44 protein-coding genes (1 of these 44 cut by a window edge) are annotated in these 47,117 nt (G+C 67.0%); 21 read left to right on the top strand and 23 right to left on the bottom strand.

What is annotated here, in order from left to right:
* The coding region (locus VHP37_18590) for an alpha/beta hydrolase-fold protein (protein HEX2828369.1) at positions 1-337 on the top strand (337 nt) is incomplete at its 5' end.
* A 90-nt stretch (positions 338-427) separates the two neighbouring features.
* On the opposite strand, the gene VHP37_18585 is transcribed toward VHP37_18590, so the two are convergent.
* Together VHP37_18585 and VHP37_18580 are read right to left on the bottom strand one after the other, a co-directional pair.
* A complete protein-coding gene (locus VHP37_18585) occupies positions 428-1,282 on the bottom strand; it encodes an alpha/beta hydrolase (GenBank protein HEX2828368.1) in 855 nt (284 codons plus the stop codon).
* A 21-nt stretch (positions 1,283-1,303) separates the two neighbouring features.
* A complete protein-coding gene (locus VHP37_18580) occupies positions 1,304-2,062 on the bottom strand; it encodes an SDR family NAD(P)-dependent oxidoreductase (protein ID HEX2828367.1) in 759 nt (252 codons plus the stop codon).
* A gap of 102 nt (positions 2,063-2,164) precedes the next feature.
* Between VHP37_18580 and VHP37_18575 the strand changes: the two genes are divergently transcribed.
* The 7 genes from VHP37_18575 to VHP37_18545 all read left to right on the top strand — a co-directional run bounded on the left by VHP37_18575 (position 2,165) and on the right by VHP37_18545 (position 11,163).
* On the top strand, positions 2,165-3,088 hold the full coding sequence (locus VHP37_18575; protein HEX2828366.1) for a carboxymuconolactone decarboxylase family protein: 924 nt from the start codon (positions 2,165-2,167) through the stop codon (positions 3,086-3,088).
* Between the two features lie 11 nt (positions 3,089-3,099).
* On the top strand, positions 3,100-4,341 hold the full coding sequence (locus VHP37_18570; GenBank protein ID HEX2828365.1) for a hypothetical protein: 1,242 nt from the start codon (positions 3,100-3,102) through the stop codon (positions 4,339-4,341).
* A 200-nt stretch (positions 4,342-4,541) separates the two neighbouring features.
* Positions 4,542-5,000: an antitoxin Xre/MbcA/ParS toxin-binding domain-containing protein gene (locus VHP37_18565; protein ID HEX2828364.1), complete on the top strand. Its 459-nt coding sequence runs from the start codon at positions 4,542-4,544 to the stop codon at positions 4,998-5,000.
* Positions 5,001-5,009: 9 nt separating this feature from the next.
* Positions 5,010-5,717, top strand: coding sequence for an RES family NAD+ phosphorylase (locus tag VHP37_18560; protein HEX2828363.1), 708 nt, complete (start codon positions 5,010-5,012; stop codon positions 5,715-5,717).
* Between the two features lie 53 nt (positions 5,718-5,770).
* Entirely contained in the window at positions 5,771-6,730 is a 960-nt protein-coding gene (locus tag VHP37_18555) for a tripartite tricarboxylate transporter substrate binding protein (protein HEX2828362.1), read from the top strand.
* Positions 6,731-6,814: 84 nt separating this feature from the next.
* The gene (locus VHP37_18550; GenBank protein ID HEX2828361.1) at positions 6,815-7,648 is read left to right on the top strand and encodes an SRPBCC family protein; all 834 of its coding nucleotides are present in this window, start codon (positions 6,815-6,817) and stop codon (positions 7,646-7,648) included.
* A gap of 176 nt (positions 7,649-7,824) precedes the next feature.
* Positions 7,825-11,163 carry an EAL domain-containing protein gene (locus VHP37_18545; protein HEX2828360.1) on the top strand — a complete coding sequence of 1,113 codons (3,339 nt, stop codon included), beginning with the start codon at positions 7,825-7,827 and terminating at the stop codon, positions 11,161-11,163.
* Positions 11,164-11,262: 99 nt separating this feature from the next.
* Here VHP37_18545 and VHP37_18540 read toward each other — a convergent pair whose 3' ends face one another.
* The 4 genes from VHP37_18540 to VHP37_18525 form a co-directional block, all read right to left on the bottom strand.
* Positions 11,263-12,234 carry a tripartite tricarboxylate transporter substrate binding protein gene (locus VHP37_18540; protein ID HEX2828359.1) on the bottom strand — a complete coding sequence of 324 codons (972 nt, stop codon included), beginning with the start codon at positions 12,232-12,234 and terminating at the stop codon, positions 11,263-11,265.
* A 67-nt stretch (positions 12,235-12,301) separates the two neighbouring features.
* The gene (locus VHP37_18535) at positions 12,302-12,625 is read right to left on the bottom strand and encodes a hypothetical protein (GenBank protein ID HEX2828358.1); all 324 of its coding nucleotides are present in this window, start codon (positions 12,623-12,625) and stop codon (positions 12,302-12,304) included.
* 133 nt (positions 12,626-12,758) lie between these two features.
* Complete coding sequence (locus tag VHP37_18530) at positions 12,759-13,715, bottom strand: tripartite tricarboxylate transporter substrate binding protein (protein ID HEX2828357.1); 957 nt, start codon at positions 13,713-13,715, stop codon at positions 12,759-12,761.
* Between the two features lie 17 nt (positions 13,716-13,732).
* Complete coding sequence (locus tag VHP37_18525; protein HEX2828356.1) at positions 13,733-14,437, bottom strand: GntR family transcriptional regulator; 705 nt, start codon at positions 14,435-14,437, stop codon at positions 13,733-13,735.
* Positions 14,438-14,520: 83 nt separating this feature from the next.
* Between VHP37_18525 and VHP37_18520 the strand changes: the two genes are divergently transcribed.
* Positions 14,521-15,411, top strand: coding sequence for a TauD/TfdA family dioxygenase (locus VHP37_18520; protein ID HEX2828355.1), 891 nt, complete (start codon positions 14,521-14,523; stop codon positions 15,409-15,411).
* 139 nt (positions 15,412-15,550) lie between these two features.
* Here the strand turns inward: VHP37_18520 and VHP37_18515 are convergent, their stop codons facing one another.
* From VHP37_18515 to VHP37_18500, 4 genes are read right to left on the bottom strand one after another with little or no spacing between them, the layout of a single operon-like run.
* Positions 15,551-16,453, bottom strand: coding sequence for a TauD/TfdA family dioxygenase (locus VHP37_18515; protein HEX2828354.1), 903 nt, complete (start codon positions 16,451-16,453; stop codon positions 15,551-15,553).
* Complete coding sequence (locus VHP37_18510) at positions 16,453-16,824, bottom strand: hypothetical protein (GenBank protein ID HEX2828353.1); 372 nt, start codon at positions 16,822-16,824, stop codon at positions 16,453-16,455. The genes VHP37_18515 and VHP37_18510 overlap by 1 nt, the downstream gene beginning before the upstream one ends.
* 54 nt (positions 16,825-16,878) lie before the next feature.
* Complete coding sequence (locus VHP37_18505) at positions 16,879-17,856, bottom strand: tripartite tricarboxylate transporter substrate binding protein (protein HEX2828352.1); 978 nt, start codon at positions 17,854-17,856, stop codon at positions 16,879-16,881.
* 42 nt (positions 17,857-17,898) lie between these two features.
* Positions 17,899-18,381, bottom strand: coding sequence for a thermonuclease family protein (locus tag VHP37_18500; protein ID HEX2828351.1), 483 nt, complete (start codon positions 18,379-18,381; stop codon positions 17,899-17,901).
* A gap of 234 nt (positions 18,382-18,615) precedes the next feature.
* Here VHP37_18500 and VHP37_18495 point away from each other — a divergent pair, with 234 nt between their 5' ends.
* Entirely contained in the window at positions 18,616-19,596 is a 981-nt protein-coding gene (locus VHP37_18495; GenBank protein ID HEX2828350.1) for a tripartite tricarboxylate transporter substrate binding protein, read from the top strand.
* Positions 19,596-20,921, top strand: a complete 1,326-nt coding sequence (locus VHP37_18490; protein ID HEX2828349.1) for an aspartate aminotransferase family protein — start codon at positions 19,596-19,598, stop codon at positions 20,919-20,921. The genes VHP37_18495 and VHP37_18490 overlap by 1 nt, the downstream gene beginning before the upstream one ends.
* A 158-nt stretch (positions 20,922-21,079) precedes the next feature.
* Here the strand turns inward: VHP37_18490 and VHP37_18485 are convergent, their stop codons facing one another.
* A complete protein-coding gene (locus VHP37_18485) occupies positions 21,080-22,228 on the bottom strand; it encodes a glycine cleavage T C-terminal barrel domain-containing protein (protein HEX2828348.1) in 1,149 nt (382 codons plus the stop codon).
* Between the two features lie 56 nt (positions 22,229-22,284).
* On the opposite strand from VHP37_18485, the gene VHP37_18480 reads away from it, so the two are divergent.
* The 4 genes from VHP37_18480 to VHP37_18465 all read left to right on the top strand — a co-directional run bounded on the left by VHP37_18480 (position 22,285) and on the right by VHP37_18465 (position 26,137).
* Positions 22,285-23,256, top strand: coding sequence for a tripartite tricarboxylate transporter substrate binding protein (locus VHP37_18480; GenBank protein ID HEX2828347.1), 972 nt, complete (start codon positions 22,285-22,287; stop codon positions 23,254-23,256).
* Between the two features lie 213 nt (positions 23,257-23,469).
* Positions 23,470-25,383: an ATP-binding cassette domain-containing protein gene (locus VHP37_18475; protein ID HEX2828346.1), complete on the top strand. Its 1,914-nt coding sequence runs from the start codon at positions 23,470-23,472 to the stop codon at positions 25,381-25,383.
* The gene (locus VHP37_18470; GenBank protein HEX2828345.1) at positions 25,380-25,856 is read left to right on the top strand and encodes a cupin domain-containing protein; all 477 of its coding nucleotides are present in this window, start codon (positions 25,380-25,382) and stop codon (positions 25,854-25,856) included. Before VHP37_18475 ends, VHP37_18470 begins: the two co-directional genes overlap by 4 nt.
* Entirely contained in the window at positions 25,853-26,137 is a 285-nt protein-coding gene (locus tag VHP37_18465) for a hypothetical protein (GenBank protein HEX2828344.1), read from the top strand. Before VHP37_18470 ends, VHP37_18465 begins: the two co-directional genes overlap by 4 nt.
* Here VHP37_18465 and VHP37_18460 read toward each other — a convergent pair.
* The 5 genes from VHP37_18460 to VHP37_18440 form a co-directional block, all read right to left on the bottom strand.
* Positions 26,131-28,101 carry a M1 family aminopeptidase gene (locus tag VHP37_18460; protein HEX2828343.1) on the bottom strand — a complete coding sequence of 657 codons (1,971 nt, stop codon included), beginning with the start codon at positions 28,099-28,101 and terminating at the stop codon, positions 26,131-26,133. The genes VHP37_18465 and VHP37_18460 overlap by 7 nt on opposite strands.
* Positions 28,098-29,291, bottom strand: coding sequence for a ChaN family lipoprotein (locus VHP37_18455; GenBank protein ID HEX2828342.1), 1,194 nt, complete (start codon positions 29,289-29,291; stop codon positions 28,098-28,100). The genes VHP37_18460 and VHP37_18455 overlap by 4 nt, the downstream gene beginning before the upstream one ends.
* A 196-nt stretch (positions 29,292-29,487) precedes the next feature.
* Complete coding sequence (locus VHP37_18450) at positions 29,488-30,462, bottom strand: tripartite tricarboxylate transporter substrate binding protein (GenBank protein ID HEX2828341.1); 975 nt, start codon at positions 30,460-30,462, stop codon at positions 29,488-29,490.
* Between the two features lie 30 nt (positions 30,463-30,492).
* Positions 30,493-31,119 carry a uracil-DNA glycosylase family protein gene (locus VHP37_18445; protein ID HEX2828340.1) on the bottom strand — a complete coding sequence of 209 codons (627 nt, stop codon included), beginning with the start codon at positions 31,117-31,119 and terminating at the stop codon, positions 30,493-30,495.
* Entirely contained in the window at positions 31,116-31,673 is a 558-nt protein-coding gene (locus VHP37_18440) for a CDP-alcohol phosphatidyltransferase family protein (GenBank protein HEX2828339.1), read from the bottom strand. Before VHP37_18440 ends, VHP37_18445 begins: the two co-directional genes overlap by 4 nt.
* Positions 31,674-31,847: 174 nt before the next feature.
* Between VHP37_18440 and VHP37_18435 the strand changes: the two genes are divergently transcribed.
* The 4 genes from VHP37_18435 (at position 31,848) to VHP37_18420 (ending at position 35,892) form a co-directional block, all read left to right on the top strand.
* Positions 31,848-33,248, top strand: coding sequence for a circularly permuted type 2 ATP-grasp protein (locus tag VHP37_18435; protein ID HEX2828338.1), 1,401 nt, complete (start codon positions 31,848-31,850; stop codon positions 33,246-33,248).
* Positions 33,249-33,261: 13 nt separating this feature from the next.
* Positions 33,262-34,200: an alpha-E domain-containing protein gene (locus tag VHP37_18430; protein ID HEX2828337.1), complete on the top strand. Its 939-nt coding sequence runs from the start codon at positions 33,262-33,264 to the stop codon at positions 34,198-34,200.
* On the top strand, positions 34,197-34,991 hold the full coding sequence (locus VHP37_18425; GenBank protein ID HEX2828336.1) for a transglutaminase family protein: 795 nt from the start codon (positions 34,197-34,199) through the stop codon (positions 34,989-34,991). Before VHP37_18430 ends, VHP37_18425 begins: the two co-directional genes overlap by 4 nt.
* Before the next feature lie 148 nt (positions 34,992-35,139).
* Positions 35,140-35,892, top strand: a complete 753-nt coding sequence (locus tag VHP37_18420; GenBank protein ID HEX2828335.1) for a peptidase — start codon at positions 35,140-35,142, stop codon at positions 35,890-35,892.
* Here the strand turns inward: VHP37_18420 and VHP37_18415 are convergent.
* The gene (locus tag VHP37_18415; GenBank protein ID HEX2828334.1) at positions 35,889-36,770 is read right to left on the bottom strand and encodes an amidohydrolase family protein; all 882 of its coding nucleotides are present in this window, start codon (positions 36,768-36,770) and stop codon (positions 35,889-35,891) included. The genes VHP37_18420 and VHP37_18415 overlap by 4 nt on opposite strands.
* Positions 36,771-36,868: 98 nt before the next feature.
* A complete protein-coding gene (locus tag VHP37_18410) occupies positions 36,869-37,831 on the bottom strand; it encodes a ferritin-like domain-containing protein (GenBank protein ID HEX2828333.1) in 963 nt (320 codons plus the stop codon).
* Positions 37,832-37,930: 99 nt separating this feature from the next.
* Here VHP37_18410 and VHP37_18405 point away from each other — a divergent pair, with 99 nt between their 5' ends.
* Positions 37,931-38,473: an amino acid synthesis family protein gene (locus VHP37_18405; GenBank protein HEX2828332.1), complete on the top strand. Its 543-nt coding sequence runs from the start codon at positions 37,931-37,933 to the stop codon at positions 38,471-38,473.
* Positions 38,474-38,477: 4 nt separating this feature from the next.
* Here VHP37_18405 and VHP37_18400 read toward each other — a convergent pair whose 3' ends face one another.
* The 5 genes from VHP37_18400 to VHP37_18380 form a co-directional block, all read right to left on the bottom strand.
* Complete coding sequence (locus tag VHP37_18400; protein ID HEX2828331.1) at positions 38,478-39,458, bottom strand: tripartite tricarboxylate transporter substrate binding protein; 981 nt, start codon at positions 39,456-39,458, stop codon at positions 38,478-38,480.
* A gap of 57 nt (positions 39,459-39,515) precedes the next feature.
* Positions 39,516-40,451 carry a hydrogen peroxide-inducible genes activator gene (locus VHP37_18395; protein ID HEX2828330.1) on the bottom strand — a complete coding sequence of 312 codons (936 nt, stop codon included), beginning with the start codon at positions 40,449-40,451 and terminating at the stop codon, positions 39,516-39,518.
* Positions 40,452-40,587: 136 nt separating this feature from the next.
* Complete coding sequence (locus VHP37_18390) at positions 40,588-41,331, bottom strand: endonuclease/exonuclease/phosphatase family protein (GenBank protein ID HEX2828329.1); 744 nt, start codon at positions 41,329-41,331, stop codon at positions 40,588-40,590.
* Positions 41,332-41,423: 92 nt separating this feature from the next.
* Positions 41,424-42,878, bottom strand: coding sequence for a sulfatase-like hydrolase/transferase (locus VHP37_18385; protein HEX2828328.1), 1,455 nt, complete (start codon positions 42,876-42,878; stop codon positions 41,424-41,426).
* A gap of 69 nt (positions 42,879-42,947) precedes the next feature.
* Positions 42,948-43,679 (bottom strand): RraA family protein, encoded by a 732-nt coding sequence (locus tag VHP37_18380; GenBank protein HEX2828327.1) that lies wholly within the window; start codon positions 43,677-43,679, stop codon positions 42,948-42,950.
* Positions 43,680-43,797: 118 nt separating this feature from the next.
* Between VHP37_18380 and VHP37_18375 the strand changes: the two genes are divergently transcribed.
* Positions 43,798-47,117: the 5' end (the start) of a filamentous hemagglutinin N-terminal domain-containing protein gene (locus tag VHP37_18375; protein ID HEX2828326.1), read on the top strand. It continues 7,336 nt past the right edge of the window; the window shows 3,320 of its 10,656 coding nt (coding positions 1-3,320); its start codon is at positions 43,798-43,800; its stop codon lies beyond the right edge, outside the window.

The following is a 47,117-nucleotide window of genomic DNA, read 5'->3' as shown; positions in this document are numbered from 1 at the left end:
GGTCTCGGCATTCGCGCCGATCGTCTCGCCGATGCGCGCACCGTGGGGCGAGAAGGCGCTGACCGGTTATCTGGGTGCCGAGCGTGCGCGCTGGCGCGAGTACGACGCGACCGCGCTGATCGAGGACCGCGGCTGGGACGGTCCGCCGATCCTCGTCGACCAGGGCACCAAGGACCAGTTCCTGGAGAGCCAGCTCAAGCCGGAGCTGTTGAAAGATGCGTGCGATCGCCGCGGCGTGGCGCTCGACCTGCGCATGCGCGAAGGCTACGACCACAGCTACTTCTTCATCGCGACGTTCGTCGAGGAGCACCTGCGCTACCACGCGGCGCATCTCTAACGCTTACCTGACCATGCCCTCGTAGGGTGCGCGCGAGCGCACCGAGACCTTATCGGTGCGTTATCACGCACCCTACGATGATGCGTGCGTTCATGCGGATGCCCGATGCGCCTTCAGGAACGAGCGCACCTGCCGCACCGCGACGGGTACGCGCTCCTTCGGGTCCTTCCACGGATAGATCGACGCCTCCGACTTCGGCGCGAGCATGATGCACTCTTTGGCGATCACGTAGGGGTGCGGCGGAGAGTCGTCGGGCATGATCAGCGCCGGCACCTTGCACGCACGCACCACGTCGCGCTCGACGCTGTGAACGAAATCGCCGCGCGGCCCTTCGTACATGCTCACCAGGAACCTGCTCACCGCGTCGGTCGTGATCTCGGGACGCTGCTTGGTCAGCGCCGGCGCCCACGTCTTCATATAGTTGTCGTACGCGAGCCGCGGGGTCTCCTTGCGGAAACCGACCGGCTGCGACACGACCGCCGCGATGATGCGGTCGGGCGCGCGCTTCACCAGGTTCCAGATGAACGGGCCGCCGATGCAATAGCCCAGCACCATGAAGCGCCTGATGCCGAGGTGGTCCATGAGGCCGAGCTGGTCGTCGGTGTACGAATCCCACGTGCGGTCGATCTCGAGGGGGCCGGTGGACTGGCCGCTCGGCGCGTTGCGCAGGTCCGCGGTGATGCAGCGATACTCGCCCCTGAGCTCGGCGGTCGCGTCGAACGGCGCGTTCGTCGTCACCCAGCCGATGTTCGAGTTCTGCCCGCCGCCGGGGATGATGAGGAGCGGCACGCCCGAGCCCACGTCCTGATAGTGGATGCGGACGTCGCCCCGCCGGTAGAACGATCCGCCCGGCTTCGCTTCGGAGGCCCCGAACGCGCCGCCCGTGGCGGCGATGGCGGCCGCCGCCGCGCCCGTGCCCAGCAGTGCGCGTCTCTTCGAATCCATGGACTCCCCCCTCGAGAAAAACTACATGAGATTGCCCGCGTTCACGTTCAGATTGACGCCCGTAACATAGCGCGCTTCGGGCGAGGCTAGGTAGAGCGCCGCTTCGGCGCTGTCTTCGACCTGCACGAGCGTCTTCATCGGGTTCTGCTCCGCGATGCGCTGCATGCTCGCCGCATCGCGCACCTTCACCACGCGCGGCGTGGCGGTCGTGCCGGGCGAGATCGCGTTGACCGTGATGCCGTACTGGCCGAGATCGCGGCCGAGCACTTTGGTGAAGTTGATCACGCCGGCCTTGGCCGCGCCGTACGGCAAATAGGTGGGCGCGTACGGGTTGGGCGCGATGCCCGATCCGGAGGCGATGTTGACGATGCGCCCTTTCTTCTTCTCGATCATCGTCCTCGCCACCGCGCGCGAGCAGAGGAACGTGCTCTTGAGGTTGGCCGTGATCACGCGGTCCCACTCCTCGTCGCTGATATCGGTGATCGGCGCGAGCCGGTGGAAGCCGCCCGCGGCGTTGACGAGGATGTCGACGGTACCCCATTTGTCGAGGACCGTTTTCACCATCGCTTCGACGACCGGGGTTTTCGTAACGTCCGCTTCGATCGCGAGCGCGGCCGCACCGATCTGGCCGGCGACCCGCTCCGCTTCGGCCTTGTTCAGGTCGACGACCGCGACGCGCGCCCCTTCGCGCGCGAAGGTCTTGCAGATCGCCTCGCCGATGCCCTGCCCCCCCGCGGTCACGATCGCGACATGATCCGCAAGGCGTCCTGATTGCGCCATGGTGGAGTCTCCTTCCGTTTGTGGACGCATCAATCATAGGCGAAAATAAGCATCTCCCTCGACGCGTTCCAGGCGTCCACGATCAATACAACCGGAGAGCTCATGCAGTCCGATCTTCCGTTCAAGTACGGCCCCCGTGCGTTCGAGGCGGGGCGCGCCCTCCAGCCCGAATCCTTCGAACGCCGCGTGGCGATGCGCGACGCGCTCGATCAGCATTTCACGAAGTCGTGGCTCGATTTCGCGGTCAACGGGATCCTGCAGCGGCCCGCGCTCGACACCCGCACGCGGCTGCTCGTGCTGACCGGCCAGTTCACGATGGCGAAGAGCCATCCGGCGCTGTGCGACACCATCAAGGCGGGTTTGCTCGCGCAGGTGCCCGCGCGCGAGATCCTCGAGATCATCCTCCAGTGCGCCGTGTACGGCGGCCATACCACGGTCGATCCGGCGATCGAGGTGTTCTACCGCGTGGCCGAAGAAGACGGATTGCTCGAAGAGCTGAAGAAAGACCAGCTCCCGCTCGACGGCACCGACTCGCAGCGCTCCTACGACCGGGAGAGCAAGCTCTGGCATCCTGACGACGTCGCCGACGCGCGCCTGCCCGGCCTGATCGAGCGCCACGGCTGGCTCGCGGTCGGCAGGGGGCTCACGATGCGCCCGCGCCATCATCTCAACGTGCTGTCGTGGCTGGACACGATGGACAGCCAGTTCGCCGATCTGTGGGTAAAGTTCTGCTACGGCGCGATGTATACCCGCGGCGTCGTCGACGACAAGACCCGGCTCCTGTGCATGATCGGCGACTGCCTCGCGATCGCGGAAGAGACCCAGGCGCGCGGCCACATGCGCGGGGCGCTGCGGCAGGGCGCGCACCCGCGCGAGATCATGGAAGTGTGTTTTCAGACCGCGGTCAACTTCGGCATGCCGCCGATGTTGAAAGCGCTGGAAGTGTTCGTGCAGGTCATGGCCGAGGACAAACGGCTGGACGAAATCGGCAATCCGCCGCTGCGCGTGGAATCGTACGGAAAGTGAAGGGGGTCACGATGAAAGCTTCGAATATCGCGCTGGCCGTCGCCGCCGCGGCCGCACCGGCTGCGTTTGCGCAGAACCAGCCGGTCAAGCCGCCGATCGCGGTGTATTGGATGAGCGTGGAAACCGCCGGCGGGATGGGATTCGCGATGCCGGCCGGCATGGGCGGCATGCTTCCCGCGAACATGCAGGGCGGCAAGCGCATGCATCTCGATCTGGGCTCCACGCAAAGCTCGGGCGGCACGCCGCGCGCCGATCACGCGATCCCCGCGGGGGTGAACATGGGCGCGAGCCTGCCGCTGCTCACGCCGCAGACCGAGCGCGCGCAAGCGCCGCGCCCCGAGCGCGATACGCCGCAGACGTTCGAGCAGCCGAAAGGCCGCATGCTCATTTACTGGGGCTGCGGCGAAACGGTGCGCGCGGGCCAGCCGGTGGTCATCGACTTCGCGAAGCTCGGCTCGGCCGAAGGCGCGAAGGCCTTCCGCGCGCGCAACGTCAATCGTCCGCAGGGGCCGGGACCCGGCCGCAGCCGCACCTACGGCGAATGGCCGAACCGCGAGAACAGCACCGCGGTGCCGCAGCAGGCGTCGCTCGTCGGCGACCACGTCGTCGCCGGCAGCTATACGCCCGAGATCAAGTTCGCGATCGACAACGGCCACGACTTCATGGCGCCGGTCGCGTTCGATCCGATCCGCAAGACGGGCGCGGGCGCGTTCCAGGTCAAGTGGCAGTCGATCCCGACCGCGATCGGTTACTTCGCCACCGCGGTGGGGCAGGGCGAGCAGCAGAACGACATGGTGATGTGGTCGTCGAGCGAGGTGCAGGAGATGGGGCAGGTGCTGATGGACTACCTGCCGCCCGCCGAGGTTCAGCGCCTCATCCGCGAGAAGGTCGTGATGACGCCGCAGACGACCGAATGCGCGGTGCCGGGCGGCATCTTCAAGAGCGAAGGCGCGATGCTCAACTTCATCGCGTACGGGGACGAGCTCAACGTGGTGCATCCGCCGCGGCCGAAGGACCCGAAACAGACGTGGGTGCAGGAGTACGCCGTGAAGGTGCGGCTGAAGTCGACCGGGATGACGATGCTCGCGGAAGGCGATGCGTCGGGCGGCTCGCGCCGCGCCGGCGGCCGCGGCGCGCCGGCGGCGGCGCCCGAGCAGCAGGCACAGCAACCGGCCGCGCCGGCGTCGCCGATACCTGGCGGGACCCCGGTGGAGCAGGGGATCAACATCCTGCGCGGGATATTCGGGCGGTAGCCCGAATTCCCGCGCAGGCTGCGCGCGGTGAACACCGAGGAGGGAAACCGGACGGTTTCCCTCCTCGCGCTCCTCCCTTCCCTTCCACCTTCGCGGCTCTCCGGCGGTGCGCTCCGGGCGGACGCAGGGTGCGTGGGGCGACCGCCGTAACGCACCGCGTCAGCTGCGCGGGTTGACAGGCGTGCGTTCCATTAGATACGATGGACGTGCCATTTGATACGGAGCACGACATCAGCGCCAGCAAGCCCACGGCGGCGCTGCAGGAGCAACCCGCCGCTTACCCCGACCTTCGCGATCGCGAGGCGCGCACGCGCCTGGCGAAACTGGTCGTCGCGCTGTTCGACCATTGGGGCCTGAGCGCGGCGGATCAGGCCGCGCTCCTCGGGTTGTCGCCGGGGTCGCGCTCGACGCTCGCCCGCTATCGCCGCGGCGAGCCGCTCGCCGACAGCGCCGACCTCATCTCGCGCGCCGGGCACCTCCTGGGCATCCACAAGTCGCTGCGCATCATCTTCCCGCACGACCGCGACCTCGCGTACCGCTGGATAGCGGCGCCCAACCGCCGCTTCGACGGCGCCTCGCCGCTCGACGTCATCAAGCGCTACGGCTTCGAGGGCATGCTCGCGGTGCGCCGCTATCTCGACTTCGAGCGGGGCCGCTAGGCGCGATACGTGTTCCAGGACCTGATCCGCAGCGCGGTGGATTACCACGGCGACCTCGCGCGCAACATCAAGACGATCCGCGAATCGCAGGCGCTCTTCGACGATCTGTCGGCGGACGCGGCGGACTGGTCGGTCGCGATCGCCGCCGAGAGCCAGGATTACATCGCGAGCGCCGCGCCGCTGGTGACGCGCCCTTTCGACTATGGCGCGGTCATTACTTATCCGTTCGTGCCTCACCACTGGCAGCAGACGCGTTTCTCGGACGGCCTGCATTACGGCGTGTGGTACGGTTCGCTCGAGATGGAGACCACGGTGCCCGAATCGATTTACCATTGGCGCCGCTTCATCGACGACAGCTTCAAAGGGGAAGATCGCGAGATCGTCGGCGAGCGCCGCGTTTTCGACGTGCGCTGCGATGCGATCGTCATGGACCTGAGGGGCGGGGAAGCCCGGTTCCCGCAGCTCGTGGATCGCGCGAGCTATGCGTACACCCACGCGCTCGGACGCTACCTCCACGATCAGAGCCAGAGCGGCGTGCTCGTGCGCTCGGCGCGCGGCCCCGGCGACAACGCGGCGATACTGCGCCCGCAGGTGTTGTCGTCGGTGCGCGATCGGTGCTATCTCACCTACGTGACGAATCCGACGCGCGACGAGGTGGTGGTGCGCCGGCAGAACGGGCGGGCGTGGATGACGGTCAGACCGTCGGAGCTTGCTTGAAGGAGAAAGTGACGGATGAAACGGTGACGGGTGATGCGGTGACGAAAAAGCGGATGCGCGCGTTCGCGGCGGCAGTCGGGCTGGCTGTGTGTGCGGGCGCGTCGGCACAAACGTTTCCGACGAGGCCGGTGCGCATGGTCGTGCACATCGGGCCGGGCAGCAGCATGGACATCGTCGCGCGCGTGCTCGCGCAGAAGATGAACGAAGCGTGGGGGCAGCCGGTCATCGTCGACAACCGCGGCGGCGCGGGCGGCACGCTCGGCATGGACGTGGTCGCGAAAGCGGTGCCCGACGGTTACACCATCCTCTTCGGTTCGAGCAGCGTCGCCATCGCCGCGTCTTATTACCGCAAGCTGCCGTTCGACGCGTTGCGCGACCTCGAGCCGCTCACGCAGATCTCGTCGCGGCACAATGCGCTCGTCGTGAGCCCGTCCTCAGCGGTGAATTCGGTGAAGGACCTGATCGCTCTCGCGAAGGCGAAGCCGGGCGAAGTGAGCTACGGTTCGGGCGGCGGCAACGGCAGCTCGGACCATCTCGCCGGCGAGCTCTTCGCGCTCATGGCGGGGGTGAAGCTGCTGCACGTGCCGTACAAGAGCGGACCCGCGGCGCAGAACGACCTGATGAGCGGGGCGCTGTCGTTCTACCTCGGCGGCATTCCGGTCAACCTGCCGATGATCCGTGCAGGCAAGGTGAGAGCGCTGGCGACGAGCGGTCTCAAGCGCTCGCCTCAGCTCCCGAACGTGCCGACGATCGCGGAGTCGGGCGTTCCCGGCTTCGAAGTGAACGTGTGGTACGGTCTCTTCGGGCCCCGCGGCATGCCGCCGCGGATCGTCGACAAGATCGCCGCGGACGTCGGCAAGATACTCGCCGTTCCGGAGACTCGCGAGCGTTTCAGCGCGCTCGGTGTCGAAGCCGAAGGCGGCGACGCCGCGAAGTTCAAGACTTACTACCGCAACGATCTGGACAAGTGGCGCAAAGTCGTGAAGGCAGCCCACGTCAGCGACGGCTCTTGACGTTTCACATTTCACGGCTCACGTTTCACGATAAACGGCACGTCGGTTGCACCGAGCGTGCGACTCGCACTATCAGGAGCTCAAATGACGTCCTCCCGCAAAACGCGCGCATACCGTGAACCCCACGTCGACGGCCTGGCGCGCGGGCTCGGCTGGTTGAGCGTAGGGATCGGCCTCGCGCAGATCATCGCGCCGCGCACGGTGTGCCGGCTCGCGGGACTGCCGCCGGCGCCGACGTTCATGCGCCTGATGGGCGTCCGCGAGCTCGCCTGCGGGCTCGGCATCATCACGCAGCGCAATCCGGCGCCGTGGCTCAAGGCGCGCGTGGCCGGCGACGCCATCGACCTGGTATGTCTCGCCGCCGCCGCGCCGATGTCCGCGAGCCGCGGCGCGCGTCTCGGTGCGGCTTTCGGCGCCGTGGCCGGCATCACCGCGCTCGACGTCTATTGCAGCGACGAGCTCTCGGAGCGCCGTGCGGCCCCGGTGCACATCGCGGAGAGCATCAGCGTCGCCGCGCCTCCCGAAGCGCTGTATGCGTTCTGGCGCGATCTCGCCAACCTGCCGCGCGTGATGCCGCACGTCAAGCGCGTGCGCGTGATCGACGGTCAGCGCTCGCACTGGACGGCCGCCGGACCCGACGGCGAGATCGAATGGGAATCGGAGATCATCGACGAGCGTCCCAATCACTGCCTCGCATGGCGCTCGCTCGATACCTCCGACGTCTACAACGCCGGTTCGGTGCGCTTCGATCCCGAAGACGGCGGCACGCGCGTAACGGTGGAGCTGCTCTACGACCCTCCGACCGGCTCGATCGGCGGCTCGCTGGCGAAGCTCCTCGGCAAGGGCGCCGACATCCGCGCCGACCTCGCCGCTTTCAAGCGCCTGATGGAGACCGGCTACGGCAAGACGCCCGCGTGAGTCGAATCCGCAACAAATTCTCGATTACTTCGCTGACGATGACCCCATAATCGCGCACGCCCGAGGCGCGATCGCGTAAAGTGCCGGCAACCGCGTACATTTTGCCGGACGGGCGCCGACCACGTCCGTGCGCACAATAAGAACGAATGGCGCGCCGAGGGAGAGATGTCTTGGCCGTGAACTGGGGGAAGCTTGCGCTGCACGTGTCGCCGACCGCGCTGGCGTGGGGCGTCTTCGCCGCAGGCACCGCCATCGCGTTGCTGTCCTGGAGCCTTGCGGATCAAAGGATCCATCAGGACGCCGACGCCAAGATCGACGCCGCCATCGCCGATACGGCCGGTGCGATACACACCCGGCTGCTCAGCACCTACGACGTCATGCTCGGCGCGCAGGGCCTCTTCCGCGCCTCCGATGAGGTGTCGCGCGAGGACTTCAGGCAGTACGTCGAAGGCCTCAACCTGCGCGAGCGCCACCCCAGCATACGCGCGGTCAACTATGCGCCGCTGGTCCCCGCCGCGAAGCTGCCCGAGCTGATCGAGAAGGTGCGCAACGACCGCTCGGTCGATCGCGCGGGCTACCCCGGCTTCGCGATCCGGCCGCCCGGGGAACGCGCCGAGTACATGCCGGTCCTGTACAGCGAGCCGAGCCGCGGGCGCGAGCCGACGTTCGGGCTCGACCTCCTCGCCGAAGAGCGCAGGGAGTCGGTCGAGCGGGCACGCGATCTCAACGAGCCCGTGCTGTCCGGGCGCCTGACCCTCGTCTCCGACCCCACGCGCTCTCCCGCCGTCAGCGTGCGCGTGCCGGTCTACCGTGACGGCATGCCTCACGGTACCGTCGAAGAGCGGCGCGCGGCGTTCACCGGCGCGCTGAGCGCGACGCTGCTGGTGCGCGACGTAGTCGGCGACCTGCTCGCGCACGCCGCGCTCGCGCCGCTCGCGATCCGCGTGTACGAAGCGTCCGACATCGCCGGCGCGCGCAACGTCGGCGCCGGCACGACCGAGTACCTGCTGCACGACAAGGCGGCGTCGCATCCCTTCAGCGTCACCGATCGCGACTACTTCCTGCGCGAAACGCCGCTCTCCAGCGGCGGCCGGCGCTGGAAGATGCGCTTCGAGGGTGTCTCACGCGACTTCATGACGCCGACCGATCGCGCGCTGCCGTGGATACTGCTGTTCGGCGGCATCGTGGTGAGCGCGCTGCTCGCCGGGCTCGTCCGCTCGCTCGCGTCGTCGACCGAGCGCGCCCGCAAGCTCGCGAGCGAGATCACCGACGACCTGCGCCAGAGCGAGGCGCGGCTCTCCGAGATGCAGCGCCTCACCCAGTCGATGATCGAGGCGTTGCCGAATCCCATCTTCTTCAAGGGCACCGACGGGTGCTACCTCGGCGTCAACAAGGCGTGGGAGGCGTACTTCGGGCTGTCGCGCGCGACCTTCGTCGGCAAGACCGTCCACGACCTCTATCCGCACGACCGCGCGCTCGCCGACCGCATGGACGCGCTCGACCGCGAGCTGTGGCGCTCGCCCGGCAGCCAGTCGTACGAGGCCGTGATCACCACGGCCGACGGCGTGCGCCACGACGTCGTGTATTACAAGGCGACGTACGCGCGCAGCGACGGCGCGGTGGCCGGCCTCATCGGCACGATCATCGACATCACCGGGAGAAAGCAGGCCGAGCGCCGCCAGGCCATGGAGCACGCGATCACCCGCGTGCTGGCGGAGGAGGAGAGCCTCGACGAAGCCATCCCGAAGATCATCCGCACGATCTGCGAGACGATGGGCTGGCATTACGGCGACCGCTACGACTACGACGCCGATGCGCAGCTCCTGCGGCGCCAGGAGATGTGGTGCATCGACCAGCCGGAGATCAGGGCGTTCGCCGAATGGGCGATGCACCGGGCGGTCAAGCCCGACCCGAACTCCCAGGGTCTGATACGGCGCACCTATGCGACTGCGGCGCCGGTGTGGATCGCCGACGTCACCAAGACCGACCTGAAGCGCCGCGAGCTCATCGAGCGCGCGGGCCTGCACGGCGCTTTCGCCTTCCCGCTCCTCGCCAACAACCAGGTGCTCGGGGTGCTGGAGTTCTTCCACCGCGACGTGCGCGAGCCCGACGCGATGCTGCTCCAGATCGCCGAATCGATCGGGCGCCAGATCGGCCAGTTCATCGTGCGCATGCAGGCCGAGGAAGCGGTGAAGTTCGTGGCGATGCACGACGCGCTCACGCAGCTTCCGAACCGCGTCATGTTCAACCAGCGCCTCGAGAGCGCGATCCGCGATGCCGAGCGCTCCGGCACCGCGCTCGCGGTGATGTTCATCGACCTCGACCGCTTCAAGATCATCAACGACACGCTGGGCCACGAATCGGGCGACCTCCTGCTTAGAGAAGTCGCGCAGCGGATCACCGACAACCTGCGCACCGGCGACACCGTCGCGCGGCTGGGCGGCGACGAGTTCGTCGTCCTGCTCGAAGACGCGTCGAACGCGACCGCGGTGGGGCGGGTCGCGGAGAAGCTCATCTCCGCGCTCACCGAGAGCTACGTCATCGCCGGCCGCGAAGTGCACGTCACCGCGAGCATCGGCATCAGCAGCTTCCCGGTCGATGCACAGGACATGCGCTCGCTGCTCAAGTTCGCGGATATCGCGATGTATCGCGCGAAGGAGCAGGGGCGCAACACCTTCCAGTTCTACTCCGACCAGTTCAACGTGCACTCGGTCGAGCGCCTGACGCTCGAATCGCAATTACGCGGCGCTCTGGAGCGGAACGAGCTCGTCGTCTACTACCAGCCGGTGGTCGAGGCCGCGACCGGCCATATCAGCGGCATGGAAGCGCTGGTGCGCTGGAACCATCCGGAAGTCGGTCTGCTCTCGCCGGGCAAGTTCATCGAGATCGCCGAGGAGACCGGACTGGTCGTGCCGATCGGCGCGTGGGTGCTCGCGCGCGCGTGCGAGCAGCAGAGGAAGTGGGTGGAGCAGGGACTGCCGCCGCTGCGCGTGGCGGTGAACCTCTCGCCGCGCCAGTTCCTGCACCGGCACCTCATCGACGACATCGTCAAGGTGATCCGCGAGACCAACGCCGACACGAGCTGCCTCGAGCTCGAGATCACCGAGAGCACGGTGATGCACAACGCGCAGCGCGCCGCGGCGCTGCTCTCGCAGTTGAAGGAGATGGGGATACGCGTGGCCATCGACGACTTCGGCACCGGTTATTCGTCGCTCGCGTACCTGAAGCGCTTCCCGATCGACTCGCTCAAGATCGACCGCTCGTTCGTCGCCGACGTGCCGGGCGACACCGGCAACACCGCGATCACGCAGGCCATCATGGCGATGGCGCACAGTCTCGGGCTCAAGGTGATCGCCGAGGGCGTGGAAAGCGAGGAGCAGCTCGCCTTCCTGCGGCAGCACGGCTGCGAGGAGCTGCAGGGGTACTACTTCAGCAAGCCGGTGACGGCGGAGGAAGCGACGAAGATGCTGCACGCGGCGTTCGCACCGCCGCTCAAGGAAGTCGCGAACGGCTAAACAGCCGTCATTCCCGAACCGCGATAGCGGGACTATCGGGAATCCATTTTGACTTTAACGATTCACGTGGATTCCCGCCTTCGCGGGAATGACGATCCTCTACTGATCGACCCGCGCGCCGGAGATCTTCACGATCTTCGCCCACTTCGCGATGTCGTCGTTGAGGAAGCGCTCGAACTCCGCCGTCGTCATCGACATCGGCACCGCACCCTGCTCGAGCCAGGTCTTGCGGACGTCGGGCCGCGCCGCGATCTTGGCCATCTCGGCGTTGAGGCGGTCGATCGCCGCCTTCGGCGTGCCGGCCGGGGCCATCAGGCCCAGCCAGATCACCGCTTCGTAGCCTTTCACGCCGGCTTCCTCGACGGTCGGAACGTCGGGCATCACGTCGGAGCGCTTCTTCCCCGTCGTCGCCAGCGCGCGCACGCGGCCGGACTTGGCGATCGGCGCCATCGTGGTGATTGCGTCGATCATCATCTCGACCTGGCCGCTGACGACGCTGGTGCGCGCTTCGGCGCTGCCTTTGTGCGGGACGTGCACGATGTCGACATGGGCCAGCGCCTTGAAGAGCTCGCCGGCCATGTGGTACGGCGTGCCCGTACCCGACGAAGCGTAGTTCATGCCGCGCGGCTTCGCTTTGGCGAGCGCGACGAATTCCTTCACCGATTTCGCCGGCACCGTGGGATGCACCACCATCAGGAGGTCGGAGTAGTTGACCGGCGCGATCGCGACGAAGTCCTTCATCAGCGTGAAAGGCTTCTTCGGCACCAGCGACTCGTTGACCGTGTGAGTGTTCGACATCATGAGCAGCGTGTAGCCGTCGGGCGGCGATTTCTGCGCGATCTCGGTGCCGATGATCGATCCGGCGCCAGGACGATTGTCGACGACGAACGAGCCGCCCAGCGCGTCCTGCAGACGCTGCGCTTCGAAGCGCGCGAAGATGTCCGCAGGCCCGCCCGCGGCGAAAGGCACGATGATGCGCACGGGCTTCGCGGGATAGTTCTGGGCGTGGGCGGCCGCACCGAAGCCGAGCGCGAGCGCCGCGCAGGCGCACGTCGTGAGCGCACGTGTCATGAGGTCTCCTCCGTTGTTATGGTTGTGGCCGAAGGACTCGGCCGCTTCTCAGCCAGCCCGCGCGGGCTCAGCGCGAGCGGGGTCTGCGCAGCCGCGGCGCCGGGCGCCGCGATTCGGATTCCTGCGCAAGCCGGTTCAGGCGCTCCTCGATCGTCTCGGGGCGATTCGAGGGCGTGAGCGCGTCGGCGATGATGCTGCGGTAGCCGCCGTCGCCGGATTGGATCTCGAAGTACTCGCGCAGCACGTTGTTCAGGTACTGGTCGAGCTTTTCGCGGCCGCGTATCACTTCGTTGACCACGCCCGCGACCGGGTTGTCCTTGGCCGCTTTGCTGTCATTGCCGGCGGACAGCGAAGGCACGCGCCCGTATGCGTTCCAGGGAGAATCGCTCATCGGTCGGTCTCGCGCACGAATGGGGTCAGACGCAGGGGCTCGAATGGCACCTGCGTCAAAAAAATGAGACCGCCATTATCGGCGTCTGGTTCTATCGGTCAATCCCGCACTGCAGCATTCACGCAGTGCAACATCATTCGGTGGACAGCCCGATCGCCTTGATCAGTTTTGCGAATTTTTGCAGATCGGTCTGCATGCGCGCTGCGAGCTGCTCGGGCGTTCCCGACCACGGCTCGAGCCCCTGGCGCACCATGCCGCGCGCGACCTCGGGATCGGCGAGCGCCTGGTTGATGACGCCGTTCATGCGCTGCACGAGCGCGCGATCGAGGCCGGCGGGCCCGAACAGCGAGATCCACGGATTCATCTCGTAGCCGGGCAATCCGGACTCGGCGATGGTCGGGATCGCCGGCGCGGCCTGAACGCGCCTGGCCGTGGTCACGCCGAGGGCGCGCACGCGGCCCGCGTTCACGTGCGGCAGCGCGTTGGGCAGCGTCGCGATCGACGCCTGCGTCTCCCCGGACAGGAGCGAGGTGAAAGCGGGCGGGCCGCCGCGATAGGGCACGTGCACGAGATCGATCCTGGCGGTCGAGGTGAAGAGCGCCATCGCGAGGTGCGGCGAGCTGCCGTTGCCCGACGACGCGTAATTGATCTGCCCCGGGCGCGATTTGGCGAGCGCGATGAAATCGCGCACCGACTTCACCGGCAGCGAGGGGTGCGCGACGAGCACCGCCGGCTGCGCCGAGATGAACGCGATCGGCGTGAAGTCCTGGATCGTCCGGTACGGCAGCTTCGGATAGCTCGTGGCGTTCGCGACGTGGGTCGCCGAATGCACCATCAGCGTGTAGCCGTCGGGCGCGGACTTGGCGACCAGGTCGGCGCCGATGGTGCCCGCCGCGCCGGCGCGGTTGTCGACGACGAAGCTGCCGCCCAGCGCTTTCGACAGGCTTTGCGACGCGACCCTGCCCGCGGCATCGATGGAGCCCGCGGCCGGCCACGGCACGATGATCCTCACGGGCCTGGCGGGATAGTTGTCGGCGGCGAACGCGCCTGAAGCGAGCGCGAGCGCGGCTATGATCGATACACGCAGCATTGCTAGATCCTCGTGGTTCAGTTGACGGATGCCGGCGTCGCGGCCTGCGCTTCGCGGCTTTCGAGCTCGCCGATGGCCGCGTCGCGCGTGCCGAGCGAGATCACGGATGCGATGCGCTGGGCTTCGTCGGCATCGCCCGTGCGTATCGCGTCGATCAGCGTGCGCCAGAGCCGCGCCGATTCGCGCCGCCGCGCAGGCGTGCCGAGGGCGAGCCGGGTGTAGCGGCTCGTCTGCAGCGTGAGCGCCTGCAGCGTCGAGCGCAGCCAGCGGTTGGAGAGGTTGTCGGTCAGCATGCGGTTCAGCGCGAGCGCGACACCGACGTATTCGTCGCCCGCGGCGTCTTTGCGCGCGAGCGCATCCAGCTTGTCCACGAGCGCCCCGGCCTCCTCGATGACATCTCCGCGTGCGGCGTCCTCCGCGAGCCAGCGTGCGCGCAGGCCCACCAGAGCGGCGCGCACCTGGTAGATCTCCTGCACTTCGCGCACCGACAGCGTCGTCACCTGCGCGCCGCGATAGGGATGGATGTGCACGAGCCCGCTCGACTGGAGCACGCGCAGGGCGTCACGCACCGGCCCGTGGCTCACGCCGTAGGCTTTGACGAGGCGGGCCTCGACGAGGCGCTCGCCCGGGGCGTGGCGGCCTTCGACGATGTCCGCCGCGATCGCCGCGGCGATGCGCTCCGGCAGGGTTTGCGCGCCTGCGTCGGCGGCTGCTGGGGTCATGGGGCGTGGATTTATATCGATTTGGTAGGATTGTAGATTATTAATAATCCTGTTACAATCGCCGTTCCCTTTCAGGAGCCCACATGTCAGCCACGTCCACCGCGGCGAAGCCGCGCACCGTATCCCAGGTCCGTGTCGTCCCCACCGGCAAGCCGGTCGGCGCGGACATCGAAGGCGTCGACCTCGCGAACCTCAGCGACGCCGAGTTCCAGCAGATCTTTGATGCGTGGATGAAATACAACGTGCTGCGTTTCCGCGGGCAGAACCTGTCGAAGGAAGACCTCCAGGCGTTCAGCGCGCGCTTCGGCGAGCTCGACAACGCGCCGATCAACATCTCGGGCAAGCCGTGGATCGAGGGTTATCCCAAGATCGCCGTGATGTCGAACATCCTCCAGGACGGACAGCCCGTCGGCAGCCTCGGTTACGGCGAAGCGGTGTGGCACACCGACATGTCGTACGTCGAAGTCACGCCCTCGGCGGCGATCCTCTACGGGCTCGAAGTGACCAGGGAAGGCGGCGAGACCGGCTTCCTCAGCATGTACGACGCGTACGAGACGTTGCCCGAAGACCTGAAAAAGGCGATCGAGGGCAAAGTGATCAAGCACGACGCCAGCCACAACAGCGCGGGCGAGCTGCGCAAGGGCTTCAAGCCGGTGACCGATCCGCGCGAAGCGCCGGGCGCGCTGCACCCGATCGTGATCAAGCATCCGATCACCGGACGCAAGGCGTTGTATCTCGGTCGCCGCCCGCGCGGCTACGTCTTGGGGCTTACGCTCGAGGAAAGCGAAGCGCTGCTCGACCGGCTGTGGGCGCACGCCACCGACGAGAGCAAGTCGTGGTGGCAGAAGTGGAGCGTGGGCGACCTGCTGATGTGGGACAACCGCTGCGTCATGCACAAGCGCACGGCGTTCGATGCGAACGAGCGCAGGTTCATGCTGCGCACTCAGGTCAAGGGCGGCAAACCGGCCGCGTGACCGCGGCCGGTTCGCCGCAAGCGGCGGCGGAGAACGTCTCGGAGGGAAACCAAAGTTTCCCTCCGAGACCTCCCTTCCTTATCGCGGTTTACTGAGCACCGAAAAGAAAAAGGGCTGCAGAGATGCAGCCCTTTTTGTTTTAAACCCCGACCAAGGGCTCGCCCTTGATCGTCGTCCTGTGCATGACCCGCCGGTGAGCGAGATCGATCTCGGTCCGGTAATGCATGCAGCAGCGGTTGTCCCACAGCACGATGTCGCCGACCCGCCAGTAGTGCGTCCAGGCGTATTTCTCCTGCGTCGCGTGCGCCCACAGCCGATCCAGAAGGGCTTCGCTCTCGTCGTTGGGCATGCCCACGATGTAGTTCGAAGGCCAGTCGCGGCGGCGTCCGAGGTACAGCGCGCGCTTGCCCGTCACCGGATGGACGCGCACCAGCGGATGCACCGGGCCTTCGACTTCTTCCGGCTTCGTCGGCAGCTTCACGCCGGGCCTGAGTATCCCGGCGCTGTTGCGGCTCGAATCGTGGACCTGCGAGCGTCCTTCGATCGCTGTCTTGAGCTCTGAAGGCAGCTCCTCGTAGGCGAGATACTGGTTGCTGAACGAGGTGTCTCCGCCGGATCCGGGCGGCGGTATCTCGAGCGCATAGAGCATGCTGCCCGCGGGCGGCACCTCGACGTACGAGTTGTCGGTGTGCCACACCACCTCGAAGCTGCCGAGCCCTCCGTTGTCGCGCACCGGGCGCCCGGTGTCGTCGAGGTTGGAGATGATCGACACGCTGGGGTGGCGCGAGATCATGTGCTTGTCGTCGATCTTCTTGCCGACGTCGAGGTGGTACTTGCGCGACGCGGCCGCGTGCGGCGGTCCGAACACGCCCGAAGCGCCGATGAGCTGGTCGTCGTCGATCGCCTGGTCGCGAAACAACAGGACGAGGTGATCGGCCCACGCGCGGCGCAGCCCTGCCTTCACCTCGTCCGACAGCGGCTTCGAAAAATCGACGCCGCGCACTTCCGCCGCCAGCGCGGCGCCGCTCGGTATGACTTGCATCAGGTTCCCGGGGGTTGGGGTCGAACGCGCTGCCACGCGCTCGAACAGCTTTTCACATACGGATAGTAGGTCTTCGAATCCGGGCAGTAATACCAGTATTGATCGCCCTGCGGCGCGGCCTGCGCCTGCGGGGCCGGTGCGGGCGGTGCCGCGGCTTGCGGCGGCTCGATGTACACCGGTGCGGGCGCAGGCTGCACGTAAACCGGCGGCGGATAGTAGTACGCGGGCGGCGGGTAGTAATAGGGCGCCGGGTAGACCGGGAAACCGAAGCCGACGCCGAAATGCACGTGGCTGCCGGCATATGCGGGGATTGCTGCGGCGCCGGCCGCCAGAACCGCGGCTGCGAGTATGGATTTGAGCAAGAATTTCATGGGAGCCTCCTGTCGGAGACACTGGCAGCAAATATCATGCACTTTGCGCGAGGATCAGTCGAGCTTGACGCCGAGCTTTTTACCGATTGCGCCCCATTTATCCGCGTCGGCGCGCATGACTTTCGCGAATTCCTCCGGCGTGCTGCCGAACGGCTCGTTGCCCTGATCGACGAATTGCTTCTTCACGTCGGGCAGGAAGGTGATCGCCCGGATCTCCTGCTGGAGCTTGGCGACGATGGCCCGCGGCGTCTTCGCCGGTGCCACGAAGCCGTACCACGTCAGCGCTTCGAATCCCGGTAAACCCGATTCGGCGACCGTCGGGAGATCGGGCATCGCTTCGAGGCGTTTCAGGCCGCCCGTCGCGACGAGGCGCAGCCGGCCCGACTTCCAGTGCGGCATGGTCGTGAACATGTTGGCGAACGAGAACTGGATCTCGTTCTGGAGCTGCGCGGTGATGTACGGCCCGACGCCTTTGTACGGAATGTGCGTCATCCTGATGCCCGCCATCGAGTCGAAGAGCTCGGTCGCGAGGTGCGGCGAGCTGCCCGGCCCCGACGAGCCGTAGTTGAGCTTGCCTTCGTTCTGCCTGGCGTACGCGATGAACTCCTTCACCGTCTTCGCGGGCACCGACGGGTTGAGCTGCAGCGTGAGCGGCGTGTTGATGACGATCGTCACCGGCGCGAAGTCCTTGATCGGGTCGTACGGGAGATGGCTGAAGAGCTGCGCGCTCTGCGCGTGGGTGGAGTACGCGAGGAGCAGGGTGTACCCGTCGGGGCTCGCTTTCGCGACGAGGTCGGTGCCGACGATCCCCGAGGCCCCGGGACGGTTGTCGACCACCACCGGGTGTCCCACGCGCTCCGCGAGGCGCGTGCCGATGAAGCGCGCGGTGTAGTCGCTGCCGCCGCCGGGCGCGAGCGGCACGATGATGCGGATCGGGCGATCGGGATAGTCGCCCGCTGCGCTCTGCGCAGCGAACGCGGGCGCGACGGCGCACACGGCGAACAGCGCCGCGCAGCACGGATTCAGTCTCATGGGATCTCCTCCGGACGTTCTCAGGCGATGGTAGCAGACGCTTCAGTGGCGGAAATCCCACGGCGCGACCGGATGCGCGTCGCTCCACAATCCCGCGCGGCGCTCGCGCGCCCGCCGCTCGCTGTCGGCGTAGCGCTCGCGCTGCGCCGGCGCCTGCTCCTTCGCGTAACGGCGGTAGTGCCATGCGAGGCCCGCCCTGATCTGTTCGAGTCCGACATCGATCGTGTAGGGGCATGCAGCTTCGCACTCCGCCGCGAAGACGCGCCCCAGGATGCGCGCGTAGCGGTCCTTCTTGTCCCACACCACGCGCACGGTCTTGCGGAATACCAGCGTGGCGAGGTGCTGCTTCGAGCGCTCGCCGTAAGCCTGGCGCTTCTCGGGCGCATCGATGCCCGACAGTCGGATTCGATGTTTTTCGCGGGAACCATCGAGGACGGTGAGCGTGTCGCCGTCGGCGACCGAGACCACCTCGCCGACGATCTCGGCGGCGCCGGCGGCCTTTGATACCGCGAGAGCGAACAGCACGATCAGGATACGGCGCGGCGCGATAGAGGTGTCCTCCCTGGGCCGCGATTATCTCGATGTGCGGCGCAACGTACAAGAGGGAGGAGGCGATTTGGCGAACGCCCGGCATGGCTGTATCCTTTCGAGCCACCGCCGTTGCGGGAGCGCGGTCCGCCGTGCTCCGAATTTCAAGTTCAAACGTTAAAGACGAAACAGCCCGCGCTCGCGGGCGAGTCCAATCATCGAGGAGATTTCATGAAGTTACGCAACCTGACGATCGCGCTCGCCGCGATCGTCGTGTCGGGCGGCGCGTTCGCCCAGTCGAAAGGCGGCGCCGGCGACTATCCTTCACGCCCGGTGCGATTCATCACGCCTGCGGCGCCCGGCGGCACCACCGATCAGCTCGCGCGCCTCTTCAGCGCGCGGATGACCGAGATCTGGAAGCAGCAGGTCATCGTCGACAACCGCGCGAGCGCCTCGGGCGTTCTCGCCGCCGAGCTGACCGCGCAGGCCGCGCCGGATGGTTACACGCTGTTCCTCCCGTATCACCAGCACACGATCAACGCGGCGCTGCTGCCCAAGCTCCCGTATCACCCGATCAACGACTTCACGCCGATCACGCAGCTCACGGCGGCAGGACTGATCCTCGTCATCCATCCTTCGAGCCCGCCGAAGAACTTCAAGGAGTTCCTCGACTGGACCAGGAACTACAAGGGCGATCTGAACTTCGGCTCCGCGGGCATCGGCAGCGGCGGCCATCTCGCCGGCGAGCTGTTCAAGCAGATGACCGGCGTGAAAGCGACGCACATCCCTTACAAGGGCACCGGCCCTGCGCTGACCGGCCTGCTCGGACAGGAGTACCAGTTCAACTTCATGGGGCTGCTCGCCGGCTCGCAGATGCATCGGCAAGGCCGCCTGCGCGCGCTCGCGGTGACGACGCTCAAACGCTCGCCCGGTCTGCCCGAGCTGCCGACCGTCGCCGAATCCGGCATTCCCGGCTTCGAAGTCGCGGGATGGTACGGCGTCTTCGCGCCGCCCAAGCTTCCGGCGCCGCTGGTGACCAAGGTCCACGACACCCTGGTGAAGATCCTCAAGGAGCCCGAGATCCAGAAGATCATCTTCAACCAGGGCGCCGAGGGCGTGGGCAATTCCACCGAGGAATTCCGCAAGTACCTCGTCGCCGACCTGGACAAGTGGAAGAAGGTGGTCAAGGCGAGCGGCGCGAAAGCGTACTGATGACCAAAGCCCTCTACCGCCACAGCCTCGACGCCGAGTTTCCCATGGCGGTGGAGGGCGACGGCGTCTATCTCGTCGACGCTGGCGGCCGGCGTTATCTGGACGGCTCCGGCGGCGCCGCGGTGTCGTGCCTGGGGCACAGCAACGAGCGCGTGCGCGCGGCGATCCACGCACAGGTCGATCGCCTCGCGTTCTCGCACACCCGCTACTTCAGCAACGAGCCCATGGAGCAGCTCGCCGAGGAGCTGGTGACGGGCGCGCCTGGCGGCCTCACCAAGGCGTGGTTCACCTGCGGTGGCTCCGAATCGGTCGAAGCCGCGCTCAAGCTCGCGCGCCAGTACTACATCGAGAAAGGCGAGCCGCAGCGGCGCCACGTGATCGGGCGCATGCAGAGCTATCACGGCACGACGTCGGGCGCGCTCTCGGCGGGCGGCAACATCGGGCGGCGCGCGGTGTTCGAGCCGCTGCTCCTGTCCGCGACCCATCACATCTCCCCGTGCTATGCGTATCGCGGTCAGCGCGATGGCGAGAGCGCGGAGCAATACGGCCGCCGCGTCGCGGACGAGCTCGAAGCGAAGATCCTCGAGCTGGGTCCGGATTCGGTCGCGGCGTTCATCGCCGAGACCGTGGTCGGCTCGACCCTCGGCTGCGTCGAGCCGGTGCCGGGTTATTTCAAGCGCATCCGCGAGATCTGCGATCGATACGGCGTGCTGCTCATCCTCGACGAGGTGATGTGCGGCATGGGCCGCACCGGCACGCGCTACGCGTGCGAGCAGGAAGGCGTTGCGCCGGACTTCATCGCGCTCGCCAAAGGTTTATCCGCGGGCTATCTGCCGCTGGGCGCGCTGCTCGTCGCCGACAAGGTGCACAGGGCGATCGAAGCGGGCTCCAACGTGGTCATGCACGGCCATACGTTTACCGGTCACCCGATGGCGTGCGCCGCGGCCCTCGCGGTCCAGCAGGAAGTGCGCGAGCGCGATCTGTTGTCGAACGTGAACCGCATGGGCGGGATGCTCAAGAGCGCGCTGTCGGAGCATTTCGGCAACCACCGCAACGTCGGCGACATTCGCGGACGGGGCCTCTTCCTCGCGCTGGAGCTGGTGCAGGATCGCAGGAGCAAAGAGCCTTTCCCGGCGTCAGCGCAGCTCTCCGAGCGCATCCGCGTCAAGGCGATGGAGCACGGCCTCATCTGCTACCCCATGGGCGGGGTCGTCGACGGCAAGAACGGCGACAACGTCATGATCGCGCCGCCGTTCGTCTTCGAGGAGAAACACGCCTTCGAGCTGATCGACAAGCTCAACCGTACTTTCGAAGAAGTTCTTTAAAGCTTATACACGGAGGGCACGAAGGTTCACGGAGGACACGGAGGAAAGCAGACGGTCTCGAATGCTCTACAGCAAGGCGTTCGCGACGAGGCGTTTTCCTCCGTGCCCTCCGAGTTCCTCCGTGCCCTCCGTGTTCATGCTTTTGACTTTTAAGCTGTTCAGCTCTTCGCGATGGTCTTCGCCGGATCGATGAACGGCATCGGCACCACCGTCGCGAGGCGCTCGCCGTCACCGGTATCGACCGTCACTTGCGTGCCGATGGCGGTGTGGCTCATCGGCAGCATCGCGTAGCCGATGTTCTTCGCGAGCCGCGGCGAGTACACCGCCGAGGTCACTTCGCCCAGCGGGACGTTGCCGGCGCGCACCGGCCATTTCGTCATGTTGAGATCGAGCCGGTGTCCCGCGATGTCGACGCCCACGAGCTTGCGCTCCACGCCTTCCGCAGCGATGCGTCGCAGCGCGTCGCGGCCGATGAAGTCCTCGGCCTTGTCGAGCTGCACGAGGCGCTCCAGGCCGAGCTCGTAAGGATTGGTGGCGAGCGTCATGTCGACGCCGTAGTTGAAGATTCCCGCTTCGATGCGCCGGATGTCCGAAGGGCCGGTCGGAGCGATGCCGTAGGACGTGCCCGCGTCGATGATGCGGTTCCAGAGGTCGACGCCGCGCGTCACGTCGAGGAGGTAGAGCTCGTAGCCGAGCTCGCCGGTCCAGCCGGTGCGCGTGACGATCAGCGGAATGCCGTCGAGCTGCGCTTCGAAGAACTCGTAATAGCCGAGCGTGCCCACGCGCTCGCCGAAGAGGCCCTGCACGAGGTCGCGCGACTTCGGTCCCTGGATCTGCATCGGCGCCACGTCGAGCTCGCGGATCTCGACGTCCATGCCGCTGTTGCGCGCCACACCCTTGGCCCACAGCAGGATGTCGCTGTCGGCGGCGGCGAGCCAGAACCGGTTCTCGTCGATGCGCAGCAGCACCGGATCGTTGACGATGCCGCCGTCGTCGTCGGTGAGCAGCACGTAACGGCCGCGCCCCACCGGGCACTTCGACAGATCGCGCGGCGTGAGCAGGCTCATGAAGCGGAAGCCGTCGGGACCGCCGATCTCGACGTTGCGCTCGACCGACACGTCCCACACCGTCACGTCGCGTAACAGGCGCCAGTACTCCTGCTCCAGGTCGTCGTAGCCGATCGGCAGGAACATGTGGTTGTAGACGGTATAGCCGCGGCAACCCCACGCCTGAGTCGCTTCGAAATAGGGTGAGCGCTTGAGGCGCGCGCCGCGCTGAATGGCGCGCATGTCGAACGGCGTCTGCATCGAACCTCCTCGAGGAAGTGTTAGCCTTAAGCAAACGACTGACCGGAGGAGACATTATGCATGCGCTGTCACGCATTCTCGTCGTACTCGCCGCGCTCACCGTGCCGAGTTACGCCGCTCAGCGCAGCGACTGGCCGACCAAGCCGGTGCGCTTCATCGTGCCGTTCCCGCCGGGCGGCACCGTCGACCCGCTCGCGCGCCTCCTCGGACAGCGCCTCACCGCGTCGCTCGGCCAGCAGTTCGTCATCGACAACCGCACCGGCGGCTCGGGCGCGATCGGCACCGCGATCGCCGCGAAGTCCGCGCCCGACGGCTACACCTACGTCTTCGTCTTCGACACGCACGCGGTCAACCCGCACCTGATCTCGAACCTGCCGTTCGACACGGTGAAGGACTTCGCGCCGGTGATGCTCGTCGGGACTTCGCCGATGGCGATCGCGACCTTGCCGAACCGGCCGTACAAGAGCTTCCAGGACGTGATCGCCGCCGCGAAAGCCAAGCCGGGCTCGATCACCTACGGCTCGGTCGGCGCCGGCAGCCTCGGCCATCTCTCGGTCACCGTCGTCGAGAAGATGGGCGGCTTCAGGCTCGTCCACGTGCCTTACAAAGGCGGCGGTCCGATGACGACCGACCTGCTCGGCGGCCACATCGAGCTTGCGATCGGCTCGGTCGCGCTGCTTTCGCCGCAAGTCGCGGGCGGGCGCATGCGTGCGGTCGCCACGACCGGCGACAAGCGCTCCCACGCGATGCCGGATGTAGCGACGCTCGCGGAGCAGGGTTTTCCCGGCTTTGCATCGTTCGCGTGGTGGGGCATCTTCGCGCCCGCGGGAACGCCGAAGCCGGTGCTCGACAAGTTCCACGGCGAGCTCACCAAGGCTTTGAACCAGCCCGACCTGCGCAAGCAGCTCACCGAGCAGCTCGGCATGGACTTGCGCGCCACCGATCCGGCGACGCTGCAGAAGTTTCTCGTCTCCGAAATGGAGCGCTGGGGGAAGGTGGTGAAGGAATACGGGATTCGTGCCGATTAAAGTCAAAAGCGTTAACACGGAGGTCACGAAGGTCCACGGAGGGCACGGAGGAAAACAATTCGACGGACATGACTCACGGAGGCTGCGCACTAATAAAATGTCGCTCGGTGCGTCGCTGTCGAGCGTGCCTGATCGTTGACACTCCTCCGTGCCCTCCGTGTTCCTCCGTGTCCTCCGTGTTGATGCTTTTGGCGTTGAAGTCGAAGTGAACCAGTGATCCAGTTCCGTAACCTCTCCCTCGCCCGCGGCGCGCGGCGGCTCATCGAAGACGCGAATCTCCAGATCCACGACGGCTGGCGCGTCGGTCTCGTCGGCGCGAACGGCACCGGCAAGTCGAGCGTTTTCGCGATGCTGCGCGGCGAGCTTCATCCCGACCGCGGCGATTGCGAGCTGCCTCAGGCCTGGCGCATCGCCTCGGTCGCCCAGGAGACGCCCGCGCTCGACACGCCCGCGATCGAACACGTGCTCGACGGCGACACCGAGCTTCGCGACATCGAGCGCGACCTCCGGCAGGCCGAAGCGGCGCACGACGGCGTCCGCGTGGGCGAGCTCCATGCGCGGTTGCAGGAGATCGAAGGCTACAGCGCGCGCGCCCGCGCCGCGTCGCTGCTCTCGGGTCTCGGTTTCTCCGACGACGAGATGTCGCGGCCGGTCGCGAGCTTCTCCGGCGGCTGGCGCATGCGTCTCAACCTCGCCCAGGCGCTGATCGCGCGCTCGAACCTCCTGCTCCTCGACGAGCCGACCAACCACCTCGATCTCGACGCGATCGTGTGGCTGGAGCGCTGGCTCGCGAGCTATCGCGGCACGCTGCTCCTCGTCTCGCACGATCGCGACTTCCTCGACGGCGTGGTGACCCACGTCGCTCACATCGCCGCGCAGCGCCTCACGCTCTACACCGGCAACTACACCGCATTCGAAGAGCAGCGCGCCGCGCAGCTCGCGGTGCAGCAGGCGATGTACGACAAGCAGCAGCGCGAGATCGCCCATCTCGAGCGCTTCATCGAGCGCTTCCGCGCCAAGGCGACCAAGGCGCGGCAGGCGCAGAGCCGCCTCAAAGCGCTCGACCGCATGGAGCACGTCGCTCCGGCGCACGTCGACGCGCCTTTCGATTTTCACTTCCGCGAGCCCGAGCGTGCGCCCGATCCGCTGCTCGCGCTCGACTCGGCACGAGCGAAGTACGGCGAGCGCGTCGTGCTGCGCGACGTGAACCTCACGCTGCGCCCCGGCGCGCGCATCGGCCTCCTCGGTCCCAACGGCGCGGGCAAGTCGACGCTGGTGAAGCTGTTGTCCGGCGAGCTGCCGCCGGCGGACGGTCATCGCCACGAAGGCAAGGGCCTCGCGATCGGCTACTTCGCGCAGCATCAGCTCGAGCAGTTGCGCGAGAGCGAATCGCCGATCCGGCACCTCGTGCGCGCCGAGCCGAACACCCGCGAGCAGGACCTGCGCGATTATCTCGGCGGCTTCGACTTCCGCGGCGCGATGGCCGACTCGCCGGTCGGTCCTTTTTCCGGCGGGGAAAAATCGCGTCTCGCGCTCGCGCTGCTCGTGCGCAAGCGGCCCAACCTGCTGCTCCTCGACGAGCCGACGAACCATCTCGACCTCGAGATGCGCCACGCGCTCACGGTCGCGCTCGCCGAGTACGAAGGCAGCCTCGTGCTGGTGTCGCACGATCGCGCGCTGCTGCGCACGGTGTGCGACGGCTTCGTGCTGGTCGCCGACGGTGACGCCCGCGAATACGACGGCGACCTCGACGATTACCTCGAATGGCTCGCCGCGCGCAGGGAAGCGCAGGCGGCGGCGCGCGTCGACGCCAATCAGAGCGCCGACAAAGCCGCCCGCAAGGAAGCCCGCGCCGCCGCAGCCGCGGACCGTCAGGCGAAGCTCGCGCGCAGGCGCCCGCTCATGAAGGAAGCGGAATCGCTCGAGACGAGGCTCGCGGGCTGGCACGACGAGAAACGCGAGATCGACGAATCGCTCGCCGATCCGTCTTTCTACGAGAGTCCCGATCCGGATAAGCTCAAGGGGCTGGCGCTGCGCCAGACCGAGCTGACGCGGCTCATCGACGAAGCGGAGCACCGCTGGCTCGAAGTCTCGGCGGAGCTCGAAGAGATAGGAGAGGTCTCGTGAACGACCACAAACCCGCCGCGATCGTCGCGCGCAACGCCGCACCGCGCGCACGCAAGTCGAACTATCCCGAGCCTTACGCGGCGCGCATGGAAGCCCGCGAGAAGCGCGTGCTCGGCGACGTCTTCGGACTGACCAACTTCGGCGTCAACCTCACGCGTCTCGCGCCCGGCGGCTCCTCCGCGCTGCGCCACTCGCATACCAAGCAGGACGAGTTCGTCTACATCCTCGAAGGCGCGCCGGTGCTCGTCACCGACGAAGGCGAGACGGCGCTCGAACCCGGGATGTGCGCGGGTTTCAAGGCGGGCGGCACCGCGCACCATCTCGTCAATCGCACGCAACGCGACGTGGTGTTCCTCGAAGTCGGCGACCGCACGCCGGGCGACGCCGCCGTCTATCCGGACGACGACATCCGGGCCGCGATGGTCGACGGCGCGTGGAGGTTCACGCACAAGGACGGGACGCCGTACGCGTGAACACCTTCGAGGAGTTCGACGCGGAGCTCCAGAGGGCGCGCGGCGAGCTCGCGGCGATGGCCGAACGCGCGCCCGACGACAACGTGATCGAGACGGTGAGGGTGCAGCTCGAAGCGGTGCACAACATGACGCGAGGCGGGCGCTGCCCGTCGCAGGGCGAGAAAGACAGCCTGAACTTCGGCCTGATCACCAGCCGGGAGCTCAGCGACTATCCGATCGCGCAGATCCTGTACGAGCTCGCGAGCTACGTGACCTGGTGGGGGCACCAGCGGCCTTATTGAGGCGTGCGCACCACGTGCACCACGCGCCCCGGTGCGGGCCAGATACCGCGGTCGATGACGCGCGCCCCTTCGAATACCAGATAGCTCTGCGCCCCGAGGTGGGGAAGCGCGCGCGCGGTCGCCGCGAGCGCTTCGACGTTCTGTGCCGAAAGCACCGCGATCGGCGCAGCGGCGGCGTGGATCGTCCATGCCGCTGCCGTGCCGCGGCCCGCGAGCTCTCTCGGACGCGGCGGCAGGCCGAGCCGCGCGAGCGCCGCGTCGACGTCGGCATGCAGCCCGGCGATGAGCAGCGGCTCGCGCGAGGACTTCGCTGCGTCGAGCGTCACGACCTGCGGCCGGTTCTCGAAGAAAGCCTCGGCGACGCCGCGCGCCGCGTTCCCCCCGTCGTTGCTCACGATCGCGATGCGCGGCGCGCGCGCGATGATCCATTGCCGCAGTATCGGCGAGAGCTCCGATGCATCGAGCCTGCGCCATACGCGAAGCTCCGGATCGAGCCGCACGCGCTCCGGAACGAACGGCAGGTCGACCTGCACGTCCTGGCGTGCGCGCTCGATGTGTATCCGGCGCGTCTCGCGCCGACCCAAGCCTTCGATCTCGACCGGCACGTCGAGCGCGTACGCGGGCGCGCTCTGCGTGAAGGTCAGCGTGAGCGTCTGCGACCGTCCCCGCGCTTCGGCGATGGCGATGTCGGGTCCGCCGCGCCGCTCGAGCCATTGATCGAAGAACGGCACGAGACGGCGCCCGCTCGCGCGCTCGAACGCGGCGCGCAGGTCGTCCCAGCCCGCAGCCCTGAACTTGTGTTCTGCATAAAACGCGCGCAGCGCGCGCCCGAAAGCCTCTTCTCCGATCGCGTCGCGCACCATCAGGAAAACCATCGCCGACTTGCCGTAACCCGCCGCCGCTGCGGCGCCGTGCGTGCGCGAGCGGAACTCGGCGAGGGCGAGATGGCGGCCGTCGGGCACCGCGGCGAAATCGCGCAGCCATGAAAGACGCATCTCGCGCGCGGCCTTGTCCGAGTCGCGCTCCTTGTAGAAGTAGTCGGCCATGAACGTCGTCAGGCCTTCGCTCCAGTTGCCCTGCGCGTAATCGACGCGCACCCCGTTGCCCCACCAGTTGTGCAGCACTTCGTGGCCGAGCGAGGTGCCGCGTATGAACGGCAGCTTCAGCACCTGCGCGCCGAGATAGGTGAGCGTCGACATGCCGAAGCCGGTGGGCAGGGGGCTCGCGACGATGGAGAAGCCGTCGAACGGATAGGGCCCGATCGCATCCGAGTACAGCGCGATATAGCGTGCGGTGTCGTCGAGATAACCGTCGGCGAGCGCGTCGAGGTCCGGATAGAAGTACGTGCGCAGGCGCAGCGGCGGCGCGCCGGCACGCTGCACCAGGCGCTCGCGCACCGAGTAAGGACCGGTCATGAGATCGATGCCTTCGGCCGGATGCGGGAACGAGAACGCCGCGGTGTAACGATCGCTCGTGCGGTGCTCCGCGATGAGGCTGCCCGCGACCACGCCGCGCTGATCGTGCGGCAGCGTGAGGCGCACGCTGTAGGAGAACGCCCGGCCGGGATCGGGATACCAGCCGCTGCCCCCCGGGAGAAAAGAGCCTTTGGGTGACGCCATCGGCGTCGCGTTCTGCAGCACCGCGCGATGGTCGAGGGATTCGAGCGCGGGCAGCGTTCCGCCGTATGCGATGCGAAGCTTCGAGCCTTTGGGCGCGTCGATGCGCCATTCGCCGCGGCTGCCGCGCGCAGCGGCGCCGCGCCGGCCGTCGATACCGATCCCCTCGACGTTCAGCGACGGATGCAGCGTGAATGCGAACGGACCCGGGGAGATGAGCTCGGCGGTCGCCGCGAATCTGCGAGTCGAAGGATCGAGATCGACCGTGAGCGCGAGATCGGCCGCGCTCGCGAGAGCGGCGGCCGCGAGCAGAACGCACGCGCACAGCGCGCGCGCGAGCGCGCTCATGCCCTGGGCGGGAACTTGACGACGAGGTCCAGCGTGCTCGTGCCGCGCCTCACCTGCAGCGGCAGCCACGTGCCGGGCGGCGAGCTGCGCACCGCGCCGACCACATCGGCGATCGATACCGCGGGCGTGCCTGCGACCATGAGGACCACGTCGCCGGCATTGAGGCCGCTCTTCTCGGCGAGGCTGCCTTTCTCGATGTTCGCGATGGTCACCGACTTGTCCTTGAGCTCGAGCCGCACCCCGAGGCGCGGCGGAGGCAGCGCGCTGCGCGGCACCGCCGGCAGCACGAACCCCGCGTCGGCCATTGCGGTCTTGATGTCGGCGCATTCGGCGGTGGCGTCGAGCGGCAGCAGGGTGCCGACGCGCGTTACGCCGAGGTCGCGCAGCTGATGCGCCACGCCGTAGCCTCCGCGCACGTGGCCGGCGCCCATGATGCCGACGGCGAGCGGTCGGGTGTTGCCCTCCCGCTTCACGCGCGCGGCGAGCGCTTCGGCCATCGCGCGGTCCCACGTGCCCTGCGCTTCGACGAAGTTGCGAAAGCGACGGTCGCTCTTGTCGAGCGTGCCCTTGCCGCTGCGCGCAGCGCCGTGCTCCTTGAACACGTTGAACAGGTGCTCTTCGTACTCCGCGACAGGCGGCGCCGCGCGCGACACGCCTTCACGCTGCTTCGAGTCGATCGCATCCCAGCCTTTGGCGGCGATCGCTTCGGTGAGCGACTTCTCGACGTTCAGCGCGACCATCGGGATGCGCTTGATGCGCGCGAACTGGAAGAGCGGCATATAGAGATCGGGTGGCAGGTTCCACACCTTCTCCCATTCGACCTCGCGCAGGAAACGCGCGGGATCGAGCTCGCCGGCGACCCATCGATCGAGCACCGGCTGCACGCGTCGCGGGAACGCTTCGAAGCCGATCACCATGTCGGGACGCACCGCGTGCAGCGCGGCGAGCGTGTGGAGCTGCCACTGGTGATGGTCGTTCTCGTCGTGATGCTCGCCGAGCAGGACCACGTCGCGCTGGGCCATCTCCGCGACGATCTTCGCTTCGTCGATCGCGCGCGGTTTCGCCGCGTCGAGCGCGTACCACTTCGCAGGGGCGAGGCAGGCCGGTTTCGGAGTCGCAGCTTCAGCGGCGTGGGACGCGATGCCGAGCGCACTCGCAAGCAGGACCGCGGGAAGGGCTTTGAGATTCATGTGGGCGCTGCATGGGGCGGGAGGCCAGTATACTGCCGCGCCCTCAGCGGTCCCGGCCGAAGCGTCACCACGATCGACCTTTGAGCCGCTTGCCCTCCTTGCCCTTCACCTTGGTCTGCTTTTGCTTTTCGAGTAATCGGCCTTTCTTTGCGCCCTTTGTTTCCCTTCGCGTCCTTGTCCCTACCTGCTTTGATCCTCAGTCGGCCTTCGCTCCCGAATCGCGCACCGCCTTCCCGAAACGAATCGTCTCCGAGTGGATCAGCTTGCCGAACTCCGCCGGCGTCCCGCCCAGCGGGTCGACGCCCATGTCCAGCAGCTTCTTGCTCATCTCGGGGGCACGGATGATCTTGGTGATCTGGGTCGAGAGCTTGTCGACGATCGCCTTGGGCGTGCCGGCCGGCGCGACGATGCCGGTCCAGTTGCCCATCACGAAGTCCTTGTAGCCCTGCTCGATGAAGGTCGGCACGTCCGGAATGAAGGGGTGGCGCTTCTCGGTGAGCGAGCCGATGACGCGCAGCTTTCCGTCCTTGGTGTACGGCAGCAGCTCGGGAATCGCGTTCATCATCATGTGCGCTTCGCCCGACATCAGCGCCGGCACCGCCGGTCCGACGCCCTTGAACGGCACGTGCGTGACGTCGATCTTCGCCGCGACCTTGAACATCTCCATGCCGAGGTGACTGATGACGCCGGCGCCGCCCGAGGCGTAGATGAGCTTGCGCTTCTTGGCGAGCTCGACGAGCTCCGGCACGGTCTTCACCGGCAGCCCGGCGTTGACGACCATGATGAGCGGTGAGTTGCCGAGCACCACGACCGGCGTGAGATCGCGCTCGAGCTTGTAGTTGAGACGCGTGTACAGGGTTTGCGAGATCGCGTGCGCCGTGCTGATGTTCATGAAGGTGTAGCCGTCCGGCGTCGACCGCGCGAGCAGCTCCGCGGCGAGGTTCCCGCCCGCGCCGGGGCGATTGTCGACGATGACCTGCTGTCCCCACGCTTCGTGCAGCTTCTGCCCGACGATGCGCGCCATGATGTCGTTGATGCCGCCCGGGGCGAAGCCGACGAGGTAGCGTATCGGCCGCGTCGGGTATTCCACGGATTGTGCCGCGGCAGCGGCGCCGGCAGCGAGCGTCAGGACGAGCGCGCACGAAGCGTACGCAACCTTGTGCATTGCCATTCTCTTCCTCCTCGGTGTTGTGCAGCGAGTCTAGCGTACGCGCCGTGAGATGCACGCCTGCCAGGCAGGATGCGCTGCGATCAGCGCGAGCGCGTGCCGGAGCAAGGTCTTCCCCGGCTCCACGTGCTGCCAGGTCGACGCGCCGGACGGATGGGGCAGTGGAGCGAGATCGAAGGAAAGGCCGTTGCGCTTGCCGCGATGGAGCTTGCCGACCACGCCGTCGAGCTTGTCGACCGGCATGAACTGCGCGATCGCGAGCTTGCCGACCGGAATGACGAGCTTCGGCTTCAACAGCGCGAACTCCGCGTCCAGCCACGACGCGCAGTTCGCCACTTCGTCGGGATCGGGCACGCGATCGCCGCCGGTCGGGCGCTTGCCGGGAAAGCAGCGGCACACCGCCGCCATGTAGACGCGGCCGCGGAACCCTTGTTCGTCGAGACCGATGCCGCCGAACCACTTGAAGAGCTGCTTGCCCGCAGTCCATGCGAACGGCTTGCCGATCGCAGGCTCTTTCGGTCCCGGCGCCTGGCCGACGAGCAGCACTTTGGACAGCACCGGGTTGCCGATGACGGGCGTGCTCTGCATGCGCGGGCAGCGCCGGCAGCGCGCGAGCACGTCCTGGTGGGCGAGCAGCGCGCCTTGCGCGGCTCGCGTCATGTCTTCACCCGCCGGTCGTGCTTCGTCGCGGCCTTGCGTCCCCACACCCACACGTACTGCACGCCCGAGAGCACGACGGTCACTCCCACCACGACGAAGCACGCATCGAGCCAGGCACCGCGCGCCGGCCAGCCCGCCGCAACCGCCATGGTCAAGAGCAGGACGGCGAACTCGAGCGTGGTGTTCACCTTCGAAAGTCGGGTAGGCGTCATCTCGAGTGCCCCGATGATGGCGCGGTACGCAATGACTCCGCCGACGATCACGACGTCGCGCAGCACGATCGCGCAGCCGAGCCACAGCGGAAGCTCGCGCTGCCACGCGAGCAGCACCGCGGCCGTGAACATCGCGACCTTGTCGGCCACCGGGTCGAGCGTCGCGCCGAGCCGGGACGCGAGCGCGTAGCGCCGTGCGATGTAGCCGTCGAGCGCATCGCTCAGCGCCGCCGCACTGAAGACCGCGATCGCCCCGCCATAGCTGCGCTCCAGCAGCAGCCACGCGAGCAGCGGCACCAGCGCGAGGCGCAAGATCGTGATGAGGTTCGGGATGTTGAGCATGGCCGATCGCGAATCCGCTAGACTGCAGCTATGGTGCCGTGCGCACCGCGATGGTGCCGGCGCGCGGTGCGGCTGCTCTCGAGCATCGGACGGGGCGAACTTTTTGTCTCTGGCATAAGCCTTGCTCAAAAGGCGTCTCGATCACGCGAGACGCGCCGAAAAAGGGCGGAGACGATGTACGACGAGATGTACGGCAAGCCCGGCGAGATCCGCGGTCACTACGCGGCGCTCGAGCGCTGGCTCTCCACCATGCCGCCCGACGTCGTCGAGGAGAAGCGGCGCGAAGCCGATCTGCTGTTCCATCGCGTCGGCATCACGTTCGCGGTCTACGGCGACGAAGCCGGCAGCGAGCGCCTGATCCCGTTCGACGCCATCCCTCGCATCATTCCGGTCGACGAGTGGGACGTGCTCGAGCGCGGGGTCAAGCAGCGCGTGACCGCGCTCAACCGTTTCCTGCACGATATCTACCACGGCCAGGACATTCTGCGCGCCGGCGTCATTCCGGCCGAGCACGTGCTCACGCACGAGGCCTACCAGGTCGCGATGGTCGGCGTGAACGTGCCCAACGACGTCTACTGCCACATCGCCGGGATCGACATCGTCCGCAACGACGACGGCGAATATTACGTGCTCGAGGACAATCTGCGCACCCCGTCGGGCGTTTCGTACATGCTCGAGAACCGCCGCATGATGATGCGGCTGTTCCCCGAGCTCTTCGAGCAGTACAACGTGCGGCCGGTCGAGCACTACCCGCAGCTCCTGCTGGAAGCCTTGCGCAACAACGCGCCGCAGGGGGTGCGCGAGCCGACGGTCGTCGTGCTCACGCCCGGCCAGTACAACAGCGCGTATTTCGAGCACGCCTTCCTCGCGCAGCAGATGGGTGTCGAGCTCGTGGAGGCGGCCGACCTCTTCGTCAGGGACGCGCAGATCTACATGCACACCACGAGCGGCCACCAGCGCGTCGACGTGATCTATCGCCGACTCGACGATCCGTTCCTCGATCCGCTCGCCTTCCGTCCCGATTCGGTGCTCGGCGTGCCGGGATTGCTCGCCGCGTATCGGGCGGGCAACGTCGGTATCGCCAACGCGATCGGCACCGGAGTCGCCGACGACAAGTCGACCTATCCGTACGTGCCCGAGATGATCCGCTTCTATCTCGGCGAGGAGCCGATACTGCGCAACGTGCCGACTTGGCAGCTGCGCAAGCCCGAGGACCTCGCGTACGCGCTCGAGCGCCTGCCGGAGCTCGTGGTGAAGGAAGTGCAGGGCTCGGGCGGCTACGGCATGCTGATCGGGCCCACCGCGTCGCGCGAGCAGATCGAAGAGTTCAGGCAGCGCATCCAGTCCCATCCCGCGAACTATATCGCGCAGCCCACGCTCTCGCTCTCGACGTGTCCGACCTTCGTGCAGAACGGCGTAGCACCGCGCCACGTCGACCTGCGGCCGTTCGTGCTGTGCGGACGCGAGTGCAAGCTGGTGCCCGGCGGTCTCACCCGCGTCGCGCTCAACGAAGGCTCGCTCGTGGTGAATTCGTCGCAGGGCGGAGGGACCAAGGACACGTGGGTGACCGCGTGACGGCGGGGGCCTGATGCTCTCGCGCGTCGGCGATCTGATCTACTGGATGTCGCGCTTCATGGAGCGCGCCGAGAACATGGCGCGCATCCTCGGCGTGACCTCCAACGTCGTCCTCTGCAGCACGCCCGAGACGCAGCAGCAGAACCTCCTCGCGCCGCTCACCATCACCGCGTCGACGCGCGGCTTCTTCGAACGCCACGAGGTCGTGTCGCTGCAGACGCTGATCGACTACATGGCGCTCGACGAGACCAATCCGTCGAGCATCTACACCTGCATCCGGCTCGCCCGCGACAACGCGCATGCGGTGCGCTGGCAGATCACGTCGGAGATGTGGGAGACGCTGAACGCGACCTGGATCGAGCTCGCGAGCTTCAAGCGCGAGAACCTGGAAGGCCCCGACGCGACGCGCTTCTTCGACTGGGTGAAGGAGCGCTCGCACCTCTTCCGAGGCGTCACGTATGGAACCATTATGCGGGGCGAGGCGTTCAACTTCTCGCGGCTGGGCACGTTCATCGAGCGCGCCGACGACACCGCGCGCATCCTCGACGTGAAATACCACATCCTGCTGCCGCGCGTGGAGGACGTGGGGGGCGCGCTCGATTACTACCAGTGGGCGGCGCTGCTCAGATCGGTGTCGAGCTTCGAGACTTACCGCATCATCTACCGCGACCAGATCCGCCCCATCAACGTCGCCGAGCTCCTCATCCTCGACCGGCGCATGCCGCGCTCGCTCGCGGCGTGCCTCGAGCAGATCATGCAGGCGCTCGATCGCGTGCGCGGACAGAACGACCAGCCGGCGAAGCGCCTCGCCGCAGAGCTCCAGGCGCGGCTCGTGCACGGCGACATCGAGGAGATCTTCGGCGGCGGGCTGCACGAGTACCTCACCGATTTCCTCGAGGACATCAACGAGCTCGGCTTGCGCATCCAGCGCGCCTACCTGGGAGCGCTATGAGAATCTCGATCGACCATACGACGCACTACACCTACGAGCACCCGGTGCGCTACAGCACCCAGTACTTGCGGCTCGTGCCGCGGACCAGCCATCGGCAGCGCGTGCTCGAATGGCGGCTCGACACGCCGGCGCGGCCGCTCGAGCTCTCCGACGGCTACGGCAACATCCTGCACGTGCTGACGATCGACAAGCCGGTCGAGGAGATCGTCATCCGCTCGAGCGGCGTCGTCGAGACCTCGTCGGCCGTCGACGAGCAGTACGACGACGAGCCCAGGCTCTCGCCGCTGCTCTTCCTCCGTCCCACGGCGCTCACGTACGCCGACGCCGCGCTCGTCGAGTTCGCCGAGCAGTTCCGCAGGCGCGCCGGAACGCTGACGGGCCTGCGCGACATCGCGGGCGCGATACTCGGGCGCCTTCCTTTCCAGCCCGGCGTGACCGAAGTGCATTCGACGGCGGGCGAAGCCTTCGCTGCGGGCAACGGCGTGTGCCAGGATCACGCGCACGTCTTCATCGCGTGCTGCCGCTATCTCGGCATTCCCGCGCGCTACGTCTCGGGCTACATCTACTCCGCGGGGCACGTGGAAAGCGCGGTCGCGAGCCACGCGTGGGCCGAGGCGTGGGTGGTCGACCGCTGGCGCAGCTTCGACATCACGAACGGCCGGCCCGCGGGCGCTCACCATATCCGGCTCGCGATCGGCGCGGATTACCTCGAAGCCTCACCCGTACGAGGCGTCAGGACCGGCGGGGGAATGGAGAGCCTGTCGGCCCACGCGGTCGTGACTCCGCAGTAACTTCCACGCCGCTGGTCGGCGCAGCTGAAGCCGCGCCTCCCCGCGCAAAGGCGCGCTTATGCGCCTGGCGGCGCTACGTCCTATCGATCGCCGCTGGCGCGGCAATCGGGAGTAACATCGGCACCTTTCCTGCACGCCACATCGCCCAATGACGTACTGTGTCGCCGCCCTCGTCGAGGAGGGCATCGTTTTCGCCTCCGATTCACGCACCAGCGCCGGCGCGGACAATATCGCGACCTACGGCAAGATGATGGTATGGGAAGCCGTCGGCGATCGCGTCGTCGTGCTGCTGTCGTCCGGCAATCTGTCCACCACGCAGAGCGTGGTCGCGCTGCTCAAGATGCGCTCGAAGAACGAGAAGGGCGAAGCGCTGGACGGCGGCATCCTGCGCATGCCGCAGATGTACGACGTCGCCGAGCTCGTCGGATCGACGCTGCGTGAGGTCACGGCCCGCAACCACTCGGTGCGGGAGAGCGGCGTCGACATCGACTGCAGCTTCATCGTGGGCGGACAGATCGGCAGCAAGACGCCGCGTCTCTACCGCATCTATCCGGAAGGCAATTTCATCGAGGCGACGCCCCAGACGAACTACTTCCAGATCGGTGAGACCAAGTACGGCAAGCCCGTCATCGACCGCGTGGTGAAATTCGACACGCCGATGAAGGAAGTCGCCAAGGCGTTCATGGTGTCTTTCGATTCGACGATGCGCTCGAACCTCAGCGTGGGACTGCCGATCGATCTGCTGGTCTACGAGCGCGATGCGTGCAAGGTGACGCTCAAGCGCCGCTTCATGCCCGGCGACAAGTACGTCACGGCGCTGACCGCCATCTGGTCGGCCGGCTTGAAACACGCGTTCATGGAGGTGCCGCCGGTCCCCTGGGTCGACGAGCCTTCGTCCTAATCGGGGTCGATCAGCCGCTTCGCGTTGCCGCTCAGCACCCTCTCGATCTGCTCGGGCGGCAGGCCGCAGTTCCTGACGATCTCGACGGCTCGTGCGAAATCGAAAGACGGATAGTCGCTGCCGAAGACGAGCCTGTCGACGCCGATGACTTCCGCGGTCATGCGGATCGCTGCCGGATGGGCCGAGGCCGTCTCCAGATAGAACCTGCGCAGCGCTTCGGTCGGCGCGACCGGCAGCGGCCTTGCAGCCGCGTGCACCCGTTCCCAGTATTGATCGAGCCGCTCGACGATGAACGGGAAGACGCCGCCGAGGTTCGCGAGTATCACCCGCAGGCCCGGATGGCGGTCGAGCACACCGGCGGAGAGCAGGCGGAGCGCGACGAGCGACAGATCCACCTGAAAGCCGAACGCGCCGGTGAGCCAGTTGTACGGCGCGACGCACTCATCGATGAGCGAGGGATGGTTCGGCAGGATCAGCATCGGCACCCCGAGCCGGTCGGCGGCCTCGAACAGCGGGGCGAAATCGGGGTGATCGAGCGGCTTGCCGTCGACCGCGACCGAGATGCCGACGCCGCGGTGGCCGAGCGTGGTCACGGCGCGCTCGAGCTCGGTCACGGCCCCCGCCACGTCGCGCATCGGCACGGCTGCGTACGGAATGAAGCGGCCCGGATAGCGCGCCGCGATGGCCGCGATCTCCTCGTTCGCCGCCTGCGCGATCTCCAGGCCCTGCGCCGCCTCGAACGAATCGATACCGCTGACGTTCTGCAGCCTGAGGATCTGCGTGTCGATGCCGGCGTGCGCCAGCATCTCCGCGCGGCGCGCGATGTCGGTCTGCTCCGGACGGATGCGGCGTGCCGCACCCGGTCCGGACCATATCACTTCCCCCTCCGCGGTGCGCTCGATGCGCGGGTAATCGCGCCGCCGGCGCAGATGATCGAGAAACGCCTCGGGCTGGAAGTAGGCGTGGAAGTCGACGATCAGGCGGCTTCTTTCTCGCCGATCTGCGAGTACAGCGGCACCGTGATGCCCAGCTTGCCGAAGCGCTTGCGCAGATATTGAATGCTGCGAACGAAAACCTCGTGCTCCACCTCAGCCGCGCAGAAGCCCAGTCCCGCTTCGGCAGCGATCGCCTCGGCTTCCTGAAGCTCGCTTTCGAGGTCGGCCGGCAGCAGGCACATGGAGTGGAAGCCTTTCATCTCGACGTTCTCCATGATGTCGAGCACCGCGTCCTGCACGAGCTGCACCTCCTCCTTGGTCATCTGCGGAATGCGGTGCTCCAGGTAATCCCAGCCCACCTGAACGTGCCGCACTTCGTCCTGCAGGATGAGGCGCAGCACTTCCCGCGTGACCGGCTCGGTGCACGCCTTGTAGCGCGCAGCGAAGATGTCGACCGCGATGCCTTCGGAGATGATGTGCCACGCCGCGAGACCGCCTTCCGGAGACATGTCCGGATTGAACGCGAGCCGGTCGCGAAAGCCGGCGACCACCATTTTCACGATCGCATCGCCGGGCGGCGGTTCGACGATGTAGCCGCCCATCGCTTCGGCGAGCAGGTACGAGGCTTCACAGTGGCGCGCTTCCTCGACGACCTTCGCCGCCAGCACGAACTTGGTCTCGATCGGAATCTGGCCTTCGAGCGAGAGCCGTATCAGCATCGCGGGCGATTCGATGATGCCGGTGTATTCGGTCCAGGCGCGGCGGCTCCACCCGAGGCGCGCGGCGTCGAGCTGTTCCTGGCTGTACTTCGAGCGGTCGAACGTCGCGTACGGAATGTCGGTTTCCGGATCCCACGCCATCTGTTTCGACTTGCGCCAAAGCTCGACCGTGGACGGAATCTCGTGACGGGTCTTGAGAGGAAAACGTTTCTCGGACAGCCCGATCTTGTACAAGCCGCGGGGGCCGGAATTGCGGTCGTAAAGACTGTTCTTGACGCTCGACATTCGGGGACACCTCATGGAAAGTGACGCGACAGAGGGGCCGCTGGAGGCGGTCTTCTTCGTTAGAGGATCATAAACCAACCGATGGCGATGGAGCGAGCGATGGACCTGCGAAAGATAATCGTGACGAAGGAGATCATCTACTCGGACGGCGGACGGGGCGTCGCGCGGCCGATCACGCGCGTGGCTGCTGCGGCGGTCATCGGGAATCCCGATGCCGGACGCTTCAGCGAAGACCTGGCACCCATGTTCGACCTCGGCGCGGAGGTCGCGGAGCGGCTGATGCCCGCGCTGACCGCGCAACTGCCGGAACGCGCGGTCGCGTACGGCAAGGCGGCGATCGTCGGAGTGAACGGCGAGCTCGAGCACGCGGCCGCGGTACTCCACCCGAAAATGGGCAAACCGATACGCGCGGCGCTCGGCGGCGGCGAGGCCGTCATTCCGTCGACGAGCAAGGTGGCCGCCGCGGGCGCCGCGATCGATGTGCCGCTCGGACACAAGGACAACCCGTGGTCTTTCGACGAGATCGACACGATCACCGTGAGCGTCGCGGACGCTCCGCGCCCGGACGAGATCGTGGTGGTGGTCGCGCTGGCCGACGGCCCGCGTGCGCGTGCGCGCGTGGGCAAGGGACGCTCAGCCTGAACGCTCACTCGACGCGCGCATGCGAGTCGCGCACCACTTTGCTCCACTTGGCGATCTCGCTCTTCACGAAACGCTCGAATTGCGGCGCCGGCATGTCCATAGGCTGAGCCCCGAGGCTGGCAAGACGATCGCGCATCGCCGCGGAGCGGATGATCGAGCCGGCGTCGGTCGATACTTTCTGCACGACGGCGTGCGGCGTCTGCTTCGGCGCGCACAACCCGAACCACGAGGCGACGTCGTAGCCCGCAAGCCCTTTCTCCGCGATCGTGGGGAGGGACGACATGAGCGGCGAGCGCTTCGCGCTGGTGACGGCGAGCGCGCGCAGCCGCTCCGATTTGACGAAGGGCATCGCCGAAGGCATCAGCTCGAACATGATCGGCACTTCGCCCGCCGCGATCGCCGCGAGCGCCGGACCGCTGCCCTTGTACGGCACGTGCGTCAGCTGAACGCCGGCCATCGTCTTGTAGAGCTCCATCGCGAGATGCGTCGTGCTGCCGACGCTTCCGGATGCGTAGTTGATGTTGCCGTTGCGGCTTTTCACATAAGGCAGGAAATCGTCGTAAGTCTTCACCGGCACGGCGGGATGCACCAGCAGGAACAGCGGCACCTCGGCGATCGCGACGAGCGGCGCGAAATCCTTGACCGGATCGAACGCCACTTTCTTGTAGAGCGTCGGATTGATCGCCAGCACCGGCGCGTTGCACAGCAGGAGCGTGTGGCCGTCGGGCTCCGAGCGCGCCGCCATCTCGGTGGCGATGTTGCCGCCTGCGCCGCCCCGGTTGTCGACCACGACGTTGCCTTTCCACGATTCGCCCAGGCTCTGCGCCATGAGCCGCGCCATCAGGTCGGCCGTCCCGCCCGGCGGATAGGGCACGATCAGGCGCACCGCCCGCTGCGGGAAGTCAGCGGGGCCCGCAGCAGTCGCGGCGGTTACGAAAGCGAACAGGCTGACCAGAAAGACGACGAACCGGGCTGTGGTTTTCAAAGTGCGTTCCTGGGCTATGGCGCCGCCGCTATCTTACGCGCCGGCGGCTCGCGCGCTTCATGTTACCGCGGCCGATACCAGCATCGTCGCCCCCGGGAGCTTGCACGCGAGGATCGCCTGGCGCACCGCCTCGACCGCGCGCGGACGCGGGAAGCTGCGGCGCCATGCGAGCGCGACGCGGCGGCTCGGCACCGGCGCTGCGAAAGGCCGCACGGCGGTGAGCCGGGTATCCACGGTCTTGCCTTCCGCCGCGGTCGAGGGCAGCACCGTGATGCCCACGCCCGAAGCGACCATGTGACGGATCGTCTCGAGCGAGCTGCCTTCGAGGCTTTGCTGCATCGCGTCGCCGGTCGCGCGCTCCACGCCCGAGCACGTCTGCAGCACCTGGTCGCGGAAGCAGTTGCCGGTCGAGAGCAGCAGCAGGTTCTCGCGGCACAGATCGCTCGCGGGTATGCGCGCTTTCTTCGTCCACGGATGCGACGCGGGCATGAGCACGCGGAACGGCTCGTCGTACACCGGCTGCGTGCAGATGCCGGGCTCGGAAAACGGCAGCGAGATCGCGACCACGTCGAGCTCTCCGGTCTTGAGCAGCTCGGCGAGCCGCGCGGTGTAATTCTCCTGGATGAGCAGCGGCATGTTCGGCGCGCGCTTGTGCAGGATCGAGATGAGCTGCGGCATGAGGTACGGCCCGATCGTGTAGATCGCGCCGAAGCGCAGCGGCGTCGCGAGCTCGTCCTTGCCCTGCTGCGCGATGTGCTTGATGGTGCTCGCTTCCTCGATCACGCGCTGCGCCTGCTCGACGATGCGCGCGCCGATCGGCGTCACGGTCACCTCGGAGCCGCCGCGCTCGAACAGCGTCACCCCGAGCTCGTCCTCGAGCTTCTTCACCGCCACCGACAGGGTCGGCTGGCTGACGAACGATTTCTCGGCGGCGCGGCCGAAGTGGCGCTCGCGCGCGAGCGCGACGATGTAACGCAGCTCGGTGAGAGTCATTAAGAGCGTGAACGGGTGAACGGTGAATGAAAAGCGTGAACGAGTGAACGCGTGAACGGGTGAACGGGCAAGCCGTCATTCCCGCGAAGGCTTGCCCCCGAGTGCTTTAGTCGGGGGCGGGAATCCATTTCGATTTTCATATGTCGTATATCGCCTGAACGGGCCAGTGGTCCGACGGTGCCGAATCTTTCAGATAGAACCTGGGCACGCACGCGACGATCGGCCGCGCGTACTGGTTCGCGACGATCCAGTCGATCGTCTGGTTCATCACGAACTTGCCGGGCTCGACGTCCGCGGTCGGGTAACACTTGAACGTCGTGTCGGGCACCAGGCCGAGCACCGCGAAGCAGCTCGGATAACCTGCCTGGTGCAACAGCGTCGGCGCGCCGGCCGGATCGTTGAAATCGCCCATGAAGAACACCGGCTCGCGCGGCCCCGCGATGCGCTTCAGGGCTTTGAGGATGCGGTTCGTCTCGCCCACGCGCGGCGATTGTCCGGTCTCGAGCTCGCGCGCCGCGCGCTGATGCGAGAGGTGCGCGGTGGAGACGACGATCGTGCGATCCTCCGCCGCGAGACGTACCCAGAAGAGCCGCCGATGCTTCGAGTCGGCGATGTCGACTTCTTCCGCGCCGTGCTCGACCTTGTCGCACAGGCTCCGGCGCCACCAGATGTTGCTCTCGCGGTTCCAGCCGATGAGCCGGTCGTGCACGCGGTCGTGACCGGACAGCACCTCGTCGATGACGTCGCGCGTCGCGGGCATGAGCTCCTGCGTGCAGAGCACGTCCGGGCTGAAGAGCTCGAGGAACTTGCGCAGCGCCGGCTCCCGGTGCTTCCAGCGCTCGATGTTCCACAGGTTGTAGGTGATGATGTTGAGGCGCATCGTTATCGTTAAACGTTAAACGTTAAACGTGAAGCGTGAAACGTGAGGCGTGAAACGTGCGGGACGGCCTATCAGACGTTTCACATTTCACCTCAAAAATAAGCCGCCTTCGCACCCGGCGGCGGCGAGTACCTGAACGTGCCGCGTTTCAGTATCGCGTCGGTCCCGCCGTATTTCTCGATGTAGCGCCGCTGGTCTTCGCGTGCACGCGCATCGGCCGCCTCGGGATCGACGACGCTGCGCAGCCGAGCTTCGCACTCGCGCAGCACGGCCGCATGCGCCTCATCGCGCCCGAGGTCGTTCCGCTCGTGCGGATCGGCTTCGAGGTCGAAGAGCATCGGGGGCAGCGCGACGTAATGGATGTACTTGTACTTGCCGTGGCGGATCATGTACGACCCGGTCATCGCGCCCGCTGCGTGGTACTCCGACAGCACGGTGCGCTGCGGGACGTAGCCCTGCGCGATGTCGAGCAGCGAGTGGCCGGGCAGACCCACGTCGCGCTCGTCGGTGCGTGCGCCCAGCGCGTGCACGAAAGTCGGGAAGCCGTCGACGAGCGACACCGGCACGTCGCAGGCATTGCTCACCGGCACGTCCGGACCCGCCATGATCAGCGGGATGCCCGCGGATTCCTCGTACATCGTCGACTTGCCCCAGAGGCCGCGCGTGCCCAGATTGTCGCCGTGGTCGGTGGTGTAGACGACGCGCGTGTTTTCCATGAGACCGGTCTCTTCGAGCGCTTTGAGGATCGCGCCGACCTGCGCATCGAGGAACGTGACGAGGCCCATGTACGCCGCGATCGCGCGCCGCACCATCGGCGCGTCGAAAGGCTCGTCGAAGCACAGGCACTTCCGCATCGCATCGATGAACGGATGGCGCGGCCGCTCGTCCGCGCCGTACAGGTCCGGCCATGGCACCGAGTCTTCCGGATACATCGCGTAGTACTCCGGCGGCGCGATGAGCGGGAAGTGCGGCGAGACGAAGCCCACGTACAGCGCCCACGGCCGCTGCTGCGGTTGGGCAGCGGCGTTCTTCAGCCACTGCACCGTCGCGTCCGCGATCGCGCGGTCGTATTGCGTGTATTCCGAATCGCCCGGTCCCGCTTCGGGCCCGAGCTTCGCCGAGCCCGGCCGCCGCGGCAGCTCGTCGCGGATCAATCCGAGCAGGTCGCCGACGCCGTTGACGATGTGCAGCGGCAGTATCTCTTCGTCGAAGCCGTTGCGTTTGGGATCGGATTGCACGTAGTGCAGCTTGCCGATCGAGGTGACGCGATGGCCCTGCGCCATGAGGCGATGGCCCCACGTCGGTACGCGCCCGTCGTATGCGATCGCGTTGTCCCAGTAGCGGATGCGATGCACGTAGTCGCCGGTCGCGAAGCTCGCGCGCGCCGGCACGCAGATAGGACAGTTGGTGTAGGCGTTGGTGAATAGCGTGCCGCGCTGGGCGAGCGCGTCGAGGTTCGGCGTGCGTATCGACTCGTGTCCGTAACAGCCGAGCACGCGCTTGCTGTGCTCGTCGGACATGATCCAGAGGATGTTGGTAGGTTTCATTGGGTTACGTGCGCCACGAGATCGATTCGTCGGCGTCGCCTCCTCGCGATGACGCGAGCGGCGCTCGCGTCACTTGTACTTCTTGGTCATCAGATCGGAGACCGAGCTGCCGCCGTCGATGTCCTTCTTGCGCCTGGTGTCGCCCGCGTCGATCTTGCGGGCGACTTCAAGGAGTTCCGCCGCGCGCTCGCGCGGTACGACCGCGACGCCCGCTTCATCGGCGCACACGAGATCGCCGGGTTTGACCTGTATGTCGCACACCTGCACCACGCCGTTCACTTCGACGGTCTGCATGCGGTACTTGCCCGTGATCGGCGTGAAGCCGCGGCACCACACCGGCCAGCCCATGCCGCGATACTGCTCGGGGTCGCGGACGGTACCGTCTACTATTGCACCGACAAAGCCCTGGCGTCTCGCTATGGTTGCCGACTGGCCGCCCATGTTCGAGCAGCCCATGACGCCTTCGATCACCAGCACGTCGCCCGGCTCCGCGAGGTTGTGCGCTTCGCTTTCACCCTGGGTGTTGCTCTTGTCGAGCGCTGCGCGGTGGATCTGCGCGGTGCGCTGGATGTTGCGCACCGTGAGCGCCGGCCCGACGATGCGCGTGCCGTTGTTCACCGGCGGCAGGCGGAACGCGGGAATCACGCCGACGATGCCCAGCTCGTCCATCGCATCGGAAATCGTTCCGGTGAGATCGACGAGGGCCTTGTATCCCTCGATGATGTCCGCGGGCAGGCGAGGCAGCTCCAATAGGCGGATGGCCTCGCGCGGAAGCCTTCCAAGCGTCTGTTTCTCGGTCATAATAGTCCACTCGTTGTCGTTGTTTTGCGCGCTCGTCCTGCGAGCGGCGCGCAGGGTAGCTCCATGGGAAGGCGGCTCGAGCCTTCGGCCGCAAGAATAGAACACGTGGGGAGCAATTATGAAGAACGCAGCGCGTCCCATCCACAAGGCTGACGAAAGCGCGCGCGACGCAAGACCGGCTTTCCGGCTGCGTCCGATCGCGTACTGCGTCATGCTCGCGTGCTGCGACCTCGCGGTGGCGAACCCCAACGGCCCGCAGGTGATCAGCGGCAACGTCCAGTTCCAGGGACTCGGCACCGACCGCCTGAGCATCACCAACACCCCCGGCGCGATCATCAACTGGCAGGGCTTCTCGATCAACGCGGGGCAGCTCACCCAGTTCCTGCAGCAGAACGCCGCAAGCACCGTCCTCAACCGCGTCGTCGGCGGCAACATCTCGCAGATCCAGGGCCAGCTTTCGTCCAACGGCCGCGTGTTCCTCATCAATCCTGCCGGCATCGTCATCGGCGCGGGCGCGATGATCGACACCGCGGGCTTCGTCGGCTCGACGCTCAACATACTCGACGCCGATTTCCTCAAGGGCAAGCTCTCGTTCCAGGGGGATGGGAAGTCGGGCTCGATCGTCAACCAGGGATACATCAAGACCACGCACGGCGGCGACATCGTGCTCGTCGCGCCGAACATCGAGAACAGCGGGATCATCCAGGCCGACGGCAAGCTGCTGCTCGCCGCGGGCCAGAAGCTCACGATCGGCAGCCTCGATGCGAACGACGTGCAGTTCGAGGTGCAGGCGCCGAGCGACTCGGTCATCAACATCGGTCAGCTGATCGCCAACGGCGGCGCGGTCGGCGCGTTCGCCGGCACGCTGAAGCACACCGGCGACATCCGCGCGACGTCGATGTCGATGGAGGGCGGACGCGTCGTACTGAAATCGCAGGGCGACACCGTCGTCGCCGGCAATAGCACCATTACCGCGACCGGCGACAAGGGCGGCACGGTGCAGGTGCTCGGCGAGCGAGTCGCGGTCTACGAGAACGCGAAGATCGAGACTTCGGGCGAGCACGGCGGCGGCACGATCCTCATCGGCGGCGATTACCAGGGCAGGAATCCGGACGTCCAGAACGCCAAAGGGACGTTCATCGGCGGCGATACGATCATCGCCGCCAATGCGAAGCAAGACGGCGACGGCGGAAAGATCATCGTGTGGTCGGACGATTCGACGCGCGTCTACGGCAGCTTGAGCGCGGTCGGCGCGGGCGGCGGCAAAGGCGGCTTCGTCGAGACGTCGGGACACTACTTCCTCGACGTCGGCGGCCTCGGACCGGATGTCGGCGTGGGCGGTATGTGGCTCCTCGACCCGTTCAATATCACCGTCACCGCGGCGACCAACTCCAACAATACGAACTCGCCGAACTTCACCCCGACCGGCAACGATTCCCAGGTATCCGCGGCGGCGATCAATACGCGCCTCAGCAGCGGCAACAGCGTCACCCTCAATACCGCCGGCGCGGGCACACAAGCGGGCAACATCACCGTCAACGCGCCCATCACCAAGAGCAGCAGCAATACCAGCGTCACGTTGACGCTGACGGCGAACGGCTCGATCACGGTCAACTCGGCGATCACGAAGCCGTCGGCCGCGGGTAACAACGGCGATCTGAATGTCGTCATGAACGCCGGCGACGCCATTACCGTCAACGCACAGATCGTGACGCCGAGCCCGGTCACCATGACGGCCGGCACCGCTCCGGGCGCTACCGGCGGCATCACGCTGAACCATCAGATCAACGGCTCGACCGGCTCGAACGGGGATCCGGGCATGTCGTTCACGACCAACGTGGGCAACATCGTCATCAACACGCCGCCCGGCAGTATTTTCTCGCTGGCCGCCAATGGCGACACCGTCGGTAATCCGGTCCTTCTGAGCGCGCCGAGCGGGGCTCTCATCAACAATTCCACGGCCCCCGTCGTCATTCAGGATGCCGCGCTGACGGTGCAGACCGCCCAGGGCATGACGGGGAGCGCGGTGCCCACGCTGCAGACCGACAGTGTTCGGAGCGTCGCGGTGACCGCAGGCGCCGGCAATTTCGCGATGAACAACGCCGCCACTGCTCTCACGGTCAACGCGAGCAGCGCCGGCGCGGGTCGCAGCCTCACCTTCTCGGCCGCGGCCGGCCAGACCATCTCGACCGGTGGAGCCATCAGCGTCGGAAGCGGCGGCTCGGTCTCGCTCACCGGCGACACCCTCACGATCGGCCACGCCATCAGCGCCCCGAGCGGTACGGTCTCGTTGACCGGCGACAATCTGGTGCTCACCAACAGCATCACCGCCTCCGGCGGCGCGATCAACATTTCGTCGCGCACCCGCGACATCGCGCTGGGCGGGGTGGCCGGCGCCGGCGGTACGTTCGATATCAGCAACACCGAGATCGGTTTCCTGACGGCGGCCGGCGTCAGGATCAGGGGGATCAGCGGCCTCGCCACACAGGACATCGCGGTGACGGGGGCGGTCGCGGCGCCGGCATCCGTCGGTGCTCTCAGCCTCCAGACGGCGGGCACGATCACTCAGCCCGGTGCGGGGGCGACTCTCGCGGCGACCTCGCTCGAAGCGAGCGGCAGTACCGTCAACCTGCCGCTGGGCAACGCGGTGGCGACGATCGCCGGCGCAGCCAGCGGCGGCGGCGCCTTCACGTACAACAACGCCGGCGATGTGCAGGTCGGCAGCGTGCTCGATTTCACCGGCATCACGACGACCGGCAACGTCACGCTGAGCGCGTCCGCCGGGATCACCGGCACCGCCGCCGCTCGGGTCACCGGCAACAACGTCATCCTCGACAGCCAGACCGGCATCGGCACCAGCGTCGCTGCGCCCGTGAACGTCAACGCGGTCACGCTGGCGGCAGGGGCGCCGAAGAACGCCGGCGTGTTCGTGAGCGAGCTCAACAGCGTCACGCTCGATACGCTCGGCGGCGTCGTCAATGCCGGCCTGAACGTCTACGATCTGCGGGCCGGCGGATCGATCGTCGTCGCGGGTCCGGTCGGCGGCGCCGGCGCGCCGACGGTGCTCACATCGGGTGGAAGCATTACCGCCGGCGCGGCCGGCGCGGGCATCGTGAACGGGCAGACGATCGCCCTCGACAGCGCGACGGGCATCGGAGCTGCCGGAACGCGGCTCTCCGTCAACACCGCCACGCTCGCGGCGCGGTCGACGACGGGGAACAGCAGCGTGTTCCTCAGCTCGGGAGCGACGGCGGTCGCGCTCAACGACATCACGATCGCCAACCCGGGCGGCGGCACCACGACGATCCGCAACGGCGCCGCGGGCACCGGCGTCTACGACCTGCTGTCGACGAGCACCGTGACCGCCACGACCGCCGTCAACGCCGCCGCGTCGAATAACGGCAACACGACCATCAGCGGCACCGGCATCGTCGTCGG

Source organism: Burkholderiales bacterium, from assembly GCA_036262035.1.
Classification (GTDB): Bacteria; Pseudomonadota; Gammaproteobacteria; order Burkholderiales; family SG8-41; genus JAQGMV01.
The sequence above is the reverse complement of the archived record's forward strand: the minus strand, read 5'-3'. Positions and strand labels throughout refer to the sequence as shown.

What these genes read in the sequence shown, in the direction of transcription:
- VHP37_18555 (HEX2828362.1), top strand. Translation starts at nt 5,771, where the DNA reads ATGCGCGCGTTCGCGGCGGCAGTCGGGCTGGCTGTGTGTGCGGGCGCG.
- VHP37_18435 (HEX2828338.1), top strand. Translation starts at nt 31,848, where the DNA reads ATGTACGACGAGATGTACGGCAAGCCCGGCGAGATCCGCGGTCACTAC.
- VHP37_18480 (HEX2828347.1), top strand. Translation starts at nt 22,285, where the DNA reads ATGCATGCGCTGTCACGCATTCTCGTCGTACTCGCCGCGCTCACCGTG.
- VHP37_18515 (HEX2828354.1), bottom strand. Translation starts at nt 16,453, where the DNA reads ATGCAAGTCATACCGAGCGGCGCCGCGCTGGCGGCGGAAGTGCGCGGC.
- VHP37_18405 (HEX2828332.1), top strand. Translation starts at nt 37,931, where the DNA reads ATGGACCTGCGAAAGATAATCGTGACGAAGGAGATCATCTACTCGGAC.
- VHP37_18485 (HEX2828348.1), bottom strand. Translation starts at nt 22,228, where the DNA reads ATGCAGACGCCGTTCGACATGCGCGCCATTCAGCGCGGCGCGCGCCTC.
- VHP37_18565 (HEX2828364.1), top strand. Translation starts at nt 4,542, where the DNA reads ATGGACGTGCCATTTGATACGGAGCACGACATCAGCGCCAGCAAGCCC.
- VHP37_18450 (HEX2828341.1), bottom strand. Translation starts at nt 30,462, where the DNA reads ATGGCAATGCACAAGGTTGCGTACGCTTCGTGCGCGCTCGTCCTGACG.
- VHP37_18580 (HEX2828367.1), bottom strand. Translation starts at nt 2,062, where the DNA reads ATGGCGCAATCAGGACGCCTTGCGGATCATGTCGCGATCGTGACCGCG.
- VHP37_18535 (HEX2828358.1), bottom strand. Translation starts at nt 12,625, where the DNA reads ATGAGCGATTCTCCCTGGAACGCATACGGGCGCGTGCCTTCGCTGTCC.
- VHP37_18440 (HEX2828339.1), bottom strand. Translation starts at nt 31,673, where the DNA reads ATGCTCAACATCCCGAACCTCATCACGATCTTGCGCCTCGCGCTGGTG.
- VHP37_18445 (HEX2828340.1), bottom strand. Translation starts at nt 31,119, where the DNA reads ATGACGCGAGCCGCGCAAGGCGCGCTGCTCGCCCACCAGGACGTGCTC.
- VHP37_18525 (HEX2828356.1), bottom strand. Translation starts at nt 14,437, where the DNA reads ATGACCCCAGCAGCCGCCGACGCAGGCGCGCAAACCCTGCCGGAGCGC.
- VHP37_18550 (HEX2828361.1), top strand. Translation starts at nt 6,815, where the DNA reads ATGACGTCCTCCCGCAAAACGCGCGCATACCGTGAACCCCACGTCGAC.
- VHP37_18410 (HEX2828333.1), bottom strand. Translation starts at nt 37,831, where the DNA reads ATGTCGAGCGTCAAGAACAGTCTTTACGACCGCAATTCCGGCCCCCGC.
- VHP37_18460 (HEX2828343.1), bottom strand. Translation starts at nt 28,101, where the DNA reads ATGAGCGCGCTCGCGCGCGCGCTGTGCGCGTGCGTTCTGCTCGCGGCC.
- VHP37_18455 (HEX2828342.1), bottom strand. Translation starts at nt 29,291, where the DNA reads ATGAATCTCAAAGCCCTTCCCGCGGTCCTGCTTGCGAGTGCGCTCGGC.
- VHP37_18570 (HEX2828365.1), top strand. Translation starts at nt 3,100, where the DNA reads ATGAAAGCTTCGAATATCGCGCTGGCCGTCGCCGCCGCGGCCGCACCG.
- VHP37_18425 (HEX2828336.1), top strand. Translation starts at nt 34,197, where the DNA reads ATGAGAATCTCGATCGACCATACGACGCACTACACCTACGAGCACCCG.
- VHP37_18585 (HEX2828368.1), bottom strand. Translation starts at nt 1,282, where the DNA reads ATGGATTCGAAGAGACGCGCACTGCTGGGCACGGGCGCGGCGGCGGCC.
- VHP37_18420 (HEX2828335.1), top strand. Translation starts at nt 35,140, where the DNA reads ATGACGTACTGTGTCGCCGCCCTCGTCGAGGAGGGCATCGTTTTCGCC.
- VHP37_18520 (HEX2828355.1), top strand. Translation starts at nt 14,521, where the DNA reads ATGTCAGCCACGTCCACCGCGGCGAAGCCGCGCACCGTATCCCAGGTC.
- VHP37_18395 (HEX2828330.1), bottom strand. Translation starts at nt 40,451, where the DNA reads ATGACTCTCACCGAGCTGCGTTACATCGTCGCGCTCGCGCGCGAGCGC.
- VHP37_18575 (HEX2828366.1), top strand. Translation starts at nt 2,165, where the DNA reads ATGCAGTCCGATCTTCCGTTCAAGTACGGCCCCCGTGCGTTCGAGGCG.
- VHP37_18495 (HEX2828350.1), top strand. Translation starts at nt 18,616, where the DNA reads ATGAAGTTACGCAACCTGACGATCGCGCTCGCCGCGATCGTCGTGTCG.
- VHP37_18530 (HEX2828357.1), bottom strand. Translation starts at nt 13,715, where the DNA reads ATGCTGCGTGTATCGATCATAGCCGCGCTCGCGCTCGCTTCAGGCGCG.
- VHP37_18505 (HEX2828352.1), bottom strand. Translation starts at nt 17,856, where the DNA reads ATGAGACTGAATCCGTGCTGCGCGGCGCTGTTCGCCGTGTGCGCCGTC.
- VHP37_18540 (HEX2828359.1), bottom strand. Translation starts at nt 12,234, where the DNA reads ATGACACGTGCGCTCACGACGTGCGCCTGCGCGGCGCTCGCGCTCGGC.
- VHP37_18380 (HEX2828327.1), bottom strand. Translation starts at nt 43,679, where the DNA reads ATGACCGAGAAACAGACGCTTGGAAGGCTTCCGCGCGAGGCCATCCGC.
- VHP37_18390 (HEX2828329.1), bottom strand. Translation starts at nt 41,331, where the DNA reads ATGCGCCTCAACATCATCACCTACAACCTGTGGAACATCGAGCGCTGG.
- VHP37_18490 (HEX2828349.1), top strand. Translation starts at nt 19,596, where the DNA reads ATGACCAAAGCCCTCTACCGCCACAGCCTCGACGCCGAGTTTCCCATG.
- VHP37_18385 (HEX2828328.1), bottom strand. Translation starts at nt 42,878, where the DNA reads ATGAAACCTACCAACATCCTCTGGATCATGTCCGACGAGCACAGCAAG.
- VHP37_18510 (HEX2828353.1), bottom strand. Translation starts at nt 16,824, where the DNA reads ATGAAATTCTTGCTCAAATCCATACTCGCAGCCGCGGTTCTGGCGGCC.
- VHP37_18430 (HEX2828337.1), top strand. Translation starts at nt 33,262, where the DNA reads ATGCTCTCGCGCGTCGGCGATCTGATCTACTGGATGTCGCGCTTCATG.